General features: G+C 32.9%; 56 protein-coding genes (1 of these 56 running past the window's edge). 43 read left to right on the forward strand and 13 right to left on the reverse strand.

Translation table 11 applies throughout. The annotated features are described in order from the left end of the window. The first annotated feature begins 779 nt into the window (after positions 1–779). The 21 genes from G540_RS07395 (at position 780) to G540_RS06960 (ending at position 17,475) form a co-directional block, all read left to right on the forward strand. Complete coding sequence (locus G540_RS07395; protein WP_155885132.1) at positions 780–953, forward strand: hypothetical protein; 174 nt, start codon at positions 780–782, stop codon at positions 951–953. A 9-nt stretch (positions 954–962) separates the two neighbouring features. Further along, positions 963–1,166, forward strand: coding sequence for a helix-turn-helix transcriptional regulator (locus tag G540_RS0102880; RefSeq protein ID WP_027106800.1), 204 nt, complete (start codon positions 963–965; stop codon positions 1,164–1,166). Continuing rightward, positions 1,166–1,627 carry a hypothetical protein gene (locus G540_RS0102885; RefSeq protein WP_027106801.1) on the forward strand — a complete coding sequence of 154 codons (462 nt, stop codon included), beginning with the start codon at positions 1,166–1,168 and terminating at the stop codon, positions 1,625–1,627. The genes G540_RS0102880 and G540_RS0102885 overlap by 1 nt, the downstream gene beginning before the upstream one ends. Before the next feature lie 266 nt (positions 1,628–1,893). Continuing rightward, a complete protein-coding gene (gene rfbA, locus G540_RS0102890; RefSeq protein WP_027106802.1) occupies positions 1,894–2,766 on the forward strand; it encodes a glucose-1-phosphate thymidylyltransferase RfbA in 873 nt (290 codons plus the stop codon). Positions 2,767–2,783: 17 nt separating this feature from the next. Next, positions 2,784–3,794 carry a dTDP-glucose 4,6-dehydratase gene (rfbB, locus tag G540_RS0102895; RefSeq protein WP_027106803.1) on the forward strand — a complete coding sequence of 337 codons (1,011 nt, stop codon included), beginning with the start codon at positions 2,784–2,786 and terminating at the stop codon, positions 3,792–3,794. Positions 3,795–3,818: 24 nt separating this feature from the next. Then, positions 3,819–4,184 carry a hypothetical protein gene (locus tag G540_RS07235; protein WP_051188939.1) on the forward strand — a complete coding sequence of 122 codons (366 nt, stop codon included), beginning with the start codon at positions 3,819–3,821 and terminating at the stop codon, positions 4,182–4,184. 27 nt (positions 4,185–4,211) lie between these two features. Beyond that, complete coding sequence (locus tag G540_RS06945) at positions 4,212–4,823, forward strand: sugar transferase (protein ID WP_051188940.1); 612 nt, start codon at positions 4,212–4,214, stop codon at positions 4,821–4,823. 33 nt (positions 4,824–4,856) lie between these two features. Then, the gene (gene pssD, locus G540_RS0102905; protein WP_027106804.1) at positions 4,857–5,342 is read left to right on the forward strand and encodes a PssD/Cps14F family polysaccharide biosynthesis glycosyltransferase; all 486 of its coding nucleotides are present in this window, start codon (positions 4,857–4,859) and stop codon (positions 5,340–5,342) included. Then, complete coding sequence (locus tag G540_RS0102910; RefSeq protein ID WP_027106805.1) at positions 5,342–5,824, forward strand: glycosyltransferase; 483 nt, start codon at positions 5,342–5,344, stop codon at positions 5,822–5,824. The genes pssD and G540_RS0102910 overlap by 1 nt, the downstream gene beginning before the upstream one ends. A 15-nt stretch (positions 5,825–5,839) precedes the next feature. After that, positions 5,840–6,508 (forward strand): Rossmann-fold NAD(P)-binding domain-containing protein, encoded by a 669-nt coding sequence (locus G540_RS06950; RefSeq protein WP_051188941.1) that lies wholly within the window; start codon positions 5,840–5,842, stop codon positions 6,506–6,508. A gap of 20 nt (positions 6,509–6,528) precedes the next feature. Next, the gene (locus G540_RS0102920; protein ID WP_027106806.1) at positions 6,529–7,257 is read left to right on the forward strand and encodes a CpsB/CapC family capsule biosynthesis tyrosine phosphatase; all 729 of its coding nucleotides are present in this window, start codon (positions 6,529–6,531) and stop codon (positions 7,255–7,257) included. 4 nt (positions 7,258–7,261) lie between these two features. Then, positions 7,262–7,954, forward strand: coding sequence for a YveK family protein (locus tag G540_RS0102925; RefSeq protein ID WP_027106807.1), 693 nt, complete (start codon positions 7,262–7,264; stop codon positions 7,952–7,954). A gap of 8 nt (positions 7,955–7,962) precedes the next feature. Beyond that, positions 7,963–8,631: a polysaccharide biosynthesis tyrosine autokinase gene (locus tag G540_RS0102930; RefSeq protein WP_027106808.1), complete on the forward strand. Its 669-nt coding sequence runs from the start codon at positions 7,963–7,965 to the stop codon at positions 8,629–8,631. A gap of 20 nt (positions 8,632–8,651) precedes the next feature. After that, positions 8,652–9,410: a glycosyltransferase family 32 protein gene (locus tag G540_RS0102935; RefSeq protein WP_027106809.1), complete on the forward strand. Its 759-nt coding sequence runs from the start codon at positions 8,652–8,654 to the stop codon at positions 9,408–9,410. A gap of 96 nt (positions 9,411–9,506) precedes the next feature. Next, positions 9,507–10,526 carry a hypothetical protein gene (locus G540_RS0102940; RefSeq protein WP_152973841.1) on the forward strand — a complete coding sequence of 340 codons (1,020 nt, stop codon included), beginning with the start codon at positions 9,507–9,509 and terminating at the stop codon, positions 10,524–10,526. Next, a complete protein-coding gene (locus G540_RS0102945; RefSeq protein ID WP_027106811.1) occupies positions 10,523–11,389 on the forward strand; it encodes a glycosyltransferase family A protein in 867 nt (288 codons plus the stop codon). The genes G540_RS0102940 and G540_RS0102945 overlap by 4 nt, the downstream gene beginning before the upstream one ends. Positions 11,390–11,463: 74 nt before the next feature. After that, positions 11,464–12,441 carry a glycosyltransferase family 2 protein gene (locus tag G540_RS06955; protein ID WP_235807551.1) on the forward strand — a complete coding sequence of 326 codons (978 nt, stop codon included), beginning with the start codon at positions 11,464–11,466 and terminating at the stop codon, positions 12,439–12,441. A gap of 25 nt (positions 12,442–12,466) precedes the next feature. Further along, complete coding sequence (locus G540_RS0102955; protein ID WP_081653532.1) at positions 12,467–13,567, forward strand: glycosyltransferase family 4 protein; 1,101 nt, start codon at positions 12,467–12,469, stop codon at positions 13,565–13,567. Continuing rightward, positions 13,557–14,966, forward strand: a complete 1,410-nt coding sequence (locus G540_RS0102960; RefSeq protein WP_027106813.1) for an LCP family protein — start codon at positions 13,557–13,559, stop codon at positions 14,964–14,966. Before G540_RS0102955 ends, G540_RS0102960 begins: the two co-directional genes overlap by 11 nt. A gap of 19 nt (positions 14,967–14,985) precedes the next feature. After that, on the forward strand, positions 14,986–15,960 hold the full coding sequence (locus G540_RS0102965; protein WP_027106814.1) for a glycosyltransferase family 2 protein: 975 nt from the start codon (positions 14,986–14,988) through the stop codon (positions 15,958–15,960). A gap of 12 nt (positions 15,961–15,972) precedes the next feature. Further along, complete coding sequence (locus tag G540_RS06960; protein WP_051188943.1) at positions 15,973–17,475, forward strand: lipopolysaccharide biosynthesis protein; 1,503 nt, start codon at positions 15,973–15,975, stop codon at positions 17,473–17,475. Positions 17,476–17,517: 42 nt separating this feature from the next. On the opposite strand, the gene G540_RS07240 is transcribed toward G540_RS06960, so the two are convergent. The 3 genes from G540_RS07240 to G540_RS0102985 all read right to left on the reverse strand — a co-directional run bounded on the left by G540_RS07240 (position 17,518) and on the right by G540_RS0102985 (position 19,780). Next, positions 17,518–18,120: a histidine phosphatase family protein gene (locus tag G540_RS07240; RefSeq protein WP_051188944.1), complete on the reverse strand. Its 603-nt coding sequence runs from the start codon at positions 18,118–18,120 to the stop codon at positions 17,518–17,520. A gap of 65 nt (positions 18,121–18,185) precedes the next feature. After that, positions 18,186–19,124 carry a DMT family transporter gene (locus G540_RS0102980; RefSeq protein ID WP_035463587.1) on the reverse strand — a complete coding sequence of 313 codons (939 nt, stop codon included), beginning with the start codon at positions 19,122–19,124 and terminating at the stop codon, positions 18,186–18,188. Positions 19,125–19,330: 206 nt separating this feature from the next. Beyond that, on the reverse strand, positions 19,331–19,780 hold the full coding sequence (locus tag G540_RS0102985) for a MarR family winged helix-turn-helix transcriptional regulator (protein ID WP_027106816.1): 450 nt from the start codon (positions 19,778–19,780) through the stop codon (positions 19,331–19,333). A 376-nt stretch (positions 19,781–20,156) separates the two neighbouring features. On the opposite strand from G540_RS0102985, the gene glpK reads away from it, so the two are divergent. The 3 genes from glpK to G540_RS07245 all read left to right on the forward strand — a co-directional run bounded on the left by glpK (position 20,157) and on the right by G540_RS07245 (position 24,568). Further along, on the forward strand, positions 20,157–21,659 hold the full coding sequence (gene glpK / locus G540_RS0102990; protein WP_027106817.1) for a glycerol kinase GlpK: 1,503 nt from the start codon (positions 20,157–20,159) through the stop codon (positions 21,657–21,659). 27 nt (positions 21,660–21,686) lie between these two features. Next, complete coding sequence (glpO, locus tag G540_RS0102995; RefSeq protein WP_027106818.1) at positions 21,687–23,516, forward strand: type 1 glycerol-3-phosphate oxidase; 1,830 nt, start codon at positions 21,687–21,689, stop codon at positions 23,514–23,516. 128 nt (positions 23,517–23,644) lie between these two features. Then, a complete protein-coding gene (locus G540_RS07245; RefSeq protein WP_051188946.1) occupies positions 23,645–24,568 on the forward strand; it encodes a mechanosensitive ion channel family protein in 924 nt (307 codons plus the stop codon). Between the two features lie 36 nt (positions 24,569–24,604). Here the strand turns inward: G540_RS07245 and G540_RS0103005 are convergent, their stop codons facing one another. After that, on the reverse strand, positions 24,605–24,961 hold the full coding sequence (locus G540_RS0103005) for an iron-sulfur cluster biosynthesis family protein (protein WP_027106819.1): 357 nt from the start codon (positions 24,959–24,961) through the stop codon (positions 24,605–24,607). A gap of 155 nt (positions 24,962–25,116) precedes the next feature. Here G540_RS0103005 and G540_RS0103010 point away from each other — a divergent pair, with 155 nt between their 5' ends. Further along, on the forward strand, positions 25,117–25,512 hold the full coding sequence (locus tag G540_RS0103010; RefSeq protein ID WP_155885133.1) for a hypothetical protein: 396 nt from the start codon (positions 25,117–25,119) through the stop codon (positions 25,510–25,512). Positions 25,513–25,557: 45 nt separating this feature from the next. Here the strand turns inward: G540_RS0103010 and yjeM are convergent, their stop codons facing one another. Continuing rightward, a complete protein-coding gene (gene yjeM / locus G540_RS0103015; RefSeq protein ID WP_027106821.1) occupies positions 25,558–27,048 on the reverse strand; it encodes a glutamate/gamma-aminobutyrate family transporter YjeM in 1,491 nt (496 codons plus the stop codon). 420 nt (positions 27,049–27,468) lie between these two features. Between yjeM and G540_RS06975 the strand changes: the two genes are divergently transcribed. Both G540_RS06975 and G540_RS0103025 read left to right on the forward strand, forming a co-directional pair. Continuing rightward, entirely contained in the window at positions 27,469–27,792 is a 324-nt protein-coding gene (locus tag G540_RS06975) for a DUF6442 family protein (RefSeq protein ID WP_051188947.1), read from the forward strand. Between the two features lie 301 nt (positions 27,793–28,093). Next, positions 28,094–29,335 carry a serine hydroxymethyltransferase gene (locus tag G540_RS0103025; protein ID WP_191975846.1) on the forward strand — a complete coding sequence of 414 codons (1,242 nt, stop codon included), beginning with the start codon at positions 28,094–28,096 and terminating at the stop codon, positions 29,333–29,335. 85 nt (positions 29,336–29,420) lie between these two features. Here the strand turns inward: G540_RS0103025 and rihC are convergent, their stop codons facing one another. Continuing rightward, on the reverse strand, positions 29,421–30,341 hold the full coding sequence (rihC, locus tag G540_RS0103030; protein ID WP_027106823.1) for a ribonucleoside hydrolase RihC: 921 nt from the start codon (positions 30,339–30,341) through the stop codon (positions 29,421–29,423). Positions 30,342–30,728: 387 nt separating this feature from the next. Here rihC and G540_RS0103035 point away from each other — a divergent pair, with 387 nt between their 5' ends. The 3 genes from G540_RS0103035 to G540_RS0103045 all read left to right on the forward strand — a co-directional run bounded on the left by G540_RS0103035 (position 30,729) and on the right by G540_RS0103045 (position 32,015). Then, positions 30,729–31,280: a biotin transporter BioY gene (locus G540_RS0103035; RefSeq protein ID WP_027106824.1), complete on the forward strand. Its 552-nt coding sequence runs from the start codon at positions 30,729–30,731 to the stop codon at positions 31,278–31,280. Between the two features lie 66 nt (positions 31,281–31,346). Continuing rightward, positions 31,347–31,664, forward strand: a complete 318-nt coding sequence (locus tag G540_RS0103040) for a cupin domain-containing protein (protein ID WP_027106825.1) — start codon at positions 31,347–31,349, stop codon at positions 31,662–31,664. An 18-nt stretch (positions 31,665–31,682) separates the two neighbouring features. Further along, positions 31,683–32,015, forward strand: a complete 333-nt coding sequence (locus G540_RS0103045) for a cupin domain-containing protein (protein WP_027106826.1) — start codon at positions 31,683–31,685, stop codon at positions 32,013–32,015. A gap of 150 nt (positions 32,016–32,165) precedes the next feature. On the opposite strand, the gene G540_RS0103050 is transcribed toward G540_RS0103045, so the two are convergent. Together G540_RS0103050 and G540_RS0103055 are read right to left on the reverse strand one after the other, a co-directional pair. After that, positions 32,166–34,535, reverse strand: a complete 2,370-nt coding sequence (locus G540_RS0103050) for a phosphoketolase family protein (protein ID WP_027106827.1) — start codon at positions 34,533–34,535, stop codon at positions 32,166–32,168. Between the two features lie 180 nt (positions 34,536–34,715). Next, on the reverse strand, positions 34,716–35,444 hold the full coding sequence (locus G540_RS0103055) for a GntR family transcriptional regulator (RefSeq protein WP_027106828.1): 729 nt from the start codon (positions 35,442–35,444) through the stop codon (positions 34,716–34,718). 124 nt (positions 35,445–35,568) lie between these two features. On the opposite strand from G540_RS0103055, the gene galE reads away from it, so the two are divergent. Further along, positions 35,569–36,555, forward strand: coding sequence for a UDP-glucose 4-epimerase GalE (gene galE, locus G540_RS0103060; protein ID WP_027106829.1), 987 nt, complete (start codon positions 35,569–35,571; stop codon positions 36,553–36,555). Between the two features lie 40 nt (positions 36,556–36,595). On the opposite strand, the gene G540_RS0103065 is transcribed toward galE, so the two are convergent. Further along, a complete protein-coding gene (locus G540_RS0103065) occupies positions 36,596–36,901 on the reverse strand; it encodes a hypothetical protein (RefSeq protein WP_027106830.1) in 306 nt (101 codons plus the stop codon). A 1,248-nt stretch (positions 36,902–38,149) separates the two neighbouring features. Between G540_RS0103065 and G540_RS0103070 the strand changes: the two genes are divergently transcribed. The 3 genes from G540_RS0103070 to G540_RS0103080 all read left to right on the forward strand — a co-directional run bounded on the left by G540_RS0103070 (position 38,150) and on the right by G540_RS0103080 (position 41,366). Beyond that, positions 38,150–39,190, forward strand: coding sequence for an AI-2E family transporter (locus G540_RS0103070; protein WP_027106831.1), 1,041 nt, complete (start codon positions 38,150–38,152; stop codon positions 39,188–39,190). Positions 39,191–39,272: 82 nt separating this feature from the next. Continuing rightward, positions 39,273–39,959 (forward strand): 2,3-diphosphoglycerate-dependent phosphoglycerate mutase, encoded by a 687-nt coding sequence (locus G540_RS0103075; RefSeq protein ID WP_027106832.1) that lies wholly within the window; start codon positions 39,273–39,275, stop codon positions 39,957–39,959. A gap of 192 nt (positions 39,960–40,151) precedes the next feature. After that, complete coding sequence (locus G540_RS0103080) at positions 40,152–41,366, forward strand: L-lactate MFS transporter (protein ID WP_027106833.1); 1,215 nt, start codon at positions 40,152–40,154, stop codon at positions 41,364–41,366. A gap of 45 nt (positions 41,367–41,411) precedes the next feature. On the opposite strand, the gene G540_RS0103085 is transcribed toward G540_RS0103080, so the two are convergent. Both G540_RS0103085 and G540_RS06980 read right to left on the reverse strand, forming a co-directional pair. Beyond that, complete coding sequence (locus tag G540_RS0103085; protein ID WP_027106834.1) at positions 41,412–41,822, reverse strand: peptide deformylase; 411 nt, start codon at positions 41,820–41,822, stop codon at positions 41,412–41,414. Between the two features lie 14 nt (positions 41,823–41,836). Then, on the reverse strand, positions 41,837–43,045 hold the full coding sequence (locus tag G540_RS06980) for an MFS transporter (protein ID WP_081653534.1): 1,209 nt from the start codon (positions 43,043–43,045) through the stop codon (positions 41,837–41,839). A 191-nt stretch (positions 43,046–43,236) separates the two neighbouring features. Here G540_RS06980 and G540_RS0103095 point away from each other — a divergent pair, with 191 nt between their 5' ends. Continuing rightward, a complete protein-coding gene (locus G540_RS0103095; RefSeq protein ID WP_027106835.1) occupies positions 43,237–44,121 on the forward strand; it encodes a DNA/RNA non-specific endonuclease in 885 nt (294 codons plus the stop codon). 44 nt (positions 44,122–44,165) lie between these two features. On the opposite strand, the gene G540_RS0103100 is transcribed toward G540_RS0103095, so the two are convergent. Continuing rightward, positions 44,166–45,140 carry an asparaginase gene (locus G540_RS0103100; RefSeq protein WP_027106836.1) on the reverse strand — a complete coding sequence of 325 codons (975 nt, stop codon included), beginning with the start codon at positions 45,138–45,140 and terminating at the stop codon, positions 44,166–44,168. A gap of 287 nt (positions 45,141–45,427) precedes the next feature. Here G540_RS0103100 and G540_RS0103105 point away from each other — a divergent pair, with 287 nt between their 5' ends. The 5 genes from G540_RS0103105 (at position 45,428) to G540_RS0103125 (ending at position 53,059) form a co-directional block, all read left to right on the forward strand. After that, a complete protein-coding gene (locus tag G540_RS0103105; protein ID WP_152973844.1) occupies positions 45,428–47,908 on the forward strand; it encodes an LPXTG cell wall anchor domain-containing protein in 2,481 nt (826 codons plus the stop codon). Between the two features lie 143 nt (positions 47,909–48,051). After that, complete coding sequence (gene tsaB / locus G540_RS0103110) at positions 48,052–48,789, forward strand: tRNA (adenosine(37)-N6)-threonylcarbamoyltransferase complex dimerization subunit type 1 TsaB (protein WP_027106838.1); 738 nt, start codon at positions 48,052–48,054, stop codon at positions 48,787–48,789. Next, a complete protein-coding gene (locus G540_RS0103115) occupies positions 48,773–49,318 on the forward strand; it encodes a GNAT family N-acetyltransferase (RefSeq protein WP_027106839.1) in 546 nt (181 codons plus the stop codon). Before tsaB ends, G540_RS0103115 begins: the two co-directional genes overlap by 17 nt. Positions 49,319–49,330: 12 nt before the next feature. Next, positions 49,331–50,377, forward strand: coding sequence for a tRNA (adenosine(37)-N6)-threonylcarbamoyltransferase complex transferase subunit TsaD (tsaD, locus tag G540_RS0103120; RefSeq protein ID WP_027106840.1), 1,047 nt, complete (start codon positions 49,331–49,333; stop codon positions 50,375–50,377). Positions 50,378–50,539: 162 nt separating this feature from the next. Continuing rightward, the gene (locus G540_RS0103125) at positions 50,540–53,059 is read left to right on the forward strand and encodes a Cna B-type domain-containing protein (RefSeq protein ID WP_027106841.1); all 2,520 of its coding nucleotides are present in this window, start codon (positions 50,540–50,542) and stop codon (positions 53,057–53,059) included. Positions 53,060–53,109: 50 nt separating this feature from the next. Here G540_RS0103125 and G540_RS0103130 read toward each other — a convergent pair whose 3' ends face one another. Continuing rightward, a complete protein-coding gene (locus G540_RS0103130) occupies positions 53,110–55,065 on the reverse strand; it encodes an ABC-F family ATP-binding cassette domain-containing protein (protein ID WP_027106842.1) in 1,956 nt (651 codons plus the stop codon). Between the two features lie 106 nt (positions 55,066–55,171). On the opposite strand from G540_RS0103130, the gene G540_RS0103135 reads away from it, so the two are divergent. The 3 genes from G540_RS0103135 to groL form a co-directional block, all read left to right on the forward strand. Further along, a complete protein-coding gene (locus tag G540_RS0103135) occupies positions 55,172–55,804 on the forward strand; it encodes a redox-sensing transcriptional repressor Rex (protein WP_027106843.1) in 633 nt (210 codons plus the stop codon). Between the two features lie 206 nt (positions 55,805–56,010). Next, on the forward strand, positions 56,011–56,274 hold the full coding sequence (locus G540_RS0103140; protein ID WP_027106844.1) for a co-chaperone GroES: 264 nt from the start codon (positions 56,011–56,013) through the stop codon (positions 56,272–56,274). A 37-nt stretch (positions 56,275–56,311) separates the two neighbouring features. Then, a protein-coding gene (groL, locus tag G540_RS0103145) for a chaperonin GroEL (protein WP_027106845.1) crosses the window boundary here: on the forward strand, positions 56,312–57,671 show its 5' portion. Its footprint extends 260 nt past the window's final position; the window shows 1,360 of its 1,620 coding nt (coding positions 1–1,360); its start codon is at positions 56,312–56,314; its stop codon lies beyond the right edge, outside the window.

Here is a 57,671-nt window from a genome sequence, read left to right on the forward strand (position 1 = left end):
CTCAAATTGAACAAGTTATGTTAGAAGCATTTGAAGAAGAACTAAACAGACGAGAAAAAGAAGCAACTGAAGATTGATAAACTAGGAAATGGACACAGAGGGGATTTCTTCTGTGCCTATTTCATTATGTAGAATTGAATAAAAATTTCGTGATACCTATTTGATACCAAAAACTTTAAAACTATAAAACAATAGATATAACACTTATAAAAATAGTAACAAAAATGTATATAAAAATAAAATATAGTGTCATATATTGATAGCTAGGTGTCGAATGGGAATAGACATTAACAAAAATACTACTGCTTAGAAACTTAGTGAAATAAAGGTTTTGAGCGTTATATATTTTTATAAAAAATTAGGAAGCTTAGTAAGTGTAAACTTATTAGCTTCCTTTTTTTATTGTATATTTATATTTGTTTAAAAGATTATTTTTTCTTTTTTTGATTTATCGACTAATTTTTTTCGAGTTTCCATATTATCTCTTATTTGAATAGCAGCGATATATTCAGTACTATTAATATATAGTAAAAACTTTTACTAATAGTGATGTAAAAGCACATAGATTTTAGTTTTAAAAACTAGATTTATGTGCTTTTTTGCGTTTTATTCATTTTTTAAGTGCTATTTTTTATTTTGTAGCTTCTTCCTGTGTTATGAAATCATTTTATTTTTATAGCGAAATGTAAAGTGAACTTGACTTTTGGGTTTTATAGCTATATTATGAAAGTAAAGCGAGCTTTACTTTTGCGGGATTAGAAAGGTAGGAGGTAAATATAATGTTAGATAAAAATATAACGTTTTTTGGAATGCTTTTTTTAGTAATTGGTATGATTATAATGAGATATAATGAAAAAATGAGTTTTTGTAGTGATTTTGTCATTGGGATTATATTTGGACTTGCAATAGGTTTTTTAATTTTGAGTATTATATTGAGTAGAAAAAGAATTTAGAGGTTGATTATGAAGAATAAAATTAAAGAGTTGAGGCGATTGAATAATATGACACAAGCGGACTTAGCTGATTTAGTCGATACTACAAGACAAACAATAATATCTATTGAAAATGGTAAATATACTGCATCGCTGCCTTTGGCATATAAAATTGCAAAAGTGTTTAATTTACAAATAGAAGATGTATTTGATTTCAGTGAGGTGGTGTCATGATGGTTAAAATTAAAGTCGAATTAGGAAAGATGATAAAACTTTATATGTTATTACTAGTGATGATACCTTGTATCATGTTGGGTATGAGAATATTTTTTATAGGTAATATACTTCCTGGATTAAAAGAGGATTTTATTTCTAATGCTGTTGAAGGCTTTTTTATAGGATTTAATATAAGTTTAATGATATTGCTATTTATTAAAATTATGAAAATAAAAATAGCAATAAAAAATGATGAAATGATGAAGAAATATTATACATTTATGAACGATGAGAGGAGAGTGTTAATTAAAACTAAGAGTGGAATCCCGCTAAATATTGTTAATGCATATGTGATTGTTTTAGCATCACATCTATTTCAAGGTATCAATATTTATATAAGTGTTACTTGTTTAATTATAGCTGTTTTAATGATATTTCAAATGATTATATTAAAGTTTTATTATATGAAAACAATGTAAAGTATATTTATAGTATTACGATTGATAGTATAAAAACTAAAATTTAATTATGCTTTTGCAACACGGCACTCATTATGATGGGTGCCGTGTTTTTTAGCTAAAAATTTCGCTTTTATAAGAAAAAAGTTAATGTATATATAAATGGTTGTATGCAATGTATATTCCTTGACTATTAATGATAACAACGACTAAAATGTAAATAGTACTCTTAAACAAACGAAAATATCGATAAATATAAATAAAAAAATAAATAGAAAGGCTTGGCTATGAAAGGAATTATTTTAGCTGGTGGCAGTGGTACCCGACTTTATCCGACCACTAAAGTTATTTCAAAACAATTAATACCCGTTTATGATAAACCGATGATTTATTATTCTTTTTCAACATTAATGTTGGCGGGGATTAGAGAAGTTTTGCTTATCACAACTGAAAAAGATTTACCCGCTTATCAGGAACTATTTGGTGATGGTTCATGGTTGGGGATGGATATCAGTTATTGTGTTCAGTCGGAACCAAGAGGTGTTGCAGAAGCTTTTATCTTAGGCGAGAAATTTATAGGCAATGATTCTGTATGTCTTGTTTTAGGAGATAATTTACTTTGTGGTAATCAAGTTACTGAAATGTTACAAACAGGTACCAAAATTGAAAAAGGTGCCTTGATTTATGGTTACTATGTCAATGACCCTAAAGAATTTGGTGTGATTGAATTTGACGAAAATAAAAAAGTGATTTCTATTGAAGAAAAACCACAAGACCCTAAATCAAATTATGCAATTCCAGGAATTTATTTTTATGATAATCAAGTCGTTACATATGCTAAAAATTTACAACCATCTTCTCGTGGTGAATTAGAGATTAGTGATTTGAATCAACAATATTTAGCTGCAGGAGATTTACAAGTAGAGTTGTTAGGCCGGGGAATTGCCTGGTTAGATACTGGAACTTGTGAAGGTCTGTTAGAGGCTACAAGTTTCATTTATACCATCCAAAAAAGAACCGGTTTGTATTTAGCTTGTTTGGAAGAAATTGCGTATAAACAAGGTTATATTACACGCGAAGAATTATTAGATTTAGCGCAACCACTGTGTAAAACGGACTATGGTCGCTATTTATTAACTGTGGCACAAGATGAATTTTAAAAAGAAAGTTAGATAGTATGAAGAATATTTTAGTTACAGGTGGCGCCGGATTTATTGGATCTAATTTCATTAAAATGTTAGTTCGCAAGGGAAGGTATCATATTGTGAATTTAGATGCTTTAACATACGCAGGTCATTTAGAAAATTTAACTAGTATTGAGAATAATTCTCGTTACACCTTTGTGAAAGGTAATATTTGTGATCAAAATTTAGTAAATAAAATTTTTACGCAATATAAAATTGATACAGTAGTTAATTTCGCTGCTGAAAGTCATGTCGATAATAGCGTTTTGAATCCGGGAATCTTTTTACAAACGAATGTGATGGGTACAGAGGTTTTATTACAGGCGGCGCAACAAGCCTGGAAATTCGAACCAACAAATCCGCATTCGAAAGAATATTATCCTAATGTGAAATTCTTACAAGTGTCGACAGACGAAGTGTATGGTTCTTTGGGAGCTGAAGGATTTTTTACGGAGAAAACACCTTTACAACCTAACAGTCCGTATTCAGCGTCGAAAGCAGCGGCTGATTTATTAGTTCGTTCGTATTTTCAAACGTATGGATTACCAATGAATATTACACGTTGTTCTAATAATTATGGGCCTTATCAATATCCTGAAAAATTAATTCCATTAATGATTAATAATGCTTTGCAACAAAAGCAATTACCAATTTATGGAGATGGGCAACAAATTAGAGATTGGTTGTATGTCAGTGATCATTGTGAGGCAATCTATACAGTGTTAACTAAAGGCAAAAATGGTGAAATTTACAATATTGGCGGAAATAATGAGAAGTCTAATTTAGAAATTGTACATTTGATTTTGACAGAATTAGGACAAAATACGTCTTTAATCGAACATGTGATTGATCGTCCGGGGCATGATCGCCGGTATGCGATTGATAATCACAAAATTACAACGGAATTAAACTGGCAACCAAAAATTTCGTTTGAACAAGGTATTAAACAAACCATTAATTGGTATCAAGAAAATCGATTATGGTTAGAACAAGTTCAAAAATAACTAAACAATGAAAGGAGGATAATGATGACAAAAATATTTAATGAAAAATTTGTATATATACCTTCATTTGTTGATAAAAATCATTTTATAGGATTATTACCTCAAGCTACTAAAAATATTGCTAAATTTAATTTTGAACATGATAGTGACTATCAATTTGAAGAAAAAGTTTTATATAACAAAACTGAATTACGTGATTATTTAGCGTGCAATCAAGTGGATAAGATTTATGGTTGTTTAGATAGTGATAATTTAACTGAAGTCCTAGAATTAGTTGAGGCTTTAGGGATTGAAACAGAAATTAAAATTAAAAATATCGATCAAGCTACCGAACAAAAACTTTTCGAATTAGTCCGGAATAACCGCAGAATGAAAGTTAAAAGAACATAACATGGCCTTGTATTAAGAATTGTGCGGATGTGTTATGTTAAACAAGTCATGAAACGTGGTGCAGATATTGTTGGTTCTTTATTTGGGATGATTTTATTTATGATTACATATATTTTGGTGTATCCAATTATCAAGATTCAGTCACCCGGACCAATTTTATTTAAGCAAAAGCGAGTTGGCAAAAACGGAAAAATTTTTAATTTATATAAATTCCGTAGTATGCATGTTGGTTCAGAACAAGCTTTGGAAGCTTTAAAAATTAAAAATCAATATAATAATGAATACATGTTTAAAATTCAAAATGATCCCCGGATCTATCCTTTTGGTCGATTTATGCGGAAATATTCTTTAGATGAACTTCCGCAATTTTGGAATGTTTTAAAAGGTGATATGTCATTAGTGGGGACACGTCCGCCGATTGTTTCGGAATACGAAAAATATGAATTGCAATATTTTAAACGTTTAACTATTAAACCTGGGATTACAGGTATTTGGCAAGTGACGGGACGAAATCGTTTTTTAGATTTTGAAGATGTGATTAAAATGGATGTTAGTTATATTAATAACATGAGTTTTTTACTAGATGTAAAAATATTATGTAAAACAATTGCAGTCGTTATTCGTAAAGAAGGTCACTAAAAAAGAAAAATTAGATTTGAAGGAGGAAAAAGTTTGAAGAAACGGCGAAAAACAGTAACTGCTCAAAATGTTAAAGTTGCTTTAGTCGGTTCTAGTGGGGGGCATTTAGCACATTTAGTTTTATTGCAACCTTATTGGGAAGATAAAGAACGTTTCTGGGTAACTTTTGATAAACAAGATGCACGCAGTATTTTAAAAAATGAAAAAATGTATGCAGCTTATTTTCCAACTAATCGTAATCTAGTTAATCTTTTACGTAATACGATCGTTGCTTGGCGTGTTTTACGGCAAGAAAAACCTGATTTAATTATTTCTTCAGGTGCTGCAGTAGCAGTTCCCTTTTTCTATGTGGGAAAATTATTGGGAATGAAGACGGTGTTTATAGAAGTGTTTGATCGAACAGATCGAAAAACTTTAACCGGGCGCTTAGTATACCCAATTACTGATGTTTTTATTGTCCAACATGATTCGATGAAAAAAGTTTATCCAAAAGCGATTAATTTGGGGAGTATTTATTAATGATATTTTTAACAGTGGGTACACATGAACAACAATTTAATCGATTATTAAAAGCTGTCGATGAATTGAAAGGTAAAGGTGTGATTCAAGAAGAAGTTATTATGCAGACGGGATATAGTGATTATCAACCTCGTTATTGTCAAGCACAAGCCTTTATACCGTATGATGATTTGGTAGCATTAATCAAAAAAGCTCGCTTAACTATTACGCATGGGGGGCCATCTAGCTTTTTATTACCATTATCATTTAAAAAGCAAGTCTTAGTTGTGCCACGACAAAAAGAATATGGTGAGCATATCAATAATCATCAAGTGGAATTTATTGAGTATTTAAATCAGCATAATTTAGTAATTCCATATTTAAAAGATATTTCGCAATTAGAACACTATTTAAATCAAGCGACACCCGTTGCAGTTTATCCCTTTAATAATCAGCAATTTAATCAGGCGTTTAAAAAAGAAGTCGATCAACTTTTTGATTAAAGGAGAATAGGAGCTATGATTATTGGTAATGGCATGATGGCACATGCTTTTTATGATACACCGCATGAAGATTTAGTGATTTTTGCTTCGGGAGTATCCAATTCAAAAGAAACTAAGTTCACAGAATATCAACGTGAACTTGATTTGTTGCAAGCAACGATCAAAAAGTATCCAGAGAAGAAATTGCTTTATTTTTCAACTGCTAGTATTTATGATCAAACTAAAAGTACTAGTGCTTATGTACAATTTAAATTAAAAGTTGAACAATTAATTCAAACTACTTGTCAGCATTATTTGGTTTTTCGAGTAGGCAATGTTTTTGCGCACACAGGAAATCCTGCTAATATGTTGAATTATTTTAAAGCAAGTTTACAAACACAACAAAAAATTAACTTACAAAAGAAAACACAACGCGTTATGATTGATATTGATGATTTAGTTTTATTTGTAATGCAACAAGCTAATTTACAAGATAATCAAGTGCTGGATTGTTACTATCCATATAAATATGAAGTTGGACAAATTTATCTAGCATTATCAGCTGCTTTGCAAAAAGAACCACAATATCAACTTTCCAACCAAACAGCATATTATCCACAACCAATCCCTGAGTATTTAAAGGGATTTTTTATCATTAAAGATGCTGAAGTTTATTTGAATCAAACGATTAAAAAATATCTGTGAACAGATTGAAAGGATTAATTATGATTGACATTCATTCCCATATTTTATTTGCAGTTGATGACGGTGCTGTGGATTTAGCAGAGTCAATGGCTTTAATAGCTGATAGTTATCAACAAGGTGTGCGGACAATTATTGTAACTCCGCATAAAAGAAAAAATATGTTTGAAGCGACTAATACACAAATTTCTGAAAATTTTAGTGTGTTAAAACACGCTATTCAGCAGCAATATCCTGATTTAAAGCTTTATTTAGGGAATGAAATTTATTATACTTCAGATGTATTTACAAAATTAAAGCAAAAAAATTATTTTACGTTAGCTGAAACCAATTTTGTTTTAGTGGAATTTGCCTATGAAAGTACATATCAAGAAATTTATACGGCAATTCGTGAAATTTTATCATTGGGTTTACGTCCTGTGTTAGCACATGTTGAACGGTATGATGCTTTAGCTTTACATAAGGAACGTTTTTTTGAGTTACGTGAGTTAGGTTGTTTGATACAAATTAATGCCGCTAGTGTTTTACCAGCAAAATTGTTTAATGATCCATTGAAAGTTTTTAAAAAGCGGACACAATTTTGTTTGAAAGCAGATCTAGTCGATTTTGTGGCGAGTGATGTGCATCATTTAGATCAACGTAAAAATTATTTACAAGCAGCTTACCAACAAATTCAGAAAAAATACGGAACTCAAAGAGCACAAGATTTATTTGAAATGAATCAAAAGAAAATATTACTAGAAAGGGATTAATTGCATGAATAAAGATTGTAAAAGTGAATATGTTGAAATTAATATCAGCAAAATTTTACGTCAGATTTGGGCGAAAAAAATAGCAATCATTATCTTTACGGCTTTTATGACAGCGGGAGCATATTTGGTGAGTGCTTATGTTTTAACGCCCGTTTATCAAGCAACAACTAAAATGTATATTTTAACTCAACCAGATAATAAACAAGTTACAACACAAGACTTACAAGCCGGAAGTTATTTGATTGAAGATTATAAAGAAATAATTTTGTCGAATAATATTTTGGAAGATGTAATCGATCGCAAAGATTTAAAGCTGACACCACAAGAATTACGCAAGAAAATTAAGATTAATATTCCACCAAGCACACGAATTTTAACAATCGAAGTGAAAGATAAAGATCCACAACAAGCCAAAAACTTGGCTAATAGTGTACGTGAAGTAGGAATTGACAAAATTGAGGAAATAACTAAAACGCATGATATTACCGTTTTAGAAAAAGCCCAAGTTCCGCAAAAACCAATTGCACCCAAGGTTCATAAAATTACTTTATTAACACTAGGAATTAGTTTAGTAGTGTCGGTGGTCAGTGTCGGTCTGGCAGAATTATTTAATAATAAAGTTGTTGTACCAGAAGATATTGAAGATGAATTACAAGTACCATTTTTGGGGTATGTACCATTACACAAAAGAAAGTAGATAAAAATATGCATAAAGTTGATATTTTAAAAAATACGCAAGTTATTAATCCTGCGACGGAAGAATATTACAATAAAATCCGGACTAATATTCAATTTAGTTGTGTAGATGTGAAAACTATTTTAGTTACATCACATACGCAAAGCGAAGGCAAGAGTACGGTATCTTTAAATATTGCTCTTTCATTTGCGAAACTAGGTTTGAATGTTTTATATTTGGATGCTGATGTTCGTAAATCAGCTTTAACAAGTCGGTTTTATTTTGAAGACGGTGCTTTGGGATTAACAAATTATTTATCCGGTTTAAGTTCATTAGATGATATTTTATATCAAAGTGAATTGCCTAATTTAACTATTATTCCGGCAGGTAATTATTCACCAAATCCTACGGAATTATTAGAAAGTCATAAATTCCAACAATTATTAGCTAGTTTCAAAGAACAATATGATTATATTATTATCGATGCGGCTCCTATTGGCGTTGTAGTAGATGCTTTGATTTTAGCTAAACAAAGTGATGCTAGTTTATTAGTAGCAGGATCACAAATGGTTAAGAAAAATGAAGTTTTACGAACTGTTGAGCAATTAAACAATACACAGAGTCAATTTTTAGGTGTTATTTTGAATAAAGTCAATGTTAAGAAAAATCGTAGTTATGGTAATTATGGGAATTATTAAGAACTGAAAGGAGGCCACCGATGATTCCAAAGAAAATACATTATTGTTGGTTTGGTGGTCAACCTTTACCACAGAGTGTGGAAAAGTGTCTTAGCACTTGGCAAGAAAAATGTCCTGATTATGAAATTATTTTATGGAATGAAGATAATTATGATGTCCATCAAAATGTGTATATTAGTCAAGCTTATCAAGCAGGAAAATATGCGTTTGTGTCTGATTATGCACGGTTAGATATTATTGAACAGTATGGTGGAATTTATTTAGATACAGATGTGGAAGTTTTACGCGATTTAACCCCCTTATTGCAAAATAAATGTTATTTTGGTTGTGAATTATTAGGGGAAGTTTCGACGGGTGTTGGTTTTGGGGCAGAAGCTCATCATTGGTTTATCCAAGAAAATAAACAAGCTTATTTACAACGTGAATTTAAAATAACAGATCAGAAATATGATTTGACAACATGTGTTCAAATTACAACTGAACTATTAAAGAAATATGGAGTACAAAAGATTAATCAAGTACAAAAAATTCAAGATATCGTGATTTACCCACCGAGTTATTTTTGTCCATATAGTTTAATAACCCAAAAAACAAATATCCAACCAGAAACATATACAATTCATCATTATGATGCAACGTGGTATAGTCAAACAAAATGGAAAAGACAAATCCATATTGCTTTAATTCCTTATAAAATTAAATTACGTCATTTATTGAATCAGCTAGTAGGTGACGGGACATATGAACGACTTAAAAATAAAATTAAGAGAGGCAAATAAATGAGAGATTTAACTTGGAAAATAAACATTAAAAATAAATACACAACATTATATTTGATGTTTATTTTTTGCATCTCATTTTGTAAAAGTATTGGCATGGCATCAGAAAGCAGCATTTATCAAGTTGTTTTCGGAGGTGGTATGCTAATTGTTTTATTAAAAGTGCTTCATGAAAGATTTACGCGGCGGGAGTTAAGCTGGTTATTAATTTTTGGAGTAATCATTGTGATTAATGCTGTCATTACTCATAAAGTCACGTTGTTGTTTACATATGTGATTTTATTAGGTGTGAAAAATGTAGACTTATCCGCTGTGTTCAAAGTGATGTTAATAACGCGTATTTTGGGGATGGCGAGTGTTATTTTATTAACATGGATTGGTTTAATTGATGCGCGCAGTATTATGTTTTGGCGTAATAATAAAATGATTCTTCGGTCGGCGTTAGGGTATGATCACCCTAATTTATTACATACTTTATTTTTGGGATTAATTATTTTAATTATTTATTTTACATATCAAAAAATTAATATTTGGGGAATGGGAATATTATTTGCTTTGAATTATGGGTTATATCAATTTTCATATTCCAGAACGGGATTTTATTGTGTTAATTTATTATTAATTATCACGTTGTTAAGTAAGGTACGATGTATCCAGAAAGTGCTTTTTAAATTAGCTGTATATATTCAATTTATTTTAATGGCATTTACATTGTTGATTTGTACTGTTTTTTGGCCAACGAATTTTGTTCAACATCTGAATCAACTTTTAACAGGGCGAGTTTATTATAGTATGTTGCAATTTTATTATCGCATTCCTTTATTTGGGCGGAATTTTCAGGATGTTCATTTGAATTTTGATAATAGTTATTCGATGATTTTAACGATGTACGGCTTAATTATTACGGTGGTTTTTTTATACGGATATTATCGTGTTGCGCGTGAAGTCGAACGACAACAAAATATTGTATTATGTATTATTTTTATTATCTTATCAGTTGCTATGTTTTTAGAAAGTTACTTACCGAATACACTTTTGAATTTAACATTATTTTATATGGCGAAATATTTTTATCATGAAGATGTTGCGTTCGAAAACAGGAGGGCTGCCAGATGATTATTGTGACACCAACTTATAATCGTCGTCAAGAATTGCCAAATTTAGTAGCTTCGCTGGAAAAACAAACATGTCAAGATTTCACTTGGTTAGTAATCGATGATGGATCAACTGATGGAACAGCTGAATATTTAAAAGATTTACAAAAGAATAGCTTATTAGATATTGAATATTATTATCAGCCAAATCAAGGAAAAGCGATTGCTTATAATCAAGCTTTCCAACACATGCCAGTCGATGAAGTACATCTGGTAGTAGATAGTGATGATGAGTTATTACCAAATGCGGTGGCTACCTTTTATGAAGATTTGCAACAAATCCCGCAACAAATCGGATTAGTTTATCCTAAAACTATAGCAGGAGAGCCGACAAAATGGTTACCAAATAAAGTGCAGGCCGTTAATATTATGGATATTCGATTCAAATATGGTTTGAAAATTGAAACTTGTATCGTTCTTAAAAATCAATATATTGGTGATTTTCGTTTTCCGACTACAGAAGGTGAAACGTTTTGTAGTGAAGAGCTATTCTATAATGCCTTGATTAACAAAGGGACCTTTAAACCGTGTGCTACGGAAGTTTATCGTTATAAGTATTTAGCGGATGGTTTAACAAGTAATTTATTTACAATGCAAAAAAATAATCCGCACAACACGCGGTTATTATTTCAAGATCGTCAAAAATATGTGCAACAAAATTTAAAAGGTCCGCAACGATTTTTAGAATTAATCAAAGTTCGTTTGAATAAAATAGCGTTTAATTTAGTGCAGAAAGATGGTTCGGCGCTGAGCGAAGCCGATTTGAGGGATTGGTTGTTAATGCCAGCAGCGATCATTTTGAAACAAATTCGGTATCATAAGTAAGAAGTTAAGGTGAGCAGTGACGATTCAAACATAAGTTACTATTAAAACGATGAAGGAGAATTCAAGTGCAAGTAATGCCAAAGAAACCATTGATTAGTGTCATTATACCTGTGTATAAAGTTGAACAGTATTTAGATGAGTGCTTAATAAGTGTGCTTAATCAAACATATACTAATCTAGAAATTATTGTAATTAATGATGGTTCTCCAGATTCTTCGGGAGCAATCTGTCGAGCTTATGCTAAAAAAGATCCACGCATTCATTATTATCAGCAAGCTAATGCGGGACTTTCTAGTGCGCGTAATACGGGGATTGATAAAGCCCAAGGTGAATATTTAACGTTTATTGATTCTGATGATTATGTAGCAAAAGATTATGTTGAAAAATTATATCAAGCTGCCCAGCGACATCAGGCAGATATTGTAGTGGCACCGAATTATTTAGTTGAAAATCAAACAATGCAATCAATTGTGAATCATGTTAATCAGGAGTTAGTCTTAACACCAAAAGAAGCTATTTTGGCTCAAAATAATAACAAATTAATGGATTGTATTGTGTTTATTGTGGCGTGGAATAAATTATATCGGCGAGAAGTCTTTCAAACGGCACGGTTTAAAAAAGGTATTTGGCATGAAGATGAAGAGTTACTGTATAAATTATATTTAACAGTTGATAAGGTGGTTTATACCCCAGCTGTGGGATATTATTATCGAATTCATTCTAAAAGTATTATGCAAAGTGGTTTCTCTTTACGAAGATTAGATATTTTAGCGATTTATCATGAAAAGATCCAGATTTTAACACAAGCTAATATTGATACCACTGAAATTAAGTATCAATATTTGGTGAAATTAGCAGAGATTTTGTATCAATTACAAAAAAATAATTACGTTACAGAATATCAAAAATTAAAACACCAAACAAAAGACTTGAGTCAAAGATATTATCAGGAAATTGTGCATAAATTAGCATTGAAACGAAAAATCAAGTTACATTTAAGTTGGTATTTAAAATCTGTATTTTGGTGGGTAAATGAAAAAATTCAGCGTTAAAATTAAGAAAGAATAGGCGAAATTTATGAAGTTATTGTATGTGATTTATGATATATCGCAGTTAGGTGGCGTGGAGCGAGTTTTATTGCAAAAAGCGCTGTATTTAACACAAGAATATGGTTATGAGGTAACTATTTTATCGGAAAATCAAAGTAATGAAATCTTTTTTGATAATTATGATCTTAGTTCCATCAAATTTAAAAATATGAAATTAACTTGGTCAAAAAATAGCTTATTGCGTCAAATCCAAAAACTTCCAGCTTTTGCCCGTTTGAAAAAGTTCGTTAAACAAGAAGATTACGATATAGTGATTACAGTAGGAAGTTATTTTGATTCTTGGTTACCAAGTTTATCCTGTCCTGTTGTACGTGAGATTCATTGTGCTAAAATGTCATTTCAATATTCAAAATTTTCTAATTGGATGCAGCTACGAGCTTTGAGGAAGTATCAAAAGGTTGTGATTTTAACACAAGCTGATTTACCTAATTGGAATCTACCTAATATGTGTGTAATACCTAATCCATTACCTTTACCAATTAGAGAAAAAAATAATTATTCTGCAAAAAAAGTAATTTCATTAGGTCGTTTAACGCAACAAAAAGGTTATGACTTATTAATACCGATTTGGAAATCGTTAGTTCCATATTTTCCGGATTGGACTTTGGAAATATATGGTAGTGGTCGTGAACACGCAGCTTTACAACAACAGATTAACGCTGCTGGAATTAGTGATAGCTTCTTGTTAAAAGGTGTGGTGAAAAATCCGTCATCAGTGTATGAATCTGGGAGTATTTATGTTTTACCGTCACGGTATGAAGGCTTTCCATTAGTGATTTTAGAAGCGATGGCGAGCGGTTTGCCGGTCGTAGCGTATGATTGTTTAACGGGGCCACGAGAAATGATTACTGATCAAGTAGATGGTTATTTAGTTCCTTTTGGTCAGCAACAAGAATTCGCCAATTGTTTAGCGAAATTAATGGTCGATCAAGATTTAAGGTATAAGCTGGGACAACAAGCACAAATTAACAGTCAAAGATTTGACCCGGAAAAAGTTATGCCCATGTGGAAAAGTTTATTCACAGAATTAAAAACAAAAAACAAATTAGGAGGATCGAATGGGAAATAAAGTTATTAAAAATATTATTTATATTAGTATTGTTATTTTAGGGATTATTTTAATTGGATTAAATTATTTAATTTATAAAAATCAAATGTTAGCTTTTCATCATGCTAATGTGATTGTTAGTGTTGTTTCGGTTATATTAGTAGTTTTATTGTGGTTTATTAATGCTAAAAGTAAAAACAATTTTGGTTTATTGCTAATTATCATTGGTATTACTGGCATGGCCGGTTTAGGCTTATATAAAATGCATAATGTTGTGACAACATTTGAAAAAATGCAAAATGATGGTCAAAAAAGCGTCAATGTGGTGAAAGTAATTGTTTTAAAAAGTAGTTCATATTATAAAATAAGTGATTTAAAAGATAAAAAAGTTCAAGCATTAAATAGCGATCGGCAAGATATCAACAAAGTATTAACTGGTAAAAATAAATTAACATTACAATATCAAAAAGGACAAGTTGATTTATATCACAAATTAGACCATAAAGATGCGGCGGGGATTGTCTTAACGAGTAAGTCACAAGCTTTATTAAAAGATACTCCAGTCAAAGATAATAAATATCGTGTTATTTTTAAAGCCGATGTCGTCGATCATGTTAAAAAGGTGTTGAAAACTGTTAATAGTCCCAAGTTTAATGTCTATATTAGTGGATTGGATACATATGGACCGATATCTACAGTTTCTCGTTCTGATGTGAATATCTTAATGACTACTAACTTACAAACTGGGAAAATTTTATTAACTTCTACACCACGAGATGCTTATGTCAAAATCGCAGATGGTGGTCAAAATCAATATGATAAATTAACTCACGCAGGAATTTATGGTGTTCAAGCTTCAATGCATACACTGGAAAATCTTTATCAACAAAAGATTAATTATTTTGTGAAATTTAATTTTGAATCATTCACTAAATTAATTGCTTTAGTTGGTGGCGTTGATGTTTATAATAATCAAGAATTTGTTTCCTTACATTCTAAAATTCATTTCAAAAAAGGCAATATTCATTTGACTAGTGAGTCAGCTTTGCCTTTTGTACGGGAACGTTATGCTTTAGAAAATGGTGATCGTGATCGGGCACAGAATCAAGAAAAAGTGATTCGTGCTTTAATCGAAAAATTATCTCAATCAGATAATCTTTTAAAAGCTGATCAAATTTTTGCGCAAATTTCACCGTATATTCAGACCAATATTAGTTTGAAACAAGCGATGAAATGGATTAACTATCAAATCGAAAATCATCCTAAACTACAAGTAGAAACAACAGCGCTTCAAGGGACAGGAACTATGAATTTACCATCTTATGCAATGCCTAATAGTCGGTTATATATGGTCCAAGTTAATGAAAAAAGTTTACATGAAATTCAAAAAGAAATGAATGAAATTTTAGACAATAATTAAGTTTCAATAGGGAGAAAGTATGTTAGTTAGTATTATTTTGCCAGTATATAATGGTGAAGCATATCTGAAGGGATGTTTGAATTCAATCTTTCAGCAAACACATCAAGATTTAGAAATTGTGATAATCGATGATGGTTCAACGGATCGCACAGCGCAGCTTATTGATGAGTATCAAAAACAAGACGAACGGATTAAAGTGGTTCATCAAAAGAATTTAGGTTTGGCGGAAGCTAGGAATGTAGGCGTGGCTCATGCGACGGCAGAGTATTTAACGTGGATTGATTGTGATGATTTAATTGCTGCCGATTATGTTGAGACGATGTTAGATAATATGTTACGGCATGAAGCTGATATTGTGATGTGTTATGCAGTGACATTTCAAGATCAAATTATTATTCCGAAGATACCATATTTTGAAAAAGTAGCAACGAGTCGGGAAGTTTTATATTATTACACAAGTAATCAATATCTCGCTGGTTTGGACTTGTATAATGTTCATTCTAAAATGTTTCGCAAAGAAGTTTTGTTACAAGCTCCATATCCTACTGGGAAATTACCAGAAGATATGCGCACTACTTATAAACATATGTATGCTGCTCAGCGGATTGTATTTGTGAATAAAGTTTTATATTATTATCGCAATACCCCAAATTCTTTAGTGAATTCTCCTGAAGTTAGTCGGCAGATAGTTGAAAGTCAACGAGAAATTATGGAGTTTTTTCAACAACACCAATTAGAAAATCCCTATATTATTCCTAATTATTTTGTTCGGATGTTAGAAAGGCGTAAAGCGTTATTATTTATAGGTGATTACAAACAATTACAAGAGTTAAAACAAGAATTTAAGCAGGTATTACGTGAAAAAGGTGATGTTTTATCAGTTAGAACACGTTTGAAATATCAGCTGATTATACAGCTGTGGACTGTTAATTATTATTATTTCTATAATAAACAAACTGGGTTTAAATTGAATTTTAAACGAAAAAATCAATAAGGAGGGATAGCGGTGCGTAAAAAGGTTATTACGGGAATTATTATAAGTAATGTTATTTTAATTTTAGGTGGTTTGTTATCTTTTATTACGAATCGCTATTTTATTAGTTATATTGGTTTACCCAAATTAGGCTTAGATAATTTATTTAAACAGTTATTAGGCTATTTAAACTTGGCAGAAATGGGCTTGTCGACAGCATCAACCTATGCTTTGTATAAACCATTAATGGAAAAAGATTATCAACGAATTAATGAAGTTATTTATACAATGAAACAAATTTATAAGAAAGTGATGCTGTTTATTTTCGTTGCGGGAGTTTTGTGTACATTTCTTTTACCGTTTTTTATGAAAGGTTATGCGTTTTCTCCGGAAGTAGTGTTGTATTGGTTAATGTATATTATTAATACTTTAATGTCATATTTAGTAGTGATTTATTTAATTTTATATAATGCAGATCAAAAATATAATTTTGTGAAGATTGTGCAAGGATCTACGCAAATTATCTTTCAAATAATCAAAATAGCTATTATTATTATTTTTAAATCATTCTTTTTAATATTAGTGTTAGGTTTAATTAATACGGTAGTTAATTTATTAATATTTCGTATTTATTATCAAAAAGAATATGAACCTAAATTACAACCACAAGCTAAATATCAGCTTGATCGGACGATTATTAAAGATATCAAAAATATTTTCATTCATAAATTATCATTTGTGTTGTCAGTTAATACTGATATTATTCTGATTTCAACATTTATTTCTTTAAGTGTGGTGGGATTATATTCGAGCTATTTAATGGTATTAGGTTTATGGTTAAAAGTGGTAGGATCAGTTGCAGATATTGCGCGCTCGAACATCGGTAGTTTGAATGCTGTGTCCAGCAAACAAGAAGTTTATCAGAAATTTCAACAGTTAAATATTATTTATTTGTATTTTACAGTTTTGGTAATTGTGCCAACTTATTATTTAATTCAACCTTTTATGAATTTGTGGATCAATAAACAATTACATGTCAAAGGTTTAGTATTATTACTTTGTTTGAATTATGGAATGAAAATTTATCGAGGTTGTTTAGATATTTTTAAAGAAACAGGTGGATTTTTTGATGATATTCATTTACCAATTTTAGAAGGTGGATTGAATTTTATTATTTCGTTAATTTTGGTACAAAAAATTGGTTTAATAGGTGTCTTAATCGGAACGGTTGTTTCTGATTTGTTAATTACTTATATTTATAAACCAATTTTAGTGTACCAACGCTGTTTTGCGCAGCAGATACAAGCTTATTTACATGATTATTTACGCTATGTAGTTTATGTGGTATTAGCAGCTGGAAGTTCATATTTAGTTATGAAAAATTATGCTTTTGAAATTAAAACAGCTGGGGATTTTGTGTTACAAGGAATAATTATTTTTGGTATTAATGCCATAATTACAACTGTTGTTTTCTTAGGTGATCGTAATTTCCGTTACGATTTAAAAGAGTTAAAAATGATTAAAAGACCTAATTAAAAAACAGGCTACTGAACATTTTGTTCAGTAGCCTGTTTTAGATTAAACATATTGTAAACTTGTTTTTGTAATTTGGTTATTTGTTTCATCATAAGTAATTTGAGCAATAAAGCCATGACCATTTGCGATATGATAATTTAAAAATTCTTCTTTTGTTAATGGTTGGAAAATATGAATGATTTGACGCATGACACAACTATGACTGACTAAAGTGAATGATTGTGCATTATCGTTGGTACAAGATGTTAAAATTTCGTTGAGACCGGCTGTAATCCGTTGAGTGAAATCAACTTGATTTTCAACATTATCACGAGTTTGGTTGTCATACCATTTGCTGAAAAGATCAGGTAAATCAGCTTTTTCAAAGAGTTCCCATTCTAAATCACCAAAATCAAGTTCTTTAAATTCATCTAAAAAGACAGTATGATCTTTTTCGCCTAATAAAGTTTTAAAAGTTGTTCTTGTGCGCTTCATTGGGGAACAAAAGTATAAATCAGTTGCTGGGAAGAGTTGCTTTTCTTTAATAACTTCAAGTTCTTCAATACCAGGAATTGTTAAATCGATATCAGTTACACCTGCGATTCGTAAAGCTTGATTAGCTTGCGAAAAACCGTGACGAATAAAGACACCAGTAATAGTTTTCATAATGTAAAACTCCTTTGAATTTTGATTTCTATTATAGTATAGCTGATTTTTAATCAAGTTAACAATTAAGAGTTTGTATTGAGGGGAGTGTCTTCGAGTTTTTTTCTTCCTCTTTGTAATAGATAAATGGCTAAAATCACTAGTAAGGAACCTAATAATTCAATCCAAGAAAAAGGTACGCCCAAAAAAAGAATGCTTAAAAAGGTGGCTGTAATGGGTTGGAGAGCATCCATAATCCCCACTACATCAGATGGTGCAAAGTGTAAACTGTATAAAAGAAAGATAAAAGGTAGAATTGTACCAATGAGAATAATTGTGATGAGTGAAAGGATTAATTTCCCAGATAAGTGTGGTGGTTGGGACCATAAGGGATGATAAAAATTGAAAAGAATGCCTGAAATGAACATTCCCCAACCAAGGACAACTAAAGGGGGGCATTCCTTTAAAATTGGACGTGGAAAAACAATATAGCAAGCCGCAGTAATCCCAGAAATAATTCCCCAAAAAAGTGATATTTTAGGAATCGAAAGTTGTGTAAAATCACCTTTCGTTAAAGCTAAAAAAATTCCGAATAAAGAAAGTGTAAAAGCGATTAAATCAGAGCGGAGCGGTAATTCGTGTTTAAAAAGTAAACTTCCTAAAACGATCACGAGAGGACTGAGATATTGTAAGATGGTGGCTGCAGCAGCGTTCCCCGTCTGAATGGCCCAGTAGAAAGTTAGCATATTAGTCATTAAGCCAATAATTACATAAGCTAATAACCAAGCTATTAATTTGAAGGATTTAAAAAGTTGGAAAATCGTGGAACCATATAGAAACCAACTAATTAGTAATAAAATGATTCCTGAACTTAGCGTTCGTAAAGAAAGGAACCAGATAGCCGAGAGCGTATATTGTTGTGAGACGTATTGCATAACAGCTCCTGATATGCCCCACATGCTAGCTGAAATAGCTGCTAAAACAATCCCGGTAATAATGCGCGATTTTGTAAAATGTTCAAAGATAATAAAACCTCCTGGAATATTTTTGACAAATATTTTACCTAAAAAATAGATGTCTAATCCAGGTTAACGAAAAAAATAAATGATTGCAGTGGATTTAGTTGGATTTTTGGTCATTTTAAATAAATCTTAAACAAGAAAACGCTCTCTTTGAAAAGTGTAAGAAAAAAGGCACTGAGAATATTTTCTCAGTGCCTTTTGAATTGAGTTTAAAACTCAATTTTTTCAATTCGTTGACAAATTTCTTTAACTTGATTAACTTTTTTTACATATTCTGTTTCAGTTAAGTTCGAAGTTGCGAAACAATCACTAACATGATCTTTAATATCATCTTCTAAATCCCATGCTTTATCAGTTAATTGAACGACTAATTTACGACCATCTGCAGCAGAATTATCACGAGTTACCCAGCCTTTATTTTCCATCCGTTTTAATAATGGTGTTAATGTCCCAGAGTCGAGACCCAGTTGTGAACCTAATTCTTTCACGATTAAACCGGATTTAGGGGCATCCCAGAGTACTAATAAAGTTATAAATTGTAAATAAGTTAATTTATAAGGTTTTAATGATTCATAATAAAATTTATTATAAGCTTTTTGAGTAGAGTAAATTGCAAAACAAAGTTCGTCTTGAACTTTGTGTGGACGGTGTTCTTCCATTTTTGTCCTCCTATATCTAATGCATCTTGAGCAATTACATTACATTAATTGTAACAGGAAAATACATTTTACACAATTTTATTGTGCGAAACATATTAAGTTAATTGTTTCAAGACTTTAATATAGTAACATCTTCGACAAATAAAAGAAAGGTTAAAAGATAATTATAAAGAAAATTTTTTCATAAATAACTTATTATTAAGTTAGAGTTTTTCTAATAATTGAAATAAAACCGATTATTACTTAATATAAACGAATTAAAAGGAAATTGCCTAAAATCACGCAAATATAGTATTATATTAGTATTAAACGTTTTCATTCAAAAAAGTGAATTAACTAAAAATAAAATATCTCAAAGATAGGAAGTGAAGCACTAATGGCTGAGTCATATATTATGGCAATTGATGAAGGGACAACGAGTACCCGTGCCATTATTTTTGATCATCAAGGAAATAAAGTTGTGGATGCTCAACGTGAATTTCCACAATATTTTCCAAAACCAGGGTGGGTCGAACATAATGCAACTGAAATATGGAATGCGGTTTTATCCACGGTAGCAAATACCTTTATCGATTCAGGAATTCAACCACATCAAATTGCAGGGATTGGTATTACTAATCAACGAGAAACGACAGTTGTTTGGGATAAACATACAGGCTTGCCGATTTATAATGCGATTGTTTGGCAATCACGTCAAACGAGTCAAATTGCGGATGAACTAAAAGAAAAAGGTTATGCTGAAATGATTCACAAAAAAACCGGGTTAGTCGTGGATGCTTATTTTTCAGCAACAAAAATTCGTTGGATTCTCGATCATGTTCCAGGAGCGCAAGAACGTGCTGAAAAAGGAGAATTGCTTTTTGGGACAATTGATACATGGTTGACTTGGAAATTAACAGGTGGACAAGCTCATGTGACAGATTATACAAATGCTAGTCGGACGATGTTATTTAATATTAATGATTTAACTTGGGATCAAGAAATTTTAGATTTATTAAATATTCCCCAAGTGATGTTACCAGAAGTAAAATCAAATTCTGAAGTTTATGGAAAAACATTGGAATACCATTTTTATGGTAGTTCGGTGCCAATTTCTGGTATGGCAGGAGATCAACAAGCTGCCTTATTTGGCCAATTAGCCTTGACGAAAGGAATGGTTAAAAATACTTATGGAACAGGTTCTTTTATTGTGATGAATACTGGTTATGAACCTGTTTATTCTAAACATAATTTATTAACAACGATTGGTTATGTTTTAGATGGTAAAGTGAATTATGCTTTGGAAGGATCTGTGTTCGTTGCGGGATCTGCTATTCAATGGTTACGTGATAAAATGCATTTAATTAATGATGCGCAAGAATCTGGTGAAGCAGCGATGGCATCAACAAATAACAATGAAGTTTATGTTGTACCAGCGTTTACTGGCTTAGGAGCGCCATATTGGGACAGTAACGCACGGGGAGCAGTCTTTGGACTCACACGTGGGACTACTGATCAAGACTTCATTAAGGCAACCTTACAGTCCTTAGCGTATCAAACACGTGATGTCTTAGATACAATGCAATGGGATACTAATATTAAAATCCCTGCTTTACGGGTTGATGGTGGAGCTGCTAAGAGTGATTACTTACTTCAGTTCCAAGCTGATATTTTAGAAATGCCAATTGAAAGAGCTGCTAATTTAGAAACCACAGCTTTAGGCGTTGCTTTTATGGCTGGGTTAGGTGTTGGATATTGGCAAGATTTAACGGAAATTGAAGCTATTTTCAATGTGGGGCAACGATTCAGATCACAAATGCCACTAGCTGAAAGCGAAAAATTATATCGTGGTTGGAAAAAAGCAGTTGCTGCCACACAAGTATTTTCCGCGGAGGATTAATAGCGCAAATCAAAGGAGGCGTTTTTAGTGGATTTTTCATATCAAACAAGAAATCAAATTATTACTAAGTTAAAAGAAACAGAACTAGATTTATTAGTGATTGGTGGAGGGATTACAGGTGCAGGAGTTGCTTTACAAGCAGTTGCATCTGATTTACAAACTGGATTAATTGAAATGCAAGATTTTGCAGAAGGGACAAGTTCACGTTCCACAAAATTAGTCCATGGTGGAATTCGTTATTTAAAGAATTTTGATGTTGGTGTGGTGGCTGATACTGTTCAAGAACGAGCAATTGTACAAAAAATAGCACCACATATTCCTAAACCAGCTCCTATGTTGTTACCGATTTATGCTGATCCAACAGCGACATATGATATGTTTAGCGTTAAAATCGCTATGGATTTATATGATCGTTTAGCTGGGATTACTGGAACTCAATATGCGAATTATACAATTACCCGTGATGAAGTTTTACAAAGAGAACCGGAATTAACTTCTGAAAATTTACTAGGTGGTGGCGTGTATTTAGATTTTGTTAATAACGATGCACGCTTAGTAATTGAAAATATCAAAGAAGCTGCTGAGCGCGGTGGTTTGATGGCTAGTCGTGTTAAAGCAATTGGGATGCTACATGATGAAGCTGGTGTTATTAATGGTGTGCGGGCACTTGATACAGTAACTAAAGAAGAGTTTACTATCAAAGCTAAAGTTGTGATTAATACAACGGGACATTGGGCTGAACGAGTAACCGAATTGGATCAATTGAATGGACCTGGTCAAAGTCTGCGTCCAACTAAGGGTGTTCATCTCATTATTGATGAAAGTCGTTTAAATGTTCCACAACCAACATATTTTGATTCTGGCTTAGGTGATGGGCGGATGATTTTCGTTGTACCACGGGAAGGTAAGACGTATTTTGGAACAACAGATACTGATTATACGGGTGATTATGCGCATCCAAAAGTGGAACAAAATGATGTTGATTACCTATTAACAGCTTTAAATCAACGTTATCCAAATATTAATTTAACGATTAATGATATTGAAGGTAGCTGGGCAGGCATTCGTCCACTGATTGCCTCAAATGGTAGTTCTGATTATAATGGCGGGACGGCTAATACTGGTAAAGTGTCACCTGATTCATTTAATAATTTAATCGATGTCGTTATGGCTTATCAAAACCAAACAGCTACGCGAAGTGATGTGGAAAAAGCTATTAGTAAATTACAATCATCTAATTCGGAACAAACTTTAAATCCATCCCAAGTTTCACGAGGATCATCTTTAGATTTGGGACAAGATGGATTAATTACTTTAACCGGTGGAAAAATTACTGATTATCGTAAAATGGCAGCTGGTGCTTTAACTTTAATTCGTGATGTTTTACAGGAACGATTTGGTATGGCAGTAGCGGAAATTGATTCGACTAGTTTACAAGTTTCCGGTGGACATTTTGATCCAACGAATGTGGATGAAACGATTAAATTCTATCAAAAGATTGCGATTGATAAAGGAATTCCGGATCATGAAGCGTTTGAATTAGCTAATTTATATGGATCAAATTTAGGACGCGTGGTGTATTATTTAAATGATGTTCAAGCAGCTGAAGGTTTAACTTTAGCAGAAACAATTAGTTTGCATTATGCGATTTTTGAAGAAATGGTCTTAAATCCAGTTGATTTCTTCTTGCGTCGTACGAATAAATTGTTATTCCATTCAGAACAATTAATTGCTAAAAAAGAGGCTTATTTGGCTGCTATGAGTCAAATTATGAATTGGGATGATGCGCAAGTGGTTTATAATACAAACTTATTAAATGAAGCCTTGGCAGAATCAAGATTAGACTACTTGAAATAAATTTATGCAAATGGACTACCAAAAGAATTTTCTTGTGGTAGTTTTTTATTTGAAATGATGTAAATATTATAAAAAACACTAAAATAATGCTAAAATTGAACTATAAAATGATTAGAAAGGAGTTTTTTATGGGGAATTATTTATTAACTAAAGTTGTTACAAATGAAAATTTTTCGCAATTTTCGAATTATTTTAATCTTGATCGGATTTTCCGCTATGTCCAAGAGCATAGTATTCGTGCCATTATTGCATTGTTGATTATTATATTCTTTAGTAAAATTCGTAATTTATTCAAACTTATTTTCGAAAAGATTTTTAAAAACTTTTTAGCTAATACACCAGCCATTGCGAGCTTTTTATTAAGTATGATTTCCGTTGTGATTGATTTAGTCTTGATTTTAGTGATTTTCAAATTATTAGGGATTAATTTATCAGGAATTACAGCTATGGTGGGCGCCTTTTCTTTAGTATTAGGGTTTGCATTTAAAGATATTTTGGCTAACTTTTTTGGTGGATTAATTTTATTAACATTTTGTCCAATTAAAGCAGAAGATGTTATTAAATATAATGATTTTGAAGGTGTTGTGAAAAAAATTGAAATTTTCTATACAACATTAGTCGATTTCCAAAATTCTGAAATTATTATTCCAAATGCACGCTTAATTTCAAATGAAGTAGTAAATGTAAAAGATAATGCACACCGAAGATTAATTTTACAAGTTGGTGTCGGTTATGATAGTGATATCAAACAAGTTAAAGATACAATTCGAGAAATTATCGAAAAAAGACGTGATGATTTGTTCTTTATCGATGATACCGATCCAGTGATTGGTATGTATGAAATTGGAGCATCATCGTTAATTTTTGAAATTCGGGTATTTGTGCGCGAGAAAAAATTCATGTTTGCACGTTATTATTTAAACGAAGCGATGAAAACAGAGTTCGATAAATTGGGAATTGATTTACCATTTGATATTACGCATCTTGAAATTGATCAAAAACTTAATCAAATTAAGGTTGTTCAAGATACAACTCAAACTTCAGATAAATAAAAAGAAGCTACTAATTAATTTAGTAGCTTCTTTTGTTTAATCAGTTAAATCAATTAATTCTAAAGGGTCAGATAAAATACCGCTATGGGCACCTGATAAAATTAGCGTTTGATTTTGTGGATTAAGGTCAATTTTCATTGTTGTATCAAAAAACATTTCTGCATCAGGATGTGAATAAATATGGGAAAAGTTACTTGGAATTTCTTGATTAAATTCACAAGGTAATTCAGCAATTTTGATACGATAGATTTTGAATTTTTGGATTAAAGCACAGTTTCCTTGTTCAGAAAGTGAGCTAACACCATCATCTAAATCTAAAATAAACATATTTTCACTTGGTTGATATTTTTCTTCTAATTTAGCTTGTGCAGCTGGTGTAATTGTTATTTGCATAGAAATCACCGCATTTCATAGGATACTTATATTATATAAGTTTTTAGGAGACAAACCAACCATTTCAGCTTATAAAAAGTAAGTTTTGTAATTAGATTTAGATTTGACAAAAAATTGTGATTCGTTAAGATAGAATAAGAAAATAAATTAGAGAAATGAGAACAGCAATGTTTAAAGCAAAATATCAAAAAGTTTTATTTAGTAGTATTGGTGTAACTGTTGTTATGCTTTTAATTAGTATGATTCATTATGTGGTAACGGCTGGTGCTGGATTAGCTACTTGGTTTAAGTGGACGTTTATGGTGTTGGCGGCTATTACACTGTTGATTTTAGTCGTAGGAACATACCAAAAAATTAAAAAGAATTATCAGGAAAAAGGTTGGTCTAGTCTTGTGGCCGCAATTAGTGAATATCTGGTAATCTTTGTTTTATTTTTAGTAGTAAGTTATTTTACAGATGGACATGAATGGGAATATATTCCTGTTTTACTAGGTACAACTACTTTGTTTACTGCAAAGTATGCTTTTTCATATATTAATCGTGATAATTAAAAAGACTTTGTCGTATATTACGACAAAGTCTTTTTTGTGAGAATTTTATTGAGCATTCTTTTTCATGCGACGTTCGCGAATGGCATAAAAAATCCAAGCGACACCACCAAAGAAGATTGGTCCGATAACTGTCCAAAAGGCAGTATCATAATCGTGATTTAAAACAGGTTCTAAGCAAGTGAAGATCACACTGGCAATCAAGACGATTAAGACGATTACCACGATAATATTTGTCCATAATTTATTTTTGAAAATTTCAAAAGGACGTTCAATATCTGTTCGTTTTTTGAAGAATGGGAAAGCGGCTACTAAGAAAATATATGGACAGGAAGTAGAAACGTTACCCATATCAGTTAAAATTACATAGAATTTTTGAGCTGATGTCCCACCAAAAGAAATTAATAAGATAAAGATGGAAATAATAATTGCTTGAACCCACATTGTATAAGCCGGCATATTAGCTTTATTTAATTTAGTCATTTTAGCTGGCCAAAGGGTTTTATCAGAACCAAGAATTAAAGATTTAATAGGTGAATAAACAATTACGAAGAAAGCACCTAAATAACCGATAAACATACCTAAACCAGTAAAGCGAATAATTAAGCTACCTAACATTAAGCTAGTTGCTTCTGATAAGTGTAAGGAATGACCTAAAGTAACACCTAAATTATGCATCATGACATAAGTTACATTACCTAAGTTAACATGTGATCCACTTAATAATTGATTCCAGTTAGTACTTACTCCCCAAAGGAAGATAATTACAGAATAACTAATTGTGATTAAGATTGTGGAAAAAATTAAGGCCTTAGGGAAAGTTTTTTCTGGTTTTTCTAAATCATCAGTGACCCCACCCATTGTTTCCATACCAGCATAAGCAAAGATTGCATAAATTACGAAGGAAATAATCGCAATTGGTGATGAAAATTGTGGATTAGGAGAATGAATAAAGGAAGACATACCATTAATTGGTTCCATTAACTGACCTTTATTGGCGATCCAAGTCACAATACTTGCGACTAAGAAAACGACATTTAATAAGATAACAAAGACTCCACCAATGGATGAAATTTTAGAAATTGAATCCATTCCTCGAGCCGAGAAAAAGGTGATTACTAAAATCCATAAAACACCTAAGAGTGCGATGGTTTCAGTTGAGGAAAGGCCAAAGACATGCCAGGATTGGGTTGTATCACGACCAAAGAGGAAGGCTGAAAAAGGAATCCAAACTTTAGATGCGGTAGATACTAACCAAGTTATCCAAGAAGCCAACCAAATAAAAGTACCGATAAAAGCTGTTTTTTCACCAACTGATTCAGCTAACCAAGAATAAATACCACCTTTTGCTTCTTTATAAGCTGAACCATATTCAGCTAACATTAAAGAAACTGGTAAGAAGAAAAAGATAGCTCCGATAATATACCAAATAATACTTGCGTAGCCCATTTGGTCAAAGGCAATCGGAGAGTTAGCGAAACCGAAGATTGTTGAAAAAATCATCATAATTAAGCCAAAGAGGGTGATTTTTTTCTTCATAACAAGATAACTCCTTTTGAAATTTTATATTCTAAAATACGTAAAAAATATGTATTTTCTATCAAGTATAGACCCAAATCTCATAATTTACTAATTAAATATTAAAATTCTACATTAAAAAAAATTAAGTCAAAGCAGTCTAATTTTAATAAAAAAATTTCGATGTAAAAAGGAGCTTTTTTAGTAGAATTAAAAAATTTGGAGCAATGTAACAAAAAACAAATAAATGTAAAGCTAAAAAAATCTAAGTTTATGTAAAATATAGCTTAGGAATGTAAAAAGGTCTAGTTGTAATTTAAATAGAATCAGGGATACTAGAGCAAATTAGAACAGAATTACAAAAATGTTGCCAAGTTTACTTTACGTATGTTAAGATATGTAATGTAAAGAAAACTTGTCAGGGTGATGGAGGGATAATTTATGGATAAAGAAGAAATTTTAGAAAAAAGTCGTCAAGAACAAATTGATGAAGGTGAAGTAAATGCGCTAAATACAAGTCGTAACTTAGCTTTTAAAATTGCGGGGGGACTTTCAGTGCTATTTATCACATTCAGTTTGTTTGTGGTTAAAGATAGATATGCTGCTCATGTGGTCATGGCTATTTTTTGGTGTAGCTATTCTACGGAATATTTATATAAATACAAATTTTATAAACGAAAAGCTGATATGGTTGGGTTTATCTCCTCTTTGATTTTAGGCGTTGGATTTGGTATTTTGGCCATTGTGGAAGTTTTATGGACGTAACTTGTGTCAGATAAGATACTTTAAATACTAAATTGGTTTGTTGTGAAAATTTATTTTTTTAAAATAGTGCACAATTTAATGTTAGGTAATTACTTAGTTAATTATAAAAAAAGACTAAAAGTAGTTCGCGATAGTTTTAATAATAAAACTGTTAAAAATAACCAGAAATACTCTCATTTTAACTATTTAAAAAGTGTGAGATGCATGCCAAAAGTTCTTAGAATATGCTAAAATGTAGGCGTCTAGATTTTAATTAAGCAAAAATTTAGTCTAATAGATAGATTTTTTAGGAGGAATAAATTTGCGTTACGAACATGTCAAAGCTCAAGATCCTGCTATTTTTGAATTAATGGAGGCCGAATTAAAACGCCAACAAGATCACTTAGAATTGATCGCGTCGGAAAACTTCGTATCAGAAGCTGTTTTAGACTGCATGGGAAGTCACTTAACTAATAAATATGCGGAAGGTTTACCACGCCGTCGCTATTATGGTGGTTGTGAATTTGTTGATGGAATTGAACAATTATGTATTGATCGTGCTTGTGAATTATTTAAAGCAGATCATGCTAATGTCCAAGCTCACTCAGGTGCACAAGCTAACACAGCCGTTTACTTTGCTTTATTAGAACCGGGCGATACTGTAATGGGGATGTCTTTAGATCAAGGTGGACACTTAACTCACGGATCAAAAGTTAACCTTTCTGGTAAATATTATAATTTCGTTTCATATGGTGTTGATCCTGAAACAGAAATGATTGACTATGTAGAATTAGAAAACTTAGTTAAAGAACATCAACCAAAATTATTAGTAGCTGGAGCATCAGCATATCCACGTACAATTGATTTTGAAAAAATTGGACGCATTTGTCATGAAAATAATGTTATTTTCATGGTTGATATGGCCCATATTGCTGGGTTAGTCGCTGCAGGGTTACATCCATCACCAGTTCCATTTGCAGATGTTGTAACAACAACAACACATAAAACATTAAGAGGCCCTCGTGGTGGTTTGATTTTATGTAAAGCTGATTATGCTAAGAAAATTGATAAGGCTGTTTTCCCAGGTATTCAAGGTGGTCCTTTAATGCACATTATTGCTGCGAAAGCAGTCGCATTCAAAGAAGCTCTTAGTCCAGAATTTGTTGAATATCAAAAACAAGTTATTGCTAATGCTAAAGCGCTAGCGCAAGGCTTACAAGACCGTGGCTTTAGAATTGTTTCTGGTGGAACAGATAATCACTTGTTATTAGTTGATGTTAGTGCTGTTGGTATGACTGGTAAAGAAGCAGATGCTATTTTAGAACAAGTTAATATTACAGCTAACAAAAATACGATTCCATTTGATAAAGAAAGCCCATTTGTTACAAGTGGTGTGCGTGTTGGGACACCAGCAATTACAACTCGTGGGTTACAAACAGAAGACATGGACATTATTGCCACTGTTTTTGAAAAAGCTTTAATTAAAGGTGATATTTTAGGTGCCAAAGAAGATGTAGCTGGATTAACAGCTAAATATCCGCTTTATCCTGATATGTTAAAATAAAATAAAATATAATTAAAATTAAAAAAATTAAAAACACCAAACAATCTGATTCTTCAGATTGTTTGGTGTTTTGTTATATCAATAATTATTTTTCGAAATGATCACGAACAACGCTGACAAACCAATCGTTGAAAGCTTCTTTATCAACAGTTAGACAAACTTTAGCGTTGGTTTTACCATCGTGGTAAGCAGCACGGACATCGGCAACTGTTTCACCATTAGCAGGTCCTTCTGTAATAATATCAACCCAATAATCTTTTGTTTCAAAAGCTTCAGGGTGTAATAAGTAGAAGATTGTTTGTGCATCATGGACAGCAGTACCTGTTTCATCACGGTCAAAATCGCAAAGTAAAATATCATGTAACATTTTACCGCCACGACCCATTTCGTTAATTTTAGCTAATGTTTCATCTGTAATTCGACCAGCTAAAGTCACATCTAAACCAACCATGACTAATGGAATTCCAGCATTGAACATAATTTTAGCAGCATGTGGATCAGTAAACATATTAAATTCAGCGGCACTTGTCATATTACCACGTCCTAGTGATCCACCCATGCAGATAATTTTTTCGATATTTTCTTTAACTTCAGGGTATTGAGAAAGAAGTAAAGCAATATTTGTATATGAACCAGTTGGTACGAGGATGATTTTTTCATCGCTGTTCATAATTTCATCACGTAAAGCTTCGATGGCATTTTTTGCAAGTGGTTTACTTGTTGGAGCATCAAAGTCATAACCAGCCATACCAGATTCACCATGGACATGAGATGCATCTTCTAATGGTTTGATCAATGGTTGTTTGGCACCAGCAGCAACTGGAACATCTTTGTTGAAGAAATCAACAATTGTTAAAGCATTCTTGGTTGTTTTATCTAAACTAACATTACCTGCAACTGTGGTAATTAAACGAAGATCAATTTGAGGTTCGTTTAATGCCATTGATAAAGCGGCTGCATCATCAATCCCAGGATCAGTATCCATAATAATTTTATATTTTGTCATAAAAAATTCCTCCTAAGCTAAAAAACAACTTTAAATAACAGTGATACTTACAAAAATTATTATACACCTATTAACGAAGAATTACGAAAGCGTTTTTATAGGTTCTTATTAAATTTTAATCATTGGTTTTGATAGTTGTAAAAACCTTTATATCATAGGGTAAACCGTTTTAATTAAAAACCAATGATACTTTTAAAAATGAGAAAAAAATGAGAGTTTTTAGTAGTTTTTAAAGCGTAAAAATACTTATGTTACAAAATATATGAATCACAGATTATTATATTAACTAGTGATTATTAAACAAGTTAGTTAACTAGTATTGAAAAAATGGTTAACCAAAATTATAATAAGGTTAACTTAGAGAAGCAGGAGATTATAAATATGAAAATGAAAACGAAAGATTTAACTCAAATAGCATTTATGATAGCGATTATTGTGATTTTAGGTTTTATTCCACCATTACCATTAGGTTTTATTCCCGTACCAATTATTTTTCAAAATATGGGAGTTATGTTGGCTGGTTTATTATTAGGTAAGAAAAAAGGAACTTGGGCTGTGGTCGGGTTTGTTTTATTAGGAATTGTAGGTGTACCTGTGTTTACGGGTGGAAGATCTATTATTCCGGTAATTACTGGCCCGACAGCCGGATATGTTTTAGCTTGGTTAGTTACACCGTACTTAATTGGCAGGGGTGTAGAGTTAATGCAAGCTAAGGATAAAATGGTATTGCAATGGATTAGCGTTGTGGTGGCAGGTGTTTTATTTGTAGATTTATGTGGATCGATTTGGCTTTCTGTTTATACTAAAATGCCTTTAATGCAAGCTATTTTAGGAAATACGGTTTTTATCCCAGGTGATTTAATTAAGGCTACTTTGGCGGTAGTTGTCGTGAAAGCTTTAGTTCATAATCAAAGAATGCGGATGTTGTTAAATTATTAAAGGTAATTTAACTTAGGCACTTTTTTCGTTATACTAGGAGATAAGTGCTGAAAAAGGGGTGATAATTTGAAAGAACTTAAAACACTTGAAGTTGTAGCTTGGCGAGAACTTTTATCGATACAAGCAAAGATGATTATTTCGCGTAAAGTTTATGAAGATCAACAAACAACTTTAGTTATGTTTGCGGCTGGAGCTGGTGAAGAAATCAGTTCTGAAAAATATGCTAAGACAGTAGTTTATAGTGTTTTAGATGGTGTAATCGAATGTGAAATGGAACAAACAACTGTTCAGATTCTAGCAGGAAGTTATTTTAAAATCCCACCAGACTGTGAACATCGTTTGCAATTTTCACAAGATTGTCGCTTTTTAATGTTAATTAAATAAAAGGGGAGTTATATTATCATGGCTATTATTAAAAATATTGCAGCAGAACAAGTATTTGCAGTGAAAGATTTAGTGGACTATGTTGAGGAGGCCACCGCTAATTTAACTTTAGCTAAAAATGATCAGCTGAATTTAAGTGTATTTGCTTTTGATGTTGGTGAAGGATTATCTACTCACCAAGCACCTGGTGATGCTTTTATTGCGATTTTAGATGGAGAAGCTGAAATTGTGATAGCTGATGAGAAATATCAATTAAAAACAGGGGAATCCATTATTATGCCACTTGGAAAACCACATTCTGTTTTAGCTGTTACAAAAATGAAAATGTTATTGAATTTAGTAAAAGCATAATTTAACAAAAAAAGGTAGCTGTTTATATAACAGCTACCTTTTTAATTTATGATATTAGAAAACCACCATCTGAGAGACTGGCAGATGGTGGTTTATTATTTATTTAACTTTTTAGGAGAAATATACTAGTTAATTAAAACTTGAGAGAAATTATTTAAGTTCTTTCCATTCCCAAGCTTCAACTTCTGGAAGATCGCGACCTTCATCACGGATGTATTGGTGGTGTTTAGCCACTGTAGCATCCATTTCAGCAACGATTTGACCGTATTTATCAGCATCTGGTAATGCAAGAACTGCTGATTTAACAAGATCAAAGCGATCCATTTGGTTAACAACACGCATATCGAATGGAGTTGTAATATCACCATTTTCACGGTAACCATGAATGTGAAGGTTATGGTTGTGACGATCGAAGAAGATATCACGAATTAAACCTTCAAAACCGTGGAATGCGAAGACAACAGGTTTGTCTTTTGTGAAGAATTGATCGAATTCTTCATCTGTTAAACCACGAGGGTCTACTTTAGGGCTACGTAGTTTCAATAAGTCAACAACGTTAATGAAACGAATCTTCAATTCTGGTAATTTTTCATGCAAGATTGAGATTGCAGCTAAAGCTTCTAAGTTAGGTTCTGTACCTGCAGCAGCAACTACTAAGTCTGGTTCAGCATTGTGATCTGTAGATGCCCAATCGATAATCTTAAGACCATTGTCTACTAATTCTTTAGCTTCAGCAGCTGTATAGAATTGTTGACGTGGGTGTTTTGAAGAAACGATTAAGTTAATCTTTTCACGATCGTTTAATACTTTATCAAAGACAGCAAGTAATGAGTTAGCATCTGCTGGTAAGTATTCACGAATGAATTCTGGTTTCTTATCTGCTAAGTGACCAAGTAAACCTGGATCTTGGTGTGTATAACCATTGTGATCTTGTTGGAATACTGTAGATGTAGCGATAACGTTTAATGAAGGAATTTCTGAACGCCATGATTGTTCTTTAGCTTTACGTAACCACTTGAAGTGTTGTGTAAGCATTGAATCTACAACACGTAAGAATGATTCGTATGAAGCGAAGAAACCGTGACGACCTGTTAAGACATAACCTTCTAAGAAACCTTCAGCTTGGTGTTCTGATAATTGAGAATCAATAACACGACCAGCTGGAGCTAAGAATTCGTCATTAGGTTCTTTAATAGATGGTAACCATTGACGGCTTGTTTCTTTAAAGATAGGTGCTAAACGGTTTGACATTGTTTCGTCAGGTCCGAAAATACGGAAGTTAGCATTTTCTTCGTTGTTTGCGATTACTTGTTCTAAGTATTCACCTAAAACTAACATATCTTGAGCAACGATTTTACCGTGTTCTGTTGTATCAAGAGCGAAATCACGGAAATCAGGTTTGATTAAATCGCGGATTAATTTACCTGGGTTTGTGTGTGGGTTCATAGCCATACGACGGTCACCCTTAGGAGCGATTGCTGCGATTTCTTCTTTTAATGAACCATCTTCATTGAATAATTCTTCTGGACGGTAGCTTTCTAACCATTCAACTAAAGCATCAATGTGATCCATATGATCTTGATCTACAGGAATTGGAACTTGGTGAGCACGGAATGAGTTTTCAATTGGTGCGCCATCCCATTCTTTAGGACCTGTCCAACCTTTAGGTGCGCGGAACACGATTACAGGCCATGCTGGCATTGTAGCATCGTTGTTTTCACGAGCGTTCTTTTGAATAGCTTTGATTTCTTCGATAGCTTGATCTAATGCTTTAGCCATTGCTGGGTGCATTTTTTCAGGATCATCGCCTTCAACAAAGATAGGAGCCCATCCTTGACCTTCGAAGAATTTAGCTAAATCTTCATCACTTGTACGTGATAAGATTGTAGGGTTTGAAATTTTGAATCCGTTAATATCAACGATAGGTAATACGGCACCATCATTGATAGGGTTAATAAATTTATTTGACATCCAAGAAGCAGCTAAAGGACCAGTTTCAGCTTCACCATCACCAACAACAGCAGCAACGATTAAGTCTGGATTATCTAAAACAGCACCAACTGAGTGAGAAATTGAGTAACCAAGTTCGCCACCTTCGTGAATTGAACCTGGTGTTTCAGGTGCAGCGTGAGATGCGATTCCGCCTGGGAATGAGAAACGTTTGAATAATTTCTTCATACCTTCAACGTCTTGTGTAATTTCAGGATAGATTTCTGTATAACTACCATCAAGGTAAGAGTTAGAAACCATAACTTGTCCACCGTGACCAGGACCTTCAACGTAGAACATATCAAGATCATATTTATTAATTACACGGTTTAAGTGTGCATAAATAAAGTTTTGTCCTGAGATTGTACCCCAGTGTCCGATTGGTTTAACTTTTACGTCAGATGCAACAACTGGACGTTGAAGTAATGGGTTGTCTTTTAAGTATAATTGACCAACTGATACATAGTTAGCTGCACGCCAAAATGCGTCAAGTGTGTTCAAATATTCTTTAGATGAGTAATCTACTGTCATTTGTAATTCTCCTTTGTTTTTTAAAGATTGTAATCTTTACTACACTTCTAATAATACGGATTTTCACCAAAATGTCAACCAAAAAATAAATTGGTACGACCCAATTTATAAAAGTGATAGAACGATAAGTTTTAATAGTAAAATAAAAAGCCCCCGCCAAAGCGAGAGCTGTTAGGTTATTTAGTGATCGACTGAGACAAAGGAGTTAAATTTAAGATAATCATAGTGAAAACGCATATGAGAAAATTCAAATGGTGTTCCGTTATCTAAGAAGAAAATCCCTTCCATAATGCCAACCGGTTCAGTAGGTTTTAAATTAAGTAAATTTTGATCTTCAGTTGTTGATGGTTCTGCAAAAACTGATAAGAAAGATTTGGTTACAGATTGATTATGTTCATTTTGCATATAGTTAAAAATTGATTTTTCGATTTGAGAACGTGATAATTGCGGTGCAATCTTAATTGGGATAAAACCAGTTTCAATCATAAATGGTTTATCATCAAAAGAACGTAAACGGATAATTTTATAAACGAAGTCATCTGGTTTTAAGAATAAATCCCGTTGTAATTCTTCTGTGGGAGAAATAACTTCAAAATCTAAAACGGTTGTTGTCGGACGTTTGCCATCCATTTTGAAGTTGTCAGTGACACCTAAGTTGGAACTTTCTTCGTAATTGAAAATTGATTCATTTTTTAAATATAACGGATTGATAAATGTTCCGGAACCGCGTTTTTTGAAAATTAAGCCATCGTTAGCCATGCGGTTTAAAGCACGTTTTACGGAACTCCGACTTACATCATATTCTGCAGAAAGGGTTCTTTCATCAGGTAATTTCAAGTTGGTAAATTGACCATCAAAAATACGTTTTTTGAGATCAGCAATAATTTGTTTATATACCAATTCTGCCATTTCAATACTCCTTTTTTGTAATTTTATAAATCTAAGTTAACCACAAGAAAAGGAATTGGACAAGTTAGACTTTTAAGAAGTGGGTTAAAAATGATAGAATTAAACTAAAAAAGGAGGGTGAAAAATGGCGATTTTAGTTGTCGGAGGAGCTGGTTATATCGGTTCCCATATGGTTGATTATTTAATTTCGCAACAACAAGAAGTTATTGTTGTGGATAATTTAAGTACTGGTCATCAAGCAGCGATTAGCAAGGAAGCGCGTTTTTATCAAGGTGATTTAGCTGATCAACCATTTATGCGCCGTGTTTTTAAAGAAAATCCAACCATTACAGCGGTGATTCATTTTGCTGCTTATTCATTAGTTGGAGAATCAATGCAAAACCCTTTGAAATATTTTGATAACAATACAAGTGGTTTAATTAAATTATTAGAAGTGATGCATGAGTTCTCTATTCGTAAAATTATTTTTTCATCCACAGCAGCTGTCTATGGTATACCAAAAGTCTTACCAATTACTGAAAAAGCAGCTACGGAGCCGATTAATCCTTATGGCGAAAGTAAATTAATGATGGAAAAAATTATGTTTTGGGCACAAAAAGCCTATGGGATTGAGTATGTTGCTTTTCGTTATTTTAATGTTGCAGGGGCTAAACCGGATGGTAGTTTGGGAGAAGACCATCATCCAGAAACGCATCTTGTTCCGTTAGTTTTACAAGTAGCTTTAGGTCAAAGAAAAGAACTAGCCTTGTATGGTGATGATTATCAGACAGCAGATGGAACGAATGTGCGTGATTATGTCCATCCATTTGATTTAGCACAGGCTCATCTTTTAGCGGTTGAATATTTACAAGCAGGAAATCAATCGACTGTCTTTAATTTAGGTTCAGCAACTGGGTTTTCAAATTTAGAAATTATTAAAACAGCACAAAAAGTTACTGGACAAGAAATTCCGTATGTCGTTGCGCCTAGAAGACCGGGAGATCCGGATAGTTTAGTAGCAAATGCACGCAAAGCGCGTGATGTTTTAGGGTGGGAGCCTGAGTTTGATAATTTAGAAACAATTATTGCCACAGCTTGGAATTGGCATCAAAAACATCCTAATGGATATTAAAAAAGCTACCAATCAAACGATTGGTAGCTTTTTGTGTTGATTAGTTAATTTTTTGTAATAATGGTTGAGCTGTTGCTTTGTCGATTGGCAAATAATCTAAGCCAATTACATCTTGATTAATTAGTAAGGAATAGTTTCCTGGTAATTCAGCAACTAAACTCATTAATTGGTTAATTTGTTCTGATTCAAAACGGTTGAAAGAGAAATTACGTTTCTTTTTCATGTTTTCTTCTAAATCTTTAGAAAAAATAACATTTACATAGTTACCTGTTGTGCGACTTGATAAACGCCATTCTTTATCTTGTTCAGAGCGTGATTCGATTTTTTCGATGATTGTATCATCCATTTTGATGGACCTCCCGTTTTTTCGGATTCATAATATCTGCACCTATACCATACACTGAATGCTATTAAAAAGCAAGTTTATAAAAGTTCAAAATGCGTAAATAAGTATAAAAACTTATTGTAAAAACGCTTTATTTTAACCATAACCAAACTTGATTCAAAAAAACAAATTTAAAATCAGTACATTTAATTAAAACTAGACCATTGGTACGTATTTTTAATTGGAAAGGTCGATTTTTTAAATGACAGTCAATCGTTTTACTAAAAAAGCTATATAAATTAACTTATATTAATGTGGTGTAAAATGAAAAAGTAATGGATGTTTTTTTCATGTAATTAATTTTTTAAAAAGAGAGGAAAGACCTGGAGTAATAGGAAATCAAGTAAAGAAATTAGTCTGAGATGGGGTGTTAATAATTGCTTTTTAGTAGCTTAATTAAGTTGATTTCAAATGAAAGATTGATGTCTAAAGAAGTTTTAAGCGATTTAAAATAATGACAAACTCCGATTAAACCTTATGAAAACAAGTGGTATCATTAGTTGTTGATTATACCAATCGAAGTATAAGTTATGAAAGATAGTTTGTCAGAGTGATGATAAAGTTTGGGGATAATTGTTAATTTTAAATAAACAAAAAAACAGCGCAAACTTAGGGGAGTTTACGCTGTTTGTTATAAGGGAATGCTGTTAATTATTTTCAGATGAGTTGACAAACTCAGACTTGTAAAATAACAGACATCACATTATAACGATTATTTTGAGTTAAGACAATGATTTTTGTTAAAAAATTAAATTAATATTATATTGTTCTAAAAAACAAGCAGAGAAAGTGGCCGACTTTCTCTGCAAATAATAAGTAAGGTAATCTTATGTAATCTTCAAATCATCTCTCTCTAATGATTTAACTAGTAAAATTATAAAATTACAATCAAAATATAGGCTTTTTCTTAAGAAAAGTCAAGTATTACCGTTTAAAAAAATTTAGTTTCAATAAAATTGCTTGATGAGAATATTCTAATTTAAAAAACTTTCAAAATTAGAGCGTTTCATTTGAAATATAATTGTGCGCAATGTATCATAATGAAGTCAAATGATTTAGATAATGATTTGACCCCCTAATATAACAATATATCCTAAAGCCTCTCTGAAGAAATTCAGGGAGGTTTTATGTTTAAAAAGGGAATAAAACAAGCATTTTTATGTAAAACAATGTAAAATAGAAGTTAATTGTAAATATAGGGAGGATTTTATGAATTTATGGCAAAAATTTATCGCTAATACAGGCTTGCGCCGGACAGTTGTCTTATTAGGGATTATTAGTATTTTGTTTTTAGCGCGGAGTATGTTAAGTGTTATTTTGTTAACATTTATTTTTACTTTCTTAGTAATCAGATTAATTGGCTTTGTCCAAAAATATATTAAAATACCATCAAGTTTAATTGTTATTATTTTGTATCTCGGGATCATTGTAATTATGTATGGAGCGATCACGATTTATGTTCCAAAATTAATTGTACAATCAGAAGCGATGTTTAATTATTTAATGAATTTTTATCAACATCCGCCAAAAGGTACAAATGATTTGATGAAATATGTGAATATGTACATTAACAAATCAGAAATTATGAAACAAGCCAAAACTGGGGTTTCATTTTTATTTAGTTCTTTAGCAAGTATTGGGACAATGAGTTTCACATTCTTTATGTCATTGTTAATGAGTTTCTTCTATACAGTAGAATGTAAACAAGTTAAGAAGTTTTCCAGTCAGTTATTAGAAGGACCAAATGCATGGTTGTTCTCAGATATTTATTATTTTGCTAAAAAATTCACTAATACATTTGGTGTTGTTTTAGAAGCTCAGTTTATGATTGCTTTAATTAATACAATTATTACAACTGGCTTTTTAGCAATTTTAAAAATGCCACAATTAGTGACATTATCAGTTTTAATCTTTATTTTAAGTATGATTCCGGTAGCTGGTGTGATTTTATCATTTTTACCAATGGCCTTTATTGGTTATTCAGTTGGTGGAATTCGTTATGTGATTTATATCGTGATTATGTTAATGGTTGTTCACGCTTTAGAAGCTTATGTGCTTAATCCTAAATTAATGTCTAGCAAAACAGATTTACCAATTTTTTACACATTTATTATTTTATTTATCGCTGAACGTTTATTTGGTGTTTGGGGATTAATTGTTGGTATTCCAATCTTTACATTTATTTTAGATGTTTTAGGCGTTAAAATAAAAAGTATTCGTAAGCAACCTTTACGTAAATTGGAAAAATAATTCTGTTAATTTAAGGGAATTCGGTGTAAAATTAAATTTGTATTAGACTATTTTATTTTTCAAAGAAAGAGGTTTATACTACATGGCAAAATTAGTTTTCATCCGTCACGGACAAAGTGAATGGAACTTAGAAAACCTTTTTACAGGTTGGGTAGATGTTAATTTAAGTGAACAAGGTGTTCGCGAAGCAAAAGAAGCAGGTCGCAAGCTTAAAGCAGCTGGTCTCGAGTTCGATCAAGCTTACACATCTGTTTTAAAACGTGCTATCAAAACATTACACTTCGCATTAGAAGAATCTGATCAATTATGGATTCCTGAAACAAAAACATGGCGTTTAAACGAACGTCACTATGGCGCTTTACAAGGTAAAAACAAAGCAGTTGCCGCTGAAGAATTCGGTGATGAACAAGTTCATATCTGGCGTCGTTCTTATGATGTATTACCACCTTTATTGAGTGCTGATGATGAAGGTTCTGCAGCAAACGATCGTCGTTATGCAGAATTAGATGAACGTACAGTTCCAGGTGGCGAAAACTTAAAAGTTACTTTAGAACGTGTAATTCCATTCTGGCAAGATCACATTGCACCAGATTTATTAGCTGGTAAAAATGTTATTGTTGCAGCTCATGGTAACTCATTACGCGCTTTAACAAAATATATCGAAGAAATCTCTGACGAAGATATTATGGACGTTGAAATGGCAACAGGCCAACCAGTGGTATATACATTGGACGAACGTTTGAATATTATCGACAAAGAAAAATTATAATTTAAAACGATTAAAAACAAAGCCTTCCGTGCTTCAGCGGAAGGCTTTTTCTATTGTTTATAACACAATATGTAGTGAGGGTTAAAAACGAATGTTCTATATATTGTGTTTTTGGCGTTGATTAACAAATGTAAAAATGCTAGAATTTAAATTAGCTTTTCAAATTACATATATAAAGGATGATCAATTTTTATGGAAAAAAGATATCGGGTAGCAATTGCCGGAATCTTACTGCATTTAATGATTGGCTCGGTTTATGCTTGGAGTGTCTTCACAAAACCGATTGCCCAAGCTACAAACTGGAGTGAAGCTTCTGTTGCTTTTGCATTTAGTATTGCAATTTTTTGTTTAGGTATGTCAGCTGCTTTTATGGGGCGTTTAGTGGAAAAATATAGTCCAACCGTAACTGGGACGATTGCTAGTATTTGTTATGGAAGCGGGATTATGTTGACTGGTTATGCAATTCAAAGTCAGCAATTATGGATGTTATATGTATCTTATGGTGTGTTAGGCGGTTTAGGTTTAGGTGCGGGGTATGTTACACCTGTTTCTACTATTATTCGTTGGTTCCCTGACAAACGTGGTTTAGCTACAGGGATGGCCATTATGGGATTTGGTTTTGCAGCAATGTTAACAGGTCCTGTTGCGCAAAAATTAATGGCAGCTTTTGGTTTGGTGAAGACATTTTATATTTTAGGTGCGGTTTATTTTATAGTGATGATTATTTCGGCACAATTTATCAAAAAACCTCAACCTGGAGAATTACCACAACATATTAATTCAGATGCTATTACTGTTAAAACAAAAAGTGAAAAAACAGCTAACCAAGCACTTAAAAGTCCATATTTTTATGCCTTATGGTTAATGTTCTTTATTAATATTACATGTGGAATTGGGCTGGTTTCAGCGGCCTCACCAATGGCTCAAGAAATGACTAAAATGAATGTTGGATTAGCAGCATTAATGGTTGGGATTATTGGTATTTTTAATGGTTTTGGCCGTTTAGTCTGGGCAACGTTATCTGATTTAATCGGACGTCCTTTAACGTTTAGTTTGATCTTTTTCGTTGATGTTGTTATGTTAGGTTGTCTTCTTTGGTGGCATGAACCAATTGTTTTTGTGATTGCTTTATGTATTGTGATGTCATGTTATGGGGCGGGCTTTTCAGTTATTCCAGCTTATTTAAGTGATATTTTTGGTACAAAAGAACTCGGAACAATTCATGGTTATATTTTAACAGCGTGGGCGATGGCCGGAGTGGTCGGACCGCTTGTTTTATCATTTACACACCAAAAATTCCATAACTACCAATTCACATTAATGACATTTATTATCTTAGAAAGTGTTGCTTTATTATTATCAATTTGGCTTCAATTTAAACTTAAAAATAATAAAACAAAATATTAATTCAAAAATCCCTTTGCTAGTATAACTGGCAAAGGGATTTTTGATTTAAATGATAATACCATCACAGTGATCAATTTCATGTTGAATAATTTGTGCAATCCAATCGCTAAATTCTTGTTTTCTGGGTTGGAAATTTTGATCTAAGTATTTTACTGTGATTTGACGATAGCGTTTAGTTGGACGAGTACCTTCTAAAGAGAGACAGCCTTCTTCAGTATTAAACGGTTGGGCTTTTTTTGTGATGACCGGATTAACCATAATTACAGGAAACGGCCCCATTTGAACGATGATAATCCGTTTTAAGACGCCAATCATATTAGCTGCCATTCCAACACAACAATCTTGATTGGCTTTTAAAGTATCTTGTAAATCAAAAATAACTTGTTGGTCAGCTAGTGTGGCGGGAGTTGATTTTTGGGATAAAAAATTTTCATCACACATAATCGGTTTTTGCATAATTCACCTCAAAATTAATTAGTTTCTTTTATCATATCAGAATTTAATTTTGGTTGCCGACTTGATTTCAAATAAACCCAACCAGAACCTAAAGCAATGACAAAAGCTAAGGCACCTAAAACAAAGGGGCTTTGTGGTTGCATTTTGTACATTTCACCAGCTAAAAAGGCGCCGATAATCATCCCTAAAGATTGTGTCGCTTGATAAAAACCTAAGACCATATTTCGATTTTTATCAGAAGCTTCATTAGTAATTAAGTCTTGAATTAAAGGAACAGTAATGGCATAACCACCATAAAAAACAAAATTTAAAGTTAAGTAAAGCGGAAGTGGTTTGATAAAAATAGTAATGAGCATCACGGCTGCACTTAAACCAAGTACGACCAAGATACTTTTTTTAATATTTGTTTTCTTCAATAAATAAATACAAATTGTTAAGTTAGCAACTAACGAAACTAATCCGACAATACCTTTGAAAATTCCGTTATAAGCACTGGAAAGATGAATCATATCTTTTAAATAGTAATTAAAACTTTGATCAAAGGCCGTATAACCTAAGAAAACAAAAGTTGATAATATAAATAAAGCACTAAAGGAACGATTCATGAATTTTTTACCATCCAAGAATGCTTTTAAAGGATTAGATTCATGAATGATTTCTTTGAAAGTAGCTTGTGGTGTGGTTAAATCTTTTTCTAAGAAAAGATAATAAGCAATCCCAACTAAAATTAATTGGACAACTTGTAAGGCAAATGCGGCATTGAGACTATATTGACCTAAAATACCACCCACAAAATAACCTAGAGCACTGGTAACTGTTTGGATCGTTGCATTCCAAGTTAAAGCCGCTCCCCGTTCTTGTGGTGGCGTTACATTAGCAATATAAGTTAAAGTTCCCACGAAAAAGGCACCACATGCTAAACCGGCTAATAAACGTCCAGCAATAATAATTGGAACTGTATGGCCAAATGCAAACATGATTTGGGCGATTCCATATCCGATACTACCAATCGCCATAGCTGATTTAGAGTTGATCAAACTAGTCATCTTACCCCAAAAAGGTGATGAAATAAACATCCCTAATGACATAACGGCAAAAGCGATCCCGAACATGGAATTACTGAGGTTTAACATTTTAAAATAAGTTGGTGTGACGGGGTGAGCATAATTTGCAGCCATGCAAAAAATACTAATTAAAGTGAAAAATAAATATTTCTTTTTCATAAAAACCTCCTTTGAAAAAGTTACGATCTAAAAAAGCAATATAACTATGTAACTACAAAAAAGACGGTGTGTCAATTCTGCATGAGAATTCATTAAAAGAGTGCTTAAAAATTTTTAAATATAACTTAAAGGAAGTCGCTAGAAAGTATGCTACAATAATTAGTAATTAAGATTGAAAATGAGGAGAACAGATGTTTAAACAAAAAAATAAATTTAAGTTACTGGTCACAATTGTTTCTGTAATGACATTATTGTTAACTGGTTGTAGTCAAAGTAATCAAACGGCGCAAGAATCTAGTTCAACAACACCGAAAACCAAAGTGGTTCAACAAAGTAAACAAGCGATTTCGCAAGCTAAACAAAAAGAACCACAAACAAAAACAACACATTATAATTCACAATATACACCAACAGAAGAGCTATCCCGTTCTGTCTTAACTAATGATGTAGTGACAAAATTAGGTGGATTAGCATTGATTAAGTGGAATGGTGCTGGGGCATTTATTATTAATAACAATCATAATAAATTAAAAGTCATTCGTGGTAATCGTCCGTATGCACAATGTCAAGTCGATGATTTAGGTCGACCTGTGATGGTAGATTCTTTATTAACGAAAGCAACTAGACAATATAAAAATCGTCGCAAAACTGGAAACGGTGCTTCTAAATGGAAACCAGCAGGATTTCATCAGATGAAACTGAATGGTAAATGGAATCACTTATATGATCGCGGACATTTATTAGCATATTCTTTAGTTGGTAATTTGAGAGGCTTTGATGCATCGGAACGAAATATAAAAAATATTGCTACACAAACGGCCTGGGCTAATGAAGCGCGCAGTCATAACTCAACGGGACAAAATTATTTTGAAACAAAAGTTCGCAAAGCTTTAGATCGACATAAAACAGTTCGTTATCGTGTGACAAATATTTATCAAGGTCGCAATATTATTCCATCTGGTGCGCAATTACAGGCGAAGTCTTTAGATGGTAGTTTAGAATTTAATGTCTTTATACCTAATGTTCAACCGGGTGTGCTTATTAATTATGAAACAGGTTATGCTAAAGTTGCATAATAAAAAACCTTTGAGAAAATTTTTCTCAAAGGTTTTTTTGTTTGTTAAGAAATGGCATTACTCATAAAATGAGCTAATTCTTCTTCATCTAAGCCAGCACTTAAACCAACTAACAGTTTAATGCGAGCTTTTTGACCGTTTAAACCATGACAGAAAATAACACCCATTTCACTTAATTGCACACCGCCGCCTTCATAAGCATAGACGTCTTGAGCAATACCGTTAAAACAACGTGATACTAAAACTACAGGAATTTTTAAGTCTAAAAGTTTTTGTAATTGTGGTAAAACGCGTGGTGGTAAGTTTCCGGCACCTAACGCTTCAATGACAACACCGTTTGTATTTGGATTGTCTAAATAAGAAAAGAGTTCCGGGTCCATACCGGCATAAGCCTTTAATAAGTAGACATGATCAACTACTTCTGTAATTGGTTGGATTGTGTGATTGAGCAATGTTTCAAAGAAATGTGCCCGGTCTTTGGAAATTAATCCAATTGGTCCAAAGGTTGGTGTTCTAAAAGTAGCTACATTAGTTGTATGTGTTTTTGTAACATAACGAGCAGTATGAATTTCATCATTCATAACGACTAAGACACCTTGATTTTTAGCCTGATCGTTAGCTGCCGTCAAGATAGCGGTTTGTAAATTGTGTAAACCATCAGAACCGATTTCGTTAGCGGAGCGCATGGCACCTGTAATTACAATTGCTAAAGAATTTGGAATTGTTAAATCAAGAAAATAAGCTGTTTCTTCTAGGGTATCGGTACCGTGTGTAATCACTACACCATCGATGCCGTCTTTTTCAGCTGCTAAAATTCGTTTTTGCAAAATTAACATTTCATTAGCACCGATATGTGGTGAAGGAACATTGAAAATATCTTCGGTGATTAATTCTAAATTATCAGCAAAGGGATTAGTGAATTTATTAAGTGGATTTTCAGAGCCAGGTGCCACTGCACCGGATTCGTCTTCAGACATGGCAATTGTTCCACCAGTATGGAGAATTAAAATTTTTTTCATTGGATAAACCCAAATTACTTAGTGATAAGTTATTTAGGTGAGTTCAACTCCTTTCGAGTTAAGAAACTTACATTATAAATATTAGTATTAATAATTATACTACAAGAGACGTTGTTTGAAAAAATAAGATTGGTCTAGGTACTGTTGTTCGAAAATTTTATGTAAAATAAACAATTTAACTGATTAAAAATCAAATGGTATAATTAAGTAAGCGCTTACATAAACGGAAGGGGGATCGTTTTACTTTTGATTGACGGTTAATAATAGGATGAAAGGATTTGTTAGGGATGAAAAATAAAAAAACTTATTTTCAGATAATAGTTTCAATCATGTTGATTATTTTAGGCCTTCAGCCAGTTGTTTCAGCAACTGAAGCGGTTTCTGTGGCAACAAATCAGTCAAAAACTTCACAAGTGAATGTTGTAAAAGATCAGGCTCAACCAGAGCTTGTTCCAGAAAATTTACAACCTACTTCAAAAGAAGAACATACTAAAAAAGAAAAGCAAACTCAGCCAGTAGAAGAGCAGAGTTCAAAAAAACAAAAAAATAAAAACGAAAAAATTATACCAGATAATTCTGCTAAAACAGAAAAGCAAACACAAGCTAAGGATGTTAAGCCACAACCAGCTCCAGCACCTCAACTCTTAGCGGCGACAAATGTGGTTAAAAATTTTGCAGAATTAAAACAAGCGATTCAAAACGCAACAAAGCCAACAACTATTAAGTTGGCGGCAGGTGAATATCGCTTTACAGAGACTTTAGTCATTTCACAAAATATTACTTTAGAAAATACAGGTGCAGTTCGTTTATTACGTGGGTCTAAATTTCATGATAGTTTTTTTAAAGTTGAAAAAGAATTAATTTTAAAAGCAGCTCAGGGCAAATTTGAGTTTGATAGTGAACATCATGATTTTACAACTTCCCGAGCTGGTGATTTTATTTATAATAAAGGGCACGTAGTTGTTGAAGGTGTTGATTTTAAAAACTCAAGAGCTGTTACTAGAGGAACACTTGAAGTAGCGCCAATTTATGCGACCGGAGAAAAAGCAGTTGTTGATTTTAAATCTGGTAGTATTTCTGGCAGTGAATATGAATTTATTGTGAAAGCTTGGTCAGGTACGGCATATATGGCTGGTGGGATTATGTTAATGCATGGTGCTACACTTAATATGAGTGGTGGAGAAATCCATCATAATAATGTTGGTTGTCCATATGATAGTGCCGGTGGTGTTGCTGTTTATTCCGGAAGTCATTTTAATATGACTGGTGGATCTATTCATGATAATTTCGCCAATGCAGCCGGAGCAGTGTATGTAGGACCAATTACACACGGGCATGTTTCTGAACAACATAAGGTAACAGATGTGAATAAATTAAAACATGATCCAATTGCATATTTTACAATGGATAATAATGCAACTTTAACTAATAATACAGGATTTTATTATGCCGGTGCTGTTTCCGTATATGCTAATGCTCAATTTATTATGAATAACGGATATATTACAAATAATAAGAGTAAAGGTATTACGGGTGGGGTTTTAGCAACTGATTTATATGTTACAGATAATCAACCACCAATGGGTCGAGTTTCAATGGCTGAATGGAGTAAATTATTCCCAGGTCGTTTTATTATGAATGGCGGTCATATTAATAATAACGAAGGTGTTTATGGTGGGGGATTATACGTTGCTTCGAATGAATGTCGCATTGAAGCAGGTGAGTTTAAAAATAATCTCTCTGTTAATCAAGGTGGTGCTATTTATGTAGCATCTGTACCTTATGTTTTGCATATTGCTAATGCAAGTGTATTTGATAATCAAGCAGTTAATCAACCAACTACAAGACATATATCAAATGATGAAATGTTCTTTATCCCAACTTATGGTCAAACAGTAACAAGCTTAACTAAAGGTGTCGGTGGTGGGATTTGGTTATGCCCAACAGGTGATGCAACCTTTAAAGGAACAGGTAATTTAATTTTAGCTAATAATACTGCTGAAACGGCTGGAGATGATTTTTATAAAGAAGAAAACTATAAAAATTATAAAGTTGAAGTCACATTGCCAAAACGTAATCTTTTAGGACAAAAAATTAAATACTATTTGGATAATGTTGGTAAGCGTTATAAACCAGGTGATAAAGTTTATGCTGATAAAACAGATAACATCAATGTTGTTAATAAATTAGGATTTAAAATTATTTTGGAAGACGGTACAACAGAAATCTTGAAAACATTAACGACTGTGATTATTGCTGGTAATAAATCTTGTCGTGGTGGCGGGATTGGTTCTAATGGGACTGTTGTTTTTGGTAATCAAGAAAATATACGTAATGTTCAAGTTCTCAAAAAATGGGGAGCTAAAGTTACTCCAGCAGAACAAAAAGAAATCGTTGTGGATATTATTGGTGAATTAAATCAAAAAGAATGGTTAATTGAAAAGGTAACTTTAAATAAAGCAAATAATTGGCAAGTGAAAATTAATGATTTGCCTGCCACAGTTAATAAACATGAATATAAAATTAAAGTAAGAGAAGTTACAACTTTGAAAGGGTTTAAACAACCTGAAATTCAAAAAACAATCGTGCAAAACACTAAAGTTCCAACGGTTCTGTTTACGATTTTAAATAGTAAAGAAACACCAAAACCAAAAGAACCTAAATTGCCAAAAAATGGTGATACAGATCAAATGCATAGTGTCATATTAGGTATTGTATTACTTATGAGTAGTTTTGGTTTAATGTGGACAAGAAGAAAAATAAATTAAAGAAAAAGTCGCGCTAGTTTAGCTAGTGCGACTTTTTTAAATATTTGAAAAAATCACTAAAAAAAGAGGGAAAAGGTAGTTTAATAATTTAAATGTGGTACTATAAAAGATGAAAAATGTCATTAAAGAAAGTGTAGGGAGAAATGAAAGTACTTGCAATTGATACTTCAAACCAGGCCTTAAGTGTCGCGGTTTTAGAAGATCAAAAATTATTAGCAACCTTAACAACTAATGTCCAAAAAAATCATAGTATCAGTTTGATGCCGATTATTGTCGAACTTTTAGAACGTGCAAAAGTTCCAGTGCAAACAATTGATCGGGTTGTTGTGGCACAAGGACCCGGTTCATATACCGGGTTAAGAATCGGAGTTACAACAGCTAAGACGTTGGCAGCCACTTTAGCAAAAGAATTAGTCGGTATTTCGAGTTTGAAAATGTTAGCCCGGAATATTCCTGAACAAACTAAGGCTGTGATTGTACCGGTATTTGATGCGCGGCGTCAAAATGTTTTTGCTGGAGCATATCAATATCAAGCTGGCGAACTTGTGAATATCATTGCTGATCAACATGTGAGTTTTCAACAATTGTGTACACAATTAAGTGAATTAAACCAAGAAATTATTTTTGTTGGTGAAGCCATGACACAATTTAGCGAGTTATTAACAGAAATTATGTCGGAAAGTGGATTAAAAGCCGAAATCGCGACCGGATTAGCGAATTATCCCCAAGCTTATAATTTAGGCTTGTTAGGATTACAAGAGCAACCGGAAGATATCCACAATTTTGTACCGAAATATTTACGCTTAACGCAAGCTGAAACGCAATGGTTAGAAAAAAATCCCGAAAATAAAGGACAGGAAGACTATGTTAGAAAAGTTTAAAGCAAAAATTGAAAAAATTTTAAATGAAAATCGAACTAACAAAGAAGTTGATTTTGATAATCAGAAATTAAATGTTTCTCAAAGCCAATATTTGGTCACACGAGCAGTTGTGCCTGATATTCCTGATATTTTAGCTTTGAAACGTGTTGTATGTAATTCGGAAACAATTTGGACAGCTGATGCATTTGAAGAAGCTTTCCAAAATCGTGAACATAAACTTTATTTAGTAATTCGCTATGAAGATCAATTAGTCGGTTTTATTAGTTGTGCTTTTGATCGATGTGCAAAAACAGCACACATTATGGATTTAGCAGTTATTCCTGATTACCAAAAACATGGGATTGCGCGGAAATTAATTGAAATTGTCTTGTTAAAAGCAGGTAGTTTGAAAATGGTTGAAGTGACAGCAACGATTGCTGCTTATAAAGATCAAATTATCTCCATTTATACAGATTTAGGATTTCAAATTATTCCCAATGATGAAGAAGAATATACTTATCTCAAATATGAAATTAACCAAGTAAAATAAAGGATTTTTTAAATGAAAAATGGAAAGAAACGGAATTTGATTCTAGCTTTTGAATCAAGTTGTGATGAAACAAGTGTGGCTGTAATTGAAGATGGAAATAAAATTTTATCTAATATTATTGCAACACAAATTAATAGTCATAAACGATTTGGTGGCGTTGTACCTGAAGTAGCTAGTCGGCATCATATTGAACAAATTACGATTTGTACGCAAGAAGCTTTAGAAGAAGCACAAGTGACTTATGACGATTTAAATGCAGTTGCTGTTACTTATGGACCAGGGTTAGTTGGATCCTTATTAGTTGGTGTGGCGGCAGCTAAGATGATTGCTTTTGCACATGATTTACCATTAGTGCCAGTTAACCATATGGCAGGACATATTAATGCAGCTCGTTTTGTGACAGATATGCAATTCCCAGCATTAGCATTATTAGTATCAGGTGGTCATACGGAGTTAGTCTATTTACCACGTGAAAATGAATATTATATTATTGGTGAAACTCGCGATGATGCAGCGGGAGAAGCTTATGATAAAGTTGGTCGTGTGTTGGGGTTGAGCTATCCATCGGGTAAAGAAATCGATGAATTAGCGCATCAAGGACAAGATGTTTATGATTTTCCACGAGCAATGATCAAAGAAGATAATCTTGATTTTAGTTTTAGTGGCTTGAAGAGTGCTTTTATTAATAAAGTGCATAACGCTAATCAAATTGGCGAAACGTTAGATTCAAAAGATTTAGCAGCTAGTTTTCAAGCGAGTGTCGTTGAAGTCTTAGTTACTAAAACTAAGAAAGCTTTACATGAATTCCCAGTTAAACAATTGATTTTAGCGGGGGGAGTGGCAGCTAATCAAGGATTACGGGCGGCATTAACAACAATGATGGCAGAAGAATTCCCTGAAATTGAGCTAGTTCCAGTACCATTAAAATTATGTGGAGATAACGCAGCTATGATCGGTGCGGCTGGTGAAGTGGCGTATCGTAACGGTGAACGTGCTAGTTGGGATTTGAATGCTGAACCGAGTTTAGAGTTCCCTTGGTACGATGGGAATATAAGTTAAAAATAATAGAATAATAATTAAACTATAACGTTAAAAGTAAAATTTTAACGTTATTTTTTATGCTCTTTTTCAAGTCTAAACGTTTGCATAAAAAGAAATTCCGGTGCTAAGATGAAGGTGAGAAAGCGGTTTATTTTAAAAAATTTAGGGGGGGAGATGTAAATGAAAAATAAATACCGGTTTACTGGTTGGTTGTTGATAGCAACGTTTTTCTTAACACTTGGGACGTTAATCGGGGTTAAATCAGTATTAGCTGATTCAATAACAGTTTCTAATGCCACTGAATTACAAAACGCTCTGAAAAATCCGAAAAATACTGATGTTATTTTAAAAGCGGGTACATATGAGCTGGGAGAAACTTTAAATATTACACAAACAGTTACCTTAAAAAATCAAGGTAATGTTAAATTTGTGCGTGCTAAAACATTTAAGAAGACAATGGTTGAGATTGCACCAAATGCGAAAGTAATCTTACAAAAAGATAACAGTGGAGATTTTTCATTTGATAGTGAAAAACGCAGTGTAGCTGATAAGGCTGCATTTTATTTGGATAATTATAGTATTAAAAATGAAGGTCAATTAACAATTAATGGTGTTGAATTTAAGAATGTTGTTAATTCTAGTGTAATTTATACAACGGGTAAACAGTCTGAATTAGTAATCAATGATATTAATGTACATGATAATGAAATTCCGCTTAGTAACCGTGGAATTTATCAACATCGGGCGCCGATTCGAGCAGCTTATGGTGGTAAATTAATTTTAAACGGTGGACATATTCATCATAACCGCTATACAAATTATAGTGCGAATGCGATTTATGTGTCAGATGGCTCCGAGTTCGTGATGAATGGTGGGTTAATTAATAAAAATGGTCAGAGTATTAATGATGGTACTTTAGCGAATGTTACAATTGGCTATGGAGATCCTTGGGATTTTGAACGTCATAAAAAAGATTTAACACAAACTCCGAAACAAGCTGTTGTGAAGGCTACTTTTAATGGTGGGAAAATTCACGATAATTATGCTTGTTTTGGTGGTGGATTAGGAATCTTTGGTAAAACAGATGTTTCAATTCCAGCTTCCTCCAAACTAGTAATTAGTGAAAATGCCAGCTTTTATGGTGGTGGTATTTTAGTTTTAGATAGTTATGTGAAATCAGGCGAAATGGGTCAGCCTGCTAAATCAGCTGGTGAAGCGCCTTATGCGCAATATTATGAATGGTATGGTCCTAAATTGGTAATGGCCGGTGGAACAATCAAAGGTAATTGGGTATATAAATGTGGTGGCGGGATTGCTGTCTCTGCAAATGGTGTTGTTTTATTAGGCGGTAAAATTATTGATAATGTCGCTCGTGATCAAGGTGGCGGTGTCTATGTAACAACTGTTCCTTATCGTTTAAATGTGAAGAATGCTTTGATTACAAAAAATCAAGCGAATGGATCATTAAGCACATATGTGCCACTTGGAATATATAAAAATCAAAAAGCACCAGTCACTTTAAACGCTCATTCTGGGGGTGGGGTCTGGTTCTGTCCAACCGGGCAAGCAGAATTCTATTCACAAAAGGGTGCAGTTATTGTTGACAATCAAGCTCCTGAACCAAAAGGTGCTGGTGATGATTTTTGGTCAACAAAACGCTTAGTTAACTTACATCTGACACCAACTGAAACAAGTAAAGATTATGCGATTACTTTACCAGAATATTTACCAAATGGTGCTCCGATCACTTACTATAACGATGCACAAAATCAACGCTATGTAGCCGGGAAAACAGCTCCTCTACCAGCAGTTCGGGATAATTTAGAAGATTTAGCTTTGAAAGCTACAGTCAATGCACAAGCATTAGCGTTTATCAAACCAGAAATGACTTTATTAATTGCTGGTAATTCCGCAAGTAAAGGTGGCGGAATTGGTTCTAACGGGAGTGTTGTTTTCGGTGAAAAAGATCAAGAGTTAACTGTTAAAGTAGTTAAAAAATGGAAGAATGTTCCTTTGAAGAATCAAAAACCAGTTAAAGTAGAAGTACGTGCTAAATTAGGTCAACAAGATTGGTTAATTAAAACGGTTGAGTTGAATAAAAATAATAATTGGCAAGTTACGATTAAACATTTACCACGAATCTATCATGGTGAAAAATTAACGGATTTAATTTATTTAAAAGAAATAGATAATAAAGATTACCAAGTTAGTTATGCACAACCGAAAATTGTTTCTTTACAAACAACTGTGGAAGCAACTTATGATGTGACAAATGAATTAGCCGAAAAAACAGCTATTTCTGTTCAAAAAGAATGGAAAGGTAAAAAAGCACAAGCTGTGAAAGTTGTCTTATTAGCTAATGGTCACAAGACTGATCAAATTAAAACTTTAAATGCAGCTAATAATTGGAAAGCAGAATTTAAAGATTTACTTGTTAAAGATCAAGCGGGACAAAAAATTGTTTATACAATTCAAGAAGTCGGTGCACAAAACGGTAAAATTAAACTTGGTAAAGATAATTACCAAGTTAAGATTACTGGTGATATGAAAAAAGGCTTTAAGATTGTGAATGCTTACCAACCACCAAATGATGAATATCCACCAACTGGGGAAAAGAATCATCCAACTTTAATTGGATTAGTTGGTTTAGGTATGATTGGTTTAGCTAGTTTAGTGACAATTAAACAAAGAAGAATCTAATTCTAAAAAAATAAGCTACAACGATTAATTCGTTGTAGCTTATTTTGGTTTTAAGCATCTAAAAATTCTTCTAACGCAAGACTAGCTAACGTCCATTCACCTTCCACATCAGCGAGTTTCTCACTGACTTGATCTAGTTCTTTTTGTAATTCGCTTAACTTACCTAAGTTAGTTGCAACTTCAGGTTGAGCCATTTGTTGTTCAATCGATTCTTTTTGTGAATCTAAATCCATAACAAGTTCTTCTAAACGAGTTACTTCGCGTTGGAGTTTACGTTCTTGTTTTTGTTGTTCTTTACTTTGTTGATAACTTAATTTACCTTGAGAAACATTATCCACAGTTTCAGGGATAGCGCCATTTTCTTTGGCGGCTTGTTCTGCTAAAGCAGCAAGTTCAGCTTTTTTAGCTAGATAATAATCATAATCACCAAGATAAATAACATTGCCTTCAGGTGTTAAGTCCATAACTTCTGTAGCGACTTTATTAATGAAATAACGGTCGTGTGAGACGAATAAAACAGTGCCATCAAAGTTCGCAATGGCTTGTTCTAAGACTTCTTTGCTTTCAATATCGAGGTGGTTAGTAGGTTCATCAAATACTAAGAAATTATCGTGTTGTAAAGCTAGTTTTGTTAAAGTTAAACGCGCTTTTTCGCCACCAGATAAATCGTGAACTAACTTATTAACATCATCACCTGTGAATAAGAAACTACCTAAAATAGAGCGGATATCTTTTTCGGCGGTGAGAGGGTGTTCATCCCAGACTTCAGCTAAGACTGTTTTTTCAGGATGAAGACCTTGTTGTTCTTGATCATAGTAACCAACTGTGACATTTGTTCCTAAAGTCGCAGAACCTTGTAAGAAAGGTATTAAGTTTAAAACACTTTTGAGTAAAGTAGATTTACCAATTCCATTAGGACCAACAATGGCCACGACTTTGTTTTTGCGTAAATCAAGATTGATTGGTGCTGAGAGAATGGTATCTTCGTAACCAACGGCTGCATTATCGATTGTTAAAACAATATTTCCGCTTGGTTTAGCAGCTGTAAATTCAAAACGTGGTCCGCGTTTGTCGTTTTCCGGACGTTCAATTCGTTCGATTTTTTCGAGTTGTTTACGGCGGCTTTGAGCTCGTTTTGTAGTAGAAGCACGAACGATATTTTTATCAACGAACTCTTCTAGTTTTTTGATTTCGGCTTGTTGTTTTTCATATTCTTTCCAAGCTTGTTGTTGCCGTGCAGCTTTATTTTTAATGAATTGGGAATAGTTTCCAGGATAGTGATGAGATGTATGATGTGCTAATTCATAAACATCTTTGACAATTTTATCTAAGAAATAACGGTCATGTGACACAATTAAAAGAGCACCTTGATACCCTTGGATGTAGTTTTCTAACCAAGCTAAAGTTGCAATATCTAAGTGGTTAGTTGGTTCATCTAAGATTAAGAGATCACGTTTTTCTAAGAGTAATTTTGCCAGTGCTAAGCGGGTTTTTTGGCCACCGGAGAGACTGGCAATTTCAGTGTCAAAATCAGCTTCAAAGAAATTAAAACCATGTAAGACGGAACGAATTTCATTTTCGTAACTATAGCCATTTTTTTCTTTGAAATCATGTTGTAGTTGATCATAATTTTTCAAGAGTTGTTCGTACGCTGCCGAAGTATGATCAGCATTAGGGTCAGCGATTTGTTGTTCATAGTGATGGAGTTGTTGTTCCATCTCTTGTAAATACGTAAAGACACTCAACATTTCAGCGTAAATAGTTTTATCAGATTGGAGATTAGTATCTTGGGAAAGATAACCAATAGTCAGTCCTTTTTTGCGAATGATTTGGCCTTCATCCGGCTCAGACTCACCAACAATCATTTTTAATAAGGTTGATTTACCAGCACCGTTGCGACCAACGAGGGCGATTCGGGAATCGTCTTTAATATCGAGATTGACTTTATCGAATAAAACATCAGCACCGAAATGACGAGCGACTTGTTGTAATTGCATTAAGATCATGATTTCACCTACTTTAAGATTAAGATTAGTTTTTCGTTGTTTTTCAAGAATAGTTGAGTATTGTGTTAAAATATAAGTAAATCAAATTCGCAAAGGAGCTATCATCGTGAAGGAAACATCTTATATACCACAAGCAACTATTAATCGGTTGCCTGCGTATTATCGTTATCTCATGAGCTTGGATGCGGCTGGCTTAACTCGCGTTTCTTCGGGAGAAATTGCCAAAGCAGTCCAAGTGGATTCAGCTACCATTCGCCGCGATTTTTCTTATTTTGGGGCCCTTGGTAAACGTGGTTACGGCTACGAGGTCCAAAGTTTACTGACATTTTTAACAAAAATACTCAATCAGGATAAATTAACAAAAGTTGCTTTAATTGGCTTGGGGAATCTGGGAAATGCTTTATTGAATTATCAATTTCATAAAAGTAATAATACAAGGATTGCAGTAGCCTTTGATGTAAAAGAAGAGGTTGTGGATACCATCCAAGCAGGCGTACCGGTTTATCATATTGATAAACTAGTCCAACAATTAGAACTTTTGAAGATTGAAATTGCAATTTTAACAGTACCTGGTGATCAAGCCCAAGCTGTAACAGATCAGTTAGTAGCATCTGGGATTAAAGGTATTTTGAACTTTTCGCCAGTGCCACTTGTCACACCAGAAAAAGTGCGTGTGCAAAATGTTAATTTAACGCATGAATTACAAACTTTAATTTATTTTTTAGACCTTTATCAATAAAACTGGTAAGATACCAGTTTTTTTCTTTGCAATCAGGTCATAGCAAGTCGATTATACCATATTTTTCACTGAGAAAATTAACGTTGCTCAAGCTATAAAAGACTTGCAAAAGAAAGTGAAAGTGTTTATAGTAAGTATGTAAACTTTTAGCACTTGTTTGTGACGAGTGCTAAAAAGAAGAAATCGTATAAATGGAGGTAGCGAGAATGTTAAGACCATTAGGAGAACGTGTTATTATCCAAGTTAAAAAAGAACAAGAACAAACAGTAGGGAGTCTCGTATTAGCGGGACCAACTGAAGAACAACCTACAAAAGGAACAGTTGTAGCTATTAGTGCTGATATCAAAGCCGATGTCTTGAAAGAAAACGATGTCGTTGTTTTTGATAAATTTGCCGGTTCAACAGTTCAATATCAAGGTCAAGATTATTTAATCTTACAATTAAAAGACATCTTAGCAGTTGTCGAATAAAACGAAACAAAATTAATTATTTTATGAGGTGAAATAAATGGCAAAAGAAATTAAATTTTCCGAAGACGCTCGCGCAAAATTATTAGCCGGTGTTGATAAATTAGCAAATACAGTTAAAACTACTTTAGGACCTAAAGGCCGCAATGTTATTTTAGAACAATCATTTGGTTCACCAACAAGTACAAATGATGGTGTGACAATTGCTAAAGCGATTGAATTAGAAGATCATTTTGAAAATATGGGTGCTAAATTAGTATCTGAAGTTGCTGCTACAACAAATGATGTAGCTGGTGACGGAACAACAACAGCGACTGTTTTAACACAAGCAATCGTGAACGAAGGTATGAAAAATGTTACAGCTGGTGCAAATCCAGTTGGGATTCGTCGTGGGATTGAAATTGCTACACAAACAGCAGTTGATGGCTTACATGAAATGGCTCATATGGTTGAATCAAAAAGTGATATTGCCCAAGTTGCTGCTATTTCTTCTGCTAGCAAAGAAGTTGGTGAATTAATCGCTGATGCTATGGAAAAAGTAGGTAATGATGGTGTTATTTCCATTGAAGAATCAAAAAGTATTGATACAACATTAGACGTTGTGGAAGGTATGCAATTTGATCGTGGTTATTTATCACAATATATGGTAACTGATAGTGAAAAAATGGAAGCTAACTTAGATAAACCATATATTTTAGTGACAGATAAGAAGATTTCAAATATTCAAGAAATGATGCCAATGTTAAACGAAATTGTGCAACAAGGCCGTTCATTATTAATTATTGCTGATGATGTTGATGGTGAAGCTTTACCAACATTAGTCTTGAACAAGATGCGCGGAACATTCAATGTAGTTGCAGTTAAGGCACCAGGCTTTGGTGATCGCCGTAAAGCAATGTTACAAGATATTGCAATCTTAACAGGTGCTACAGTAATTACAGAGGATTTAGGTTTACAATTGAAGAATACAACACTAGGTCAATTAGGTAGTGCTGGTAAAGTTACTGTTACAAAAGAAAACACAGTAATCGTTGAAGGTGCTGGGGATAAACGTCGCATCGCAGAACGTGTTGATCAATTGAAATTACAAGTTGCTGAAACAACATCTGACTTTGATCGTGAAAAATTACAAGAACGTTTAGCAAAGTTATCAGGCGGCGTGGCTGTCATTAAAGTTGGTGCTGCAACTGATACAGAATTAAAAGAACGTAAATATCGGATTGAAGATGCCTTAAATGCTACACGTGCAGCTGTAGAAGAAGGTTTTGTACCAGGTGGTGGGACAGCTTTAGTTGATGTAATTGATAAAGTTGCTGCTATTGAAGAAACTGGTGATGTACAAACAGGTGTTAAAATTGTTCAACGTGCATTAGAAGAACCTGTACGTCAAATTGCAATCA

The sequence above is a fragment of the Ligilactobacillus ceti DSM 22408 genome (assembly GCF_000423245.1).
GTDB classification, from domain to species: Bacteria; Bacillota; Bacilli; order Lactobacillales; family Lactobacillaceae; genus Ligilactobacillus; species Ligilactobacillus ceti.

What these genes read in the sequence shown, in the direction of transcription:
- G540_RS0103105 (WP_152973844.1), top strand. Translation starts at nt 45,428, where the DNA reads ATGAAAAATAAAAAAACTTATTTTCAGATAATAGTTTCAATCATGTTG.
- G540_RS0102885 (WP_027106801.1), top strand. Translation starts at nt 1,166, where the DNA reads ATGGTTAAAATTAAAGTCGAATTAGGAAAGATGATAAAACTTTATATG.
- G540_RS0103125 (WP_027106841.1), top strand. Translation starts at nt 50,540, where the DNA reads ATGAAAAATAAATACCGGTTTACTGGTTGGTTGTTGATAGCAACGTTT.
- G540_RS07395 (WP_155885132.1), top strand. Translation starts at nt 780, where the DNA reads ATGTTAGATAAAAATATAACGTTTTTTGGAATGCTTTTTTTAGTAATT.
- G540_RS0103070 (WP_027106831.1), top strand. Translation starts at nt 38,150, where the DNA reads ATGAATTTATGGCAAAAATTTATCGCTAATACAGGCTTGCGCCGGACA.
- G540_RS0103045 (WP_027106826.1), top strand. Translation starts at nt 31,683, where the DNA reads ATGGCTATTATTAAAAATATTGCAGCAGAACAAGTATTTGCAGTGAAA.
- G540_RS06945 (WP_051188940.1), top strand. Translation starts at nt 4,212, where the DNA reads ATGTGTTATGTTAAACAAGTCATGAAACGTGGTGCAGATATTGTTGGT.
- G540_RS0103010 (WP_155885133.1), top strand. Translation starts at nt 25,117, where the DNA reads ATGAGAACAGCAATGTTTAAAGCAAAATATCAAAAAGTTTTATTTAGT.
- G540_RS0102940 (WP_152973841.1), top strand. Translation starts at nt 9,507, where the DNA reads ATGGCATCAGAAAGCAGCATTTATCAAGTTGTTTTCGGAGGTGGTATG.
- G540_RS0102935 (WP_027106809.1), top strand. Translation starts at nt 8,652, where the DNA reads ATGATTCCAAAGAAAATACATTATTGTTGGTTTGGTGGTCAACCTTTA.
- G540_RS0102965 (WP_027106814.1), top strand. Translation starts at nt 14,986, where the DNA reads ATGTTAGTTAGTATTATTTTGCCAGTATATAATGGTGAAGCATATCTG.
- G540_RS0102920 (WP_027106806.1), top strand. Translation starts at nt 6,529, where the DNA reads ATGATTGACATTCATTCCCATATTTTATTTGCAGTTGATGACGGTGCT.
- G540_RS0102910 (WP_027106805.1), top strand. Translation starts at nt 5,342, where the DNA reads ATGATATTTTTAACAGTGGGTACACATGAACAACAATTTAATCGATTA.
- tsaD (WP_027106840.1), top strand. Translation starts at nt 49,331, where the DNA reads ATGAAAAATGGAAAGAAACGGAATTTGATTCTAGCTTTTGAATCAAGT.
- tsaB (WP_027106838.1), top strand. Translation starts at nt 48,052, where the DNA reads ATGAAAGTACTTGCAATTGATACTTCAAACCAGGCCTTAAGTGTCGCG.
- G540_RS0103050 (WP_027106827.1), bottom strand. Translation starts at nt 34,535, where the DNA reads ATGACAGTAGATTACTCATCTAAAGAATATTTGAACACACTTGACGCA.
- rfbA (WP_027106802.1), top strand. Translation starts at nt 1,894, where the DNA reads ATGAAAGGAATTATTTTAGCTGGTGGCAGTGGTACCCGACTTTATCCG.
- G540_RS0103075 (WP_027106832.1), top strand. Translation starts at nt 39,273, where the DNA reads ATGGCAAAATTAGTTTTCATCCGTCACGGACAAAGTGAATGGAACTTA.
- G540_RS0102960 (WP_027106813.1), top strand. Translation starts at nt 13,557, where the DNA reads ATGGGAAATAAAGTTATTAAAAATATTATTTATATTAGTATTGTTATT.
- G540_RS0103035 (WP_027106824.1), top strand. Translation starts at nt 30,729, where the DNA reads ATGAAAACGAAAGATTTAACTCAAATAGCATTTATGATAGCGATTATT.
- G540_RS0102880 (WP_027106800.1), top strand. Translation starts at nt 963, where the DNA reads ATGAAGAATAAAATTAAAGAGTTGAGGCGATTGAATAATATGACACAA.
- yjeM (WP_027106821.1), bottom strand. Translation starts at nt 27,048, where the DNA reads ATGAAGAAAAAAATCACCCTCTTTGGCTTAATTATGATGATTTTTTCA.
- G540_RS0103130 (WP_027106842.1), bottom strand. Translation starts at nt 55,065, where the DNA reads ATGATCTTAATGCAATTACAACAAGTCGCTCGTCATTTCGGTGCTGAT.
- G540_RS0102925 (WP_027106807.1), top strand. Translation starts at nt 7,262, where the DNA reads ATGAATAAAGATTGTAAAAGTGAATATGTTGAAATTAATATCAGCAAA.
- G540_RS0103080 (WP_027106833.1), top strand. Translation starts at nt 40,152, where the DNA reads ATGGAAAAAAGATATCGGGTAGCAATTGCCGGAATCTTACTGCATTTA.
- G540_RS07245 (WP_051188946.1), top strand. Translation starts at nt 23,645, where the DNA reads ATGGGGAATTATTTATTAACTAAAGTTGTTACAAATGAAAATTTTTCG.
- rihC (WP_027106823.1), bottom strand. Translation starts at nt 30,341, where the DNA reads ATGACAAAATATAAAATTATTATGGATACTGATCCTGGGATTGATGAT.
- G540_RS06950 (WP_051188941.1), top strand. Translation starts at nt 5,840, where the DNA reads ATGATTATTGGTAATGGCATGATGGCACATGCTTTTTATGATACACCG.
- G540_RS07235 (WP_051188939.1), top strand. Translation starts at nt 3,819, where the DNA reads ATGACAAAAATATTTAATGAAAAATTTGTATATATACCTTCATTTGTT.
- G540_RS0103115 (WP_027106839.1), top strand. Translation starts at nt 48,773, where the DNA reads ATGTTAGAAAAGTTTAAAGCAAAAATTGAAAAAATTTTAAATGAAAAT.
- G540_RS06955 (WP_235807551.1), top strand. Translation starts at nt 11,464, where the DNA reads ATGCCAAAGAAACCATTGATTAGTGTCATTATACCTGTGTATAAAGTT.
- G540_RS06980 (WP_081653534.1), bottom strand. Translation starts at nt 43,045, where the DNA reads ATGAAAAAGAAATATTTATTTTTCACTTTAATTAGTATTTTTTGCATG.
- galE (WP_027106829.1), top strand. Translation starts at nt 35,569, where the DNA reads ATGGCGATTTTAGTTGTCGGAGGAGCTGGTTATATCGGTTCCCATATG.
- G540_RS0102955 (WP_081653532.1), top strand. Translation starts at nt 12,467, where the DNA reads ATGAAGTTATTGTATGTGATTTATGATATATCGCAGTTAGGTGGCGTG.
- glpK (WP_027106817.1), top strand. Translation starts at nt 20,157, where the DNA reads ATGGCTGAGTCATATATTATGGCAATTGATGAAGGGACAACGAGTACC.
- G540_RS0103100 (WP_027106836.1), bottom strand. Translation starts at nt 45,140, where the DNA reads ATGAAAAAAATTTTAATTCTCCATACTGGTGGAACAATTGCCATGTCT.
- rfbB (WP_027106803.1), top strand. Translation starts at nt 2,784, where the DNA reads ATGAAGAATATTTTAGTTACAGGTGGCGCCGGATTTATTGGATCTAAT.
- G540_RS0102985 (WP_027106816.1), bottom strand. Translation starts at nt 19,780, where the DNA reads ATGGAAGAACACCGTCCACACAAAGTTCAAGACGAACTTTGTTTTGCA.
- G540_RS06975 (WP_051188947.1), top strand. Translation starts at nt 27,469, where the DNA reads ATGGATAAAGAAGAAATTTTAGAAAAAAGTCGTCAAGAACAAATTGAT.
- G540_RS0103095 (WP_027106835.1), top strand. Translation starts at nt 43,237, where the DNA reads ATGTTTAAACAAAAAAATAAATTTAAGTTACTGGTCACAATTGTTTCT.
- G540_RS0103005 (WP_027106819.1), bottom strand. Translation starts at nt 24,961, where the DNA reads ATGCAAATAACAATTACACCAGCTGCACAAGCTAAATTAGAAGAAAAA.
- G540_RS0103140 (WP_027106844.1), top strand. Translation starts at nt 56,011, where the DNA reads ATGTTAAGACCATTAGGAGAACGTGTTATTATCCAAGTTAAAAAAGAA.
- G540_RS0103085 (WP_027106834.1), bottom strand. Translation starts at nt 41,822, where the DNA reads ATGCAAAAACCGATTATGTGTGATGAAAATTTTTTATCCCAAAAATCA.
- G540_RS0102930 (WP_027106808.1), top strand. Translation starts at nt 7,963, where the DNA reads ATGCATAAAGTTGATATTTTAAAAAATACGCAAGTTATTAATCCTGCG.
- G540_RS0103065 (WP_027106830.1), bottom strand. Translation starts at nt 36,901, where the DNA reads ATGGATGATACAATCATCGAAAAAATCGAATCACGCTCTGAACAAGAT.
- G540_RS07240 (WP_051188944.1), bottom strand. Translation starts at nt 18,120, where the DNA reads ATGAAAACTATTACTGGTGTCTTTATTCGTCACGGTTTTTCGCAAGCT.
- G540_RS0103055 (WP_027106828.1), bottom strand. Translation starts at nt 35,444, where the DNA reads ATGGCAGAATTGGTATATAAACAAATTATTGCTGATCTCAAAAAACGT.
- G540_RS0102945 (WP_027106811.1), top strand. Translation starts at nt 10,523, where the DNA reads ATGATTATTGTGACACCAACTTATAATCGTCGTCAAGAATTGCCAAAT.